This is a genomic window from Paenibacillus vortex V453 (assembly GCF_000193415.1).
GTDB lineage: Bacteria > Bacillota > Bacilli > Paenibacillales > Paenibacillaceae > Paenibacillus_AQ > Paenibacillus_AQ glucanolyticus.
The window spans coordinates 1-57,671 of record NZ_ADHJ01000007.1 but is presented as its reverse complement, the minus strand read 5'-3'; the positions used below and the strand labels follow the sequence as shown (position 1 = coordinate 57,671).

Below are 57,671 nucleotides of genomic sequence, written 5' to 3'. Positions count from 1 at the left end.
ATAATCCTGAAATGCCTTGTTATAAAGATACAGGTTATAGAACAATGTAGAATTGAGCGGACCTCCGTTGGTCATGACAAAAGCTTGGGTAAAGTATTGGAACCCGCCGATAATCCCCATGATCAGGTTGAAGAATACCGTTGGCGATATCATCGGCAGCGTGATGCTGAAGAACCTCCGAATACGTCCGGCACCGTCCAGTTCGGCTGCTTCATGCATATCCTCCGGCACGCTTTGCAAGCCGGACAGATAAATAATGATGGTATTGCCGACACCCCAGATTCCCATTACAATGAGTGCTCCGAGCGCATAGGACGGGTCTTGAAGCCAAGCCGGGCCCTGGATGCCGAACCATCCAAGCGCTTTGTTCAATATTCCGTATTCGGGATTGAAGATCATCACCCACATCATCGATACGGCAACGGCCGGAATGACGGACGGCATGAAATAAATCAAGCGGAATACGTTCATGCCGCGGCTGCGCATATTGAGCAGCACCGCGATCAACAAGGACACGATTTGGTAGAGCGGCACCGATACCAGTGCAAATATAAAGGTTACCTTTAGCGATTGATAGAACAATTCGTCATGGAAAATCGCCTTGAAGTTGTCCAGCCCAACCCACTCGATCGATTGCACGCCCGTGATGATGTCCCACTTGCTGAAGGCTAGCAGCAGTGAGAACAGCATCGGGCCAATCGTAAACAGCAGAAGTCCCAGAAGCCATGGCATGATGTACAAGTAGCCGGCCCAATCCGATTTTGACTTTCGCATAACAGCCTCCTTGATGAAGCAGGTGAAGCGCATGATTATGCGCTTCACCTGTCATTTTTACTTGATTTTGCTATCCACGTTTTTCGCGGCTTCATCCAAAGCGCCTTTCACATCCTGCTGCTTCAGCAAAATCTTCTCCATGGCTTTGGTGAATTCTTCAACAAAAATCGGGCCATGGGTAGAGCGCAAGGTGACTGGCTTCTTCGCATAATCCATCATTTCGATAACCGGCTTGTCCGCAACTTCGTTAGCTTTCACTTCTTCCAGTTCCGTTACGGTTGCTGGAAGAACCTTGCCGTTCTCGGAGCGAAGCTTCTGGGCTTCGGTACCAGACAACCATTTCAACAGCTCATAAGCTTCCTGTTTGTGTTTGCCGTTCGCATTGATCGCCCAACCTGCACTAGCGATAATGCTGGTGCGTGTTCCGTCCTCACCGGTCGGAATCAGGGCTGAGCCGTATTCCACGTCCGATTTGTCCAGATCCGTCTTCACCCAGCGGCCTGTCACCATCATGGCCAATTTATCCGTCATGAACATAGAGGAGTCACCGCCAAGCGTCTCGGCATCCTGAGGGGTAGGCGATACGCGGTCTTCGCCTTGCGATAGCGCCACATATTTTTCAATAGCGGCTACCGTCTTCTCACCGTTCATGAACCCTTCGGCTTGCGTTCCATCTTCATTGGCTATATCTGTTCCATGATCCCAGAGGTACGTGTAAATCGGATATTCCCACTTGCCGGCATTGAAGCCGAATTCGGTATATTTATTGCCTTCCTTCTTGGTCAGTTTCTTGGAAGTTTCGATCAATTGATCCCATGTCCAGTCATCAGACGGGTATTCCAGGCCAGCTTCGTCAAACATGCGTTTGTTGTACCAGAGCGCCAGCGGATTGAAATCCTTCGGCAGATAGTACTGCTTGCCGTTGATGTTCATATTGTCGATCAGATCCTTCTGGAAGATATCCAGACTGAAATCACTATCCTTGCTTAAGTAGTCATCGAGCGGTTCCACAACACCTTTTTCAACATATTTGAAGTAATCGCCTTCGCCGATCAGGAACACGTCGGGTGCTTGTCCGGCTGCAAGTGAAGTTGTCAATTTCGTGCCATAGCCTTCACTTGGAATCGGCTCGAATTTCACCTGAATATCCGGGTGAGCTTTATTGAATTCATCAGCAAGCTTCTGCTCATTCGCGCTGGCGTTCACATCCCCCCATACGGTAAACGTCAGGTTAACCTTCTCGCCTGCAGCCCCGTTGCCAGACTCCCCGCTCTTACCGCCGCAAGCGGATAATGCCAAAGCAGCGATGATGACCATACTAAGCATTGTTGACCATTTCCAATTCTTTTTCATTGAATGACCCTCCTGATTGTTCAATATTGGATTTGAAGCTCTGTTGAGAACTTGATGGGGTTGCCGTGAATGACCAGCTGCACTTCCTGATCCGAATTTGCGGTCAGCGTCAAGGTCTCCCGGTTGATATGGACCTCCAAACGCTGCCCCTGCCAGTACAGCGGGAAGGAAAGCTCATCCCATGCTTTGGGCAGATTCGGATTCATATGCAGCTCTCCGCCAAGCATGCGCACTCCTGCGAACCCCAGCACGACGCATTCCCATATGCCGCCAAGTGAAGCGGAGTGAACACCGGCATCAGAAGAATACATGTACGGCCCCAGATCGATTTGCGAAGCCCGTTCAAACAGCTGATAGGCCAGATCCCGATCACCAAAGTCATTCGCCAGAATGCTGTGCGTTGACATGGAGAGGGAGGAATCATGAAGCGTTTTCGGCTCATAGTAGTCATAATTCGCTCGCTTCACTTCTGGCGTGAATTGATCCTCCAGCAGAAAGAACAGCATCATAATATCAGCCTGCTTGGATACCTGCATTTCCCCAACCTGATCCAGGTTATAGTCGTCGAAGATGCTGCCTACCTTGCTCTGCAACTTATATGGTGTTAAGTCGATGAGTTTCTTCTGTAAGTACGTGTCATCCTGCGGGATAATCCCATCCTGGTTTGGCTGTGGCAAATAGATTTGCTCAATCTTGCTCTGCCACTCGTTCATAGCTTCCTCCAGTTCCAGCTTCCCGTTCAGCGATTGGAACAAGTCAGCATTCGAATTCTGGAGACTGTGATAGTATTCCATAGCCAGTCGAATATTAAAGGAAGCCATATAATTCGTGAATGCGTTATTATCCACATGCTCCTTGTACTCATCCGGGCCCACTACCTCATTGATTTCATATACACCCTTGGCTTCGTTCCACTCCAGACGGCTGGCCCAGAATTTAGCGGTATCAAATATCATCTCGTAGCCGTATCGGTCCATAAAGTCCTGGTCGCCTGTCGCTTTGTAATAGTGCCATACCGCATAAGCAACATCGGATGTAATATGCTGTTCAATGAAACCGGACCAAATCTTAATCTGCTTGCCGGTTACGATATCCACCTGTCCCCACTCCGGCGTGACTTCGCCATCGCTTGGCCAAGCGGCCTCCCAAGGATACATCGCGCCTGTGAAGCCGTTCTCAATCGCTTTTGCTCTGGCGCCTTCCAGACCAAGATAGCGATACTCAAGCAAAGAGCGGGCGACCTCGGGATGGGTATAGATGTAGAATGGCAGGATGAAAATTTCCGTATCCCAGAAGGAATGACCCTTGTACCCCTCTCCGCTGAGCCCCTTGGCGCCGATGCCCATTCGCCGGTCATGTGCCGGTGTCATGATCACCAGATGATATATGGCAAACCGGACAGCCAGCTGATCGAAGGAGTTCGAAGATTGAATGGATACGTTGTATTGCTCCCAAACCTTGCTCCAGGCTAATTGATGTTCTGCAAAAAGCGGATCGTAACCAGCAGAATGGAACGCTTTCAATTCAGCCAGTGCATGCTGCCGAATATCGTCAAGGCTGGTTCCTTCAGCAAATTCACGGTCACGGCTTGTGAATACGGTTGCCATCTTCTCGAATTCGAGACAATCGCCCGCCGCTACATCAAATGCATAGGATACGGCCACTTTACGACGATCGATATCCATCTTGGGGGCTGTATCAATCTCTTGTTGATTTAACCGGAGTCGATGCGCCGCACCATGGACGAAATCCACCTTGGACTCGGTTGTCGTCTGAATCAGCTCAAGGAAGGTTTTATCGTAAATTCGCTTCTCACCCTCGTGGAAATGCTGACTGCCGCTGTTGCTGACCTGCCCGTCGATACCGGAGTTAATTACCAGTGTTATGCCCTCGTTCAGAGGAGTTATGCTAACCTTCAAACCGATCTGGTGCAGCTTGGCTAATGAGACAAAGCGCCTGAACTCAAATCGGATTTTCTTGCCCTCGTATTCCCAGATAAAACTTCGCACGAGCTCTGCATCGCGAATGTTCAGCATTCGCTCATACTCGGTCACCGTTCCCCGCTCCAGCGAGAACCTTGTACCGTCTATCCGGATGTCAAGTCGAGTAATATCCGCCGTATTCGGAAGCTCCGTCACCTCGAATTCATCGAATTTATTAAATGTGCCGTTAACGAACAGGTTTCTCTTCTCCCCGATATACGACTCTTCCGCAGCTGATCGGAGACCCATATATCCATTCCCAAGCGACATAATCGCTTCACACTTGCCTAAAGCCAGCGGATTGAATTGCACCTCGGCAAATGACCATTTCTTCAAATCTTCAGACTGTACCTCGTTGTAGCTCAGCATGGTTGTCATCCTCTCCAACTGTTTTTTCTCTATTTTTTGTAAGCGATACCTAAATCGTTTTCGATACTGCCAAAAAAATACCGAAAACGATTTCGAAATGAGCCTAAAATAAAAGCTTTCTTCACGCGAAAACGTTTTCGATAACATTATTGCACCATTATTGTCTCTCTGTCAACAATTTCGAAAGAAAGAATTTTGTGATATCCTGGCGTTTGATTCTCCAGCATCTTGATGACTTCCTCAAATGCCGAATAGCCGATTCTTGTGAAGTCCTGCCTGACCGTTGACAACCTGGGAGTCGTATAACTGGAGAGTACGATATCGTCAAAGCCCATGATGGAGATATCCTCTGGAATTCTAATGTTCAGCTCGCGGCAGCGCGTCATAAATCCGATGGCCATCAGATCACTGGATATAAAAACTGCGGTCAGATTCGGATGCCTCTCCAAGTACGGCTCGGTAGCCTCATACGCTACTTGCTCGCTGAAATCCGCTTCGATTACCCGCTTCGGATCATATACGAGTCCCGCCTCTTCAAGTGCTTCCCGGTATCCCTGAAGACGCTGCACGCTAACCGCTGCAAAATTGTGCCCATTGATCATGCCGATCTCACGGTGCCCTTTATCAATTAAATACTCCACGGCTTTTCTGGCGGCGCCTACGTTGTCCGTAATGACCGATCCGGTATGGGGACCGACAATGTCTGCATCCACTACCATGCATGGAAACTCACTGTTCACCAGCTCGTCAAAATATGGATCCGTTGTACGTAGTCCTGAAATCACAACGCCGGCAATTTTGTTTTCCTTACAGAACTGCCAGTACGATTTATCCTGCTGTTCAGACAAACTACGCGTATAGATCACCACTTCATATTGATAATGCTGTGCTGCGGCATAGACGCCGGTCATGATTTGAAACATAACACCATCTTTGCCGTTTGCCTGTTCAAAGTTCGATATGATCAGCGCAATGGTCTTGGTGACCTTGTGCTTAAGGTTTTTGGCAAGGCGATTCGGGAAATAGTTCAGCTCCTGCGCAGCCTTCATAACCTTTTCTTTGGTGGTTTCGCTTACATCGGAATAGCCGTTCAGAGTCTTGGAAACGGCTGAAATCGATACATTTGCCAGCTTGGCCACATCTTTGATTGACACCATTTATATCACCACTACCATTCGTTAGATTCACATACTATTGTATCCGTTACCAGTAAAATAGCAACAAAACGGATAAATTAGGAAGAAAAAAACGGTTCAATATCATACAAAAAGTGTAAATAATTTCAGCCTTTCCGGGGCTCTGTGGATGCATGATCGCATCTTCCATTGCAAATCCTATACCTGGATTTATTACTAGTATGGGAGGAATTCAATTGGAGCGTTTTGACCCGGAACTGGTCTTTTTCGAGCCGGCCGCTTTGGAGTATCCGCTTGGCAAAAAGCTTCATGCATGGTTTGAAGAGTTAGGCACTCCCATCAAAATGACCACTTCCCATAATCGGGTAACCGGCATTCCGGGGGAGACCGAAACTGAAAAATACCGCAACGCTAAACGCACCCTCGTTGTCGGGATTCGAAAAACTCTGGAATTTGATACGTCCAAGCCGTCTGCAGAGTATGCCATCCCGCTTACCACGGGATGTGCAGGACATTGTCATTACTGCTACCTCCAAACTACTATGAGCTCGAAGCCTTATGTTCGGATTTACGTCAATCTGGATGAAATTCTGGATCGGGCGAAGCAGTATATCACAGAACGTTCACCGGAAATTACCCGGTTCGAGGCGGCTTGTACCGGCGATCCCGTCTCCCTGGAGCATCTGACCGGAGCACTGGCATATTACATTGAATTCATGGCTAAGCAAGAACATGGACGGCTCCGATTCGTGACCAAATTCGCCAACATTGATTCCTTGCTGAACGTCGAGCACGGCGGACATACCCGGGTCCGATTCTCCATCAATTCCGATTATGTCATTCGGTATTTCGAGCCCGGAACCTCTTCCTTTGAAGAACGGATCGAAGCAGCGGGCAAAATTGCGGAAGCCGGATATCCGCTGGGTTTCATCATCGCTCCGATTGTCAAGTATGACGGATGGCAAGAGGGCTATTGGCATCTGCTAGAGAAGCTTCACGAGCGGTTAAGCCACGTAGAGGTAAAGGATCTAACATTTGAACTCATTCAACATCGGTTTACCAAAACAGCCAAAAACACCATTTTGAAGCGTTATCCGAAAACCAAGCTGGACATGGAAGAAGAAGACCGGCAGCTTAAATGGGGAAGATACGGAAAATTTAAATATGTCTATAAAGCAGAGACCGTTGAAGAATTCCAGCAGCTGTTCGAAAAGGGAATCAAGGAATATTTTCCAAAAGCGGAAATTGCGTATTTCGTGTAATCGGGTACACGCACCCAGCCCTGATCCGAAACTTTATTCTCCGCTCAACATGATAACGGACACCTCACGGTGCCCGTTATTTTCCGATATGTTTCTATTGATCTATCGTTAATCTAAGACCTTCCTCTATCCCATAACCTCGATCGTTTCGGCCTTGTGATCTTGCTCGTACATCCAGACATCAATCTCATCAATATCCATCGGTTTGCCGTAATAATACCCCTGCATGACATGACAGCCGAGTCCGGTCAGAAAGTCGATGTGCTCTTTATTCTCCACACCCTCGGCAATCACATCCAGATTTAAATTCTCTGCCATGAGAACGATGGCGTTGATAATCGCCCGTTTACTGGGCGTATCTAAATCGTTGGTGAAGAGGCGGTCCAGCTTCAGTGCATCGATCGGAATCCGGTCGAGCAGCCCAATCGAGGAATAACCGGTTCCGAAATCATCCATGGACACTTTAACCCCTAAAGCTCTGATGTTCTCAAGCTGTCGAATAATGTCGTTCACATCGTGCAGCACCATGGACTCTGTAATCTCAAGCTCTAACAGATGCGGGTCCAGCTCCGCCTTGTCCAGCACATTCCGAACAAGCTCCAGCAGATTATCGCCGTGAAACAGCCGAATGGACAAGTTCACCGAGACGGGCTGAACGATTCCTCTCTCCTTCCATGCCCTGCACTGCTTGCAAGCCTCCTCAAGCGTCCATCGGGTCATCGGTATAATGAGCCCCGTCTCTTCGGCAATCGGAATAAATTCAAGCGGCGATATTACACCCAAGCGGGGATGATTCCAGCGAATCAACGCTTCAAACCCGACCAACCGGTTGCTTTTCACATTCCATTTCGGCTGATAGACGATGAAAAATTCCTTAAGCTCAAGCGCTCTCTGCAAATCCTTCTCCAATTCCATTTTGCGGACCTCTTGAACGCCCATCTCCTCGGTGTAGAGGCATTGCTGATTCTTGCCGAGTCCCTTCGCCTTATACATCGCCGTATCCGCATTCTTCAGCAGCGTGGACCTGTCCGAGCTATGAACAGAACCGATGCTGATTCCGATGCTTCCCGTAACGTACAATTCATTGCCATCGATAAAGTATACGTTTTTAATTTTTTGCAGAATATCTTCAGCCAGCCGCTGGGCATACATCGGATCGCTTTGCTTCAAAATGATGAGAAATTCGTCTCCGCCGATTCGGAATACCTGCTGGTAGCCTTGAATGAATTGACGCAGTCGATTCCCCACCTCCTGAACGAGCATATCCCCAACATGATGACCGAGTGTATCGTTGATGGCTTTAAATTGATCCAGATCCAGAAATAAAACACTGATCTTCTCCGTTTCGGAATTACTTTCGAAGAAGCGGTTCATTTCATTGCGGTTAGGCAAACCCGTAATCGTATCCTGATAGGCCAGCTTTTCCAGCACATGCCGGTCAAAGAACATGGCCCCCCACGAAATCAACAGAATCGCAAAAATCGTAATGGTCACACAGTACAACAGAAAGAGATCCACAGACTGCGGCTCATGCTGAGTGATCATGCCGGAATGAGGCTCAAACCGTGCAGCCATCATTCCTGTATAGTGCATCCCGCATACGGCAAATCCCATAATGACCGCGGAGCCCCACTTCAGGAAGCTGGACTTGGAATGATTGCGAAAGCGGAGAAACAATATTAACGCTGCATAAGATGCAGCCAGTGCAATGATGGCAGACAATACCCAAATGACCGGGTCATAGCTTATTTCCGCGTGCATAATCATGGCTTCCATCCCCATGTAATGCATGGTCACGATTCCGCTGCCCATAATCAAACCACCGATGGCGATTTTGAACCAGTTGATGTCTCTGGGCATGGTAATGTAAAAAGCGATGAAGGAGGAGACCACACTCGCCAGCATTGACATGATCGTCAGAGCAACATCATACTTCACGTTCATATTCATATGCAGGGCCAGCATGCCAACAAAATGCATCGACCAAATTCCGCTCCCCATCACCATTGCGCCGCCAAAAAGCCAAAAGAACCTGGATTTGCCGCTCGCATCTGAAATCTTGGACGTAATATTTAAAGCGGAATATGAAGCAAGTATAGCAATCACGATTGAAAGCCCAACAATATAAAAATTATAGCTGCCGTCCATCTGAGCTGTGCACACTCCTTTTTCGACTAATTCTTAAGTCCTATGATGATCATACGTTTCCTGTCGGACAACGTTCCTGTTTCATTCCGTATCTCAAACCTGTTCGTACCGGGAAAATGCCAAACTCTGATTATTTATTACAGCCTCCCTGCCCCCGCATCCTATTCCATGATAACCAAGTGAACTATTCAATTTCTCGACAAGCTCGGTATCGTTCAAAAGCAGCAAAATATGAATTGAGTCTAAAGAACTAGATATTCAACAAATCTCTGGGTATTCCCTCTATTACTTTAGAAATAATGGAAAATAAAGTGGTTACAGCGAAAAAATAAAAAAAACTGCGGAACGCCATAGTTCGGTCCGCAGCTTGCTCTTATATATTGCCCTCAAGGGTGCTTACCTTCGTTTTTTCATTCAAATACTTCTCGCCCCAGTCGCAGATTTGATCCAGGATCGGCTGCAGCGAGTCTCCCAATTCACTCAGCTCGTATACTACCTTCGGCGGCACTTGATTAAAGACCGTTCGAGTAATGATCCCATCCTCCTCCAGTTCCCGAAGAGTCTGGGTCAACATCTTCTGCGTAATGTCCGGCATCTGCTTTTTAATTTCGCTCGTTCGCTTGGGACCATAACTTAAGTGGCACAGTACAATGACCTTCCACTTGCCACCGATCACATCCATCGTCGCTTCAGACGGAATATTGTATTTCCGCTCCCCGTTCACCCGTATACCCCTCCCCTCAAGTGTAGAGTTATATCGACTTCCTACAGGCACTTCCAGGTATTAATGATACTTTTGGGTACCTATAGAACTATTAAGTGCGTACTTCCTTCCTGTCATTATATGATACATAATCTCCTTAAGCCAGTGCTGCAGCAAATTATTGGAGGTGGAATCGCGATGACACTTATTTACATTGCTGGCGGTTATGGTGTAATCGGCAGTGCGCTTAGCATTCTGCTCTCCATTGAGCGCATTCTGGGCTGGGACGGCTCACCGCCTGCCCCGGGAGGCTTTTACCTGTCCGAAACATTAGTGCATGCAGATGCCGCAATGTCGCGTATTGAACAATTTGGCATACAAATTTTCAGAGAAGAAAGAGAAGGTGAATTTTTATGAAAGTACTAACGGTTGTCACACACCCACGGGAAAATTCCTTTACGTTTGCAGTTACCACGAGATTTGTGCAGGGGCTTCGGGATGCCGGGCATGAAGCGGAAGTACTGGACCTTCATCGCATAGGTTTCAATCCGGTCCTATGGGAGGCCGACGAACCCGATTGGTCTGATCCTAAGAAGCTTTATTCTCCCGAGGTTGAAGCCGAAATATCACGAATGAAGGAGCACGATGCACTGGCTTACATCTTCCCGGTGTGGTGGTATGGGGTCCCCGCGATGCGAAGGGGTATATCGACCGTGTCTGGAATCAAGGCTTTGCTTACGGCGGCGGCTCGAAGCTTCACCATAAACAGGTGTTATGGCTGGCCTTGGCAGGCGCTTCAGAAGACCATTTTGCCAAGCGCAGCTACGATCAAATGCTCTCCCATTCCCTCAATGTCGGGATCTCCAATTACTCCGGAATCGAGAATTCCCGAGTAGAGTTCTTCTACGACACCCTGGAAGCTATACCGGAGCACATGGAGGGCTTGCTGGAGCGCGCTTATCAGTTGGGACTGCATTATGCGGATCTCAAGGGATAAAGAAATCACTGCTTCATAAAATAGGGTCAAACGTTCGTACGACAAAAAAAGCGACCTCCCTCGGAGGCCGCTTTCTGATTGATAAAACCCTACAGCTATCCATAGAACTCTGGAGTTTCTATGGATCCACATGCAATCATGGTCCCAACACACGGGACAGTCTAACGAGCAGAACGGCTGCTTCCGCCCGCGTCATCGGCTCGTTCGGAGCAAAACGGTTAGCGCCTCTTCCTTGGAGCAGTCCATAATCTGCAGCCGCTTGTACGTACGGCTTAGCCCAGACTGGAATCCCGCTGTCATCAGCATAGGAGGTATTCCCGTCCATTTCACCGGACTCATTCATCACACGGGACAGCACCGCGGCGATCTCGGCGCGCGTAATCGGCTGGCCAGGCCGGAAGGTGCCGTCGGCATAACCGATCATAAGACCTTCCGTAACCGCCATATGAACCCCATCATGAGCCCAGGCAGGTATCGAATTGCCATCGGTAAAGCTTATGGAAGAGCCGGTTAGATCGGCTTTCAGCAATCTTCCCATCATAACCGCCCATTCGGCGCGGCTGACAGAAGCATGGGGACGGAAAGTACCGGATACGTCTCCCTTAACAATCCCGAGCGTAAAAGCCTTCTGGATGTCGGGCTCGGCCCAATGCCCCTGTATGTCAATAAAAGAGTTCTGAATCTCTTGATTCGGCTGTTCCCCTGTCTCCTCCAATGGCTCCCGCTTCAAGGTAAGGCGATAGGTTGTCGCCGATCCATCCTCAGCCTGAACACGAATCGTCAAGACATTATCCCCGTCCTTTAGAGGAACCGTGTAACCAGAGGTTACCCGCTCACCGTTGATCTCAACTTTTGCAGCAGAATGCATGATACGAGGGCTCACTACAACTTGAGCTTCCTTGGTGGTTACCGTATAATCGTAAACCCCTGCCTGGAATGGTGGAGTCAATGTGATTGGTTGGTCCCCTGCCGTAAGGCTCAGCTGCTGCAGCCTGGATTCCGAAGATAGTACCGATGGAACGGAGCCCGAGGACGATGATCCTGATCCTGACCCTGACCCCGAGCCGGAACCCGGAGCTGATGCAGACTGAATGGTCCCTTCAAGCCCTGGGCTGGCATTTCGGGCCGCATCCACTGCTTTAATCGCAAAATTATAGGTCGTATTCGCGGCCAAGCCGTTTATTGTATAATTTCTAGTTGTTGCAGGAACAGATTGTATAATCGTACCGCCTTGATATATTTCATAAGCAGCAATTCCCCTGTCGTCACTTGCTGCTGGCCACTCCAGGGTAACGGCACTTGACGTAACACTGGAGAATATCAGCTTCGCGCCAGTTTGCCATGAAGGCGGGGACGTGTCCGGAGAATCCGGCGGCACATCCTTAACGAGTGTCATCGTGACAACGGCTGACGCCTCCTGAGCGGATTCATTACCAGCGGCATCCGCTGCGGTCACAACGAATGCGTAGGTACCCGGACTGAGGTCACCGATATCAGCAGGCAGTATTGAGCCGTCGGCTGCACTGAGGCCCAGCCCAATCGGTGCTCCCAATTCTCCGGCATTTACTGTGCCGTCCGCATCGGCATCTACCCAAGGGTACGCCTTCACCATCGCTCCAGCTTCGCTGACCGCACCTGCCTCACCGTACAATTGATCCGGCATTCCCTGATACTGATCGATGATACGAAACTTGGAGACATCAAGGACAGGGGGCGTTGTATCCGGAACAGCTACCGGTTCACGAATCGTCACTTCGGCTCTCGCAGATGCTCCAAGAACAGCACCGTTCGTCGGATTACCCAGTTCAACAAAAAATGTCCGATCCCCCTGATCCCCATTCCTGCCTATAATGGAAATGGGATAAGACTTGGTTGTCTCTCCTTCATTAAACACAAGCAGCTCATCAACGGAGTTATAATCCGTACCGGCAATTGCTGTTCCTTCTATTGTGCGAAGCGAAACCTTGGTTTGACCGTAGCTGCCTGCTGCCCGGTAGACCGAAACCGTCACGCTTGCCGAATTCTCGGCAGCCTCGTATCGATCCTGCGCCAGGGACACAACACCCTCAGCAGCACTGTTGAAGATTTTAATATAGCCATAACTGATATCGATTATATCCGCTTTGCCGTCCCCGTTAAAATCCCCCGAAGCCACCGCAGATGACGGCCGGTCGAAATATGTCCGGGCAGATTGAAAGGTGCCATCCCCGTTGCCCAGCAGTATCGGATTGGATGAATCCTGGACTCCTCCGAGGAGATCCAGATTACCATCCCCATCAAAATCAGCAACCTCAAGATCTAGAGGAGAATGCCCCAATGGAAGTGTAATAACAGGCCTGAACGTTCCGTCCCCGTTACCAAGAAACACGTTCGCCGTGTGATCTCCATTGGCGGCTAACGCCAGGTCCATGTACCCGTCTGAATTCAAATCGGCTGCTTGAAGACCAATAGGCGATCTTCCCGAACTGATGGCCAATACGGAAGTAAACCCGCCCTGGCCGTCACCAAGCAATATGTTTACGTTATTCGATCCTACATTAGCAACAGCTAAATCCACGATCCCGTCGCTATTCAAATCCTCAGAGGCTACACTGCGAGGTGACATCCCTACAGGTACTGTGATCGCTGTCCTAAATGTTCCATCACCCATGCCCCGCAAGATGGATACGGTGTTGGAGCTGTTGTTCGTTACGGCGAGATCCAAGATCCCATCCCCGTTAAAATCCTTAGCTGCCAATCCCACTGGCCAATTGCCTGTCGGGTACGCCACTTGTTGTTCGAATGTCCCATCCCCGCGTCCTATCAGAATGCCTACCGTATTATCCACGGCATTCGACACTGCCACATCTGCATGCCCATCGCCATTAAAGTCGGCAACAGTGACCGCCCGAGGAGACCTCCCGACAGAAGTATCCTGCTTCATCTGGAAGGTTCCATCCCCGTTACCCAGGAGAACAGATATTTTATTTTCCACCAAATCGAAAACAATGACATCCGCTCTTCCGTCCCCATTGACGTCATCTGCCACAGCGTCGTAAGGATTTGTTCCCGCGCGGTATAACACGCCATCCTGAACTAGCAGTTTGTCCGCGGCATGCCCCTGTAAGGGTGCAGCCAACAGAGACAGACCCAGAAGGATCGGTAGCAATCTGCGGGCTCTGACTACACTTTTCTCCAGCTTCAACTCTCATTCCCCCTTTTAAGCAAATCTATTATATCTCAACCTTTCCAACGAAAAATCCCCCTGCAGGGGGATGTGGGGCCATTACTTATTGCTTCAGTAGGATCGTCGGCAGACATATTTCAAAATTTGAAACATTTCAACCATGGGTACCGTACATATAAACAATGAAAATTACGGACAGAAGGAGGTACCGTCGATGATGCCCCAAGGAATGTCTTTTGGCGGAGGGTTTGATTTTATGTTTACGCTGGTTCCCATTCTGATCGGGATTGTGTTCGTTATTGTGATTATCGGCTTCATCTCCAATGGCGCCCCCTATGTCAAGAATGCCAAATCGCCACGCACTTCCGAATTTGCCCGGGTGGTCTCCAAACGGATGGACGTCCGCCATCATACCAATCACCACAACGACGACAACGGAATGATGCACGCGAACCACTCGTCCCGCACGTATTATTACATCACCCTCGAATTTGATAATGGAGAACGGAGAGAGTACCTCGACGTCAAAAATCTATACGGTCTTGTTGTGGAGGGAGATACCGGCTATGCTTCCATCCAGGGCGATTGGATCGTTGCGTTTGAGCGGAATCTGCAGCCGCAATCCTAATGGATATGAAGATCATACCATTCTAAATTGCAACCGTGCTCCTACTTAAAATATCGCCACAGAACGACAGCCTTAGCTCCGTGATCATCTCGGGACTAAGGCTGTTGTTCATAACATCGCAAGAAAGGCAGTGCCGTCGTAAGCCATTATTTTGGGATTGATATGGACACGGACAGCACTAATGACGCTGCCAGCAGCTCTCTCCGGGACACGCCGCCCTTCAAACCAAAGCCAATGCTTATTCAAATGTTGGGAAACTTCGCAGAATGGTTTCCTTACGCCCCTTCATGTACCACTGCCCCCACGGATGGAGGTTGTCGAACTTTCCCCCGCAGGCTTGGAACAGTTTGATATAACGGCCCATTTCCCGGAGCTTCATGAAGTATGGGATTTCCCGAAGCCACTTCTCCTCCAGCTGATGCTCTCTACGATATCCATCCAGGAACGGCATAAGGAATTTGCCCGGGTCCGGGTCGGCCCCTTCGGTTAAACTTGAGAAAAAAGCAGCCACCGCAATATCATCAATAAACCATGAATACCGACTCGCATCAAAATCAATCAAACACAGCGAACTCCCATGAACAAAAAAATTACCGTAATGAAAATCAGCATGAATCAATCCATAAGTCTCCGCTGACACCGGAAGGGCTGAGATATAATGGAACAATGCCTGGTGCCGAGAGATGATCTCCTGTTCGGATGGTGGTAAATCGATATGCAACACCTTTTGGGCTTCAAATGACCAGTCCGGCCGTTTCGTGACAGGATCCTGGTGAACGTACGCTTGGGTGATGCGGTGCATATGGCCCATGAATTGGCCCATTCCCCTGTATAGATGCTCATTGGCATCATTCTCTCCCACCGGACGCCCCTTGGCCTCCTCGTAACATACGGCCGTATATTCACGGCCTTCCGCCGGGATGCGCTCCGCCATCTTCCCATCTACCGAGTACAGCGGTCTCGAAACACAGACACCCTTGCTTGCCAGAAACTCGACCCACTGTACTTCGCCTGCAATCTTTGCATACGGCTTGTGGGACTCATCGGTTATACGCAGGAAAACCTTGCGCTCTCCATGCCGATAGGAGGAAATCAAGCTATGCTCGGAGTCATGCGTTTGCTCCAGATTCTTTTCCAGCAGTCCGAATTTGTCTGCAGCTTCTATGCTCCACTTCATCCGGTGTTCCAATCCACAGCACCCCCTAACAAACTAAAGAACATTCCATTCCATCAGCCTAACCAAAAAGCGACCCTGTCAGATCTACGGATCACACTCCTCCTCTGCTCCAAGGGTAACCCTCCCAATCCCTTTTTCAATTCCAATTGTTGTGGTCAAAATGTTGGAGGGATATAATACGGGAGATAGATAAAATCGTCATGCATGAAAGAGGACCCCTATTATGAATCCTGAAACTCGCCATACCCGAACCCAACTCATCATAGAAGCAGCCGAGCATGTGTTTGCACATAAAGGCATTGAAAAAGCCACCATGCAGGATGTGGCCACCGAGGCCAAAATAGGCGTAGCGACCGTTTTTCGCTTTTTTCCCCGCAAAGAGAAGCTTGTTGTTGCGGTTGCGACGAAGAAGCTGGAGGCCGTCCTTGAGACCTTTCACTCCATCGCTGACCTGCCGATTTCCTGCATCGAGAAGCTGGAGCTGTTCTTCGACAACTTCATTTCCCTGCTGGAGCAAAAAGCCAGTTCCAACGTCAAGCTGCTCGAGAATTTCGAGAGTTATGCCGCTCAATTCACGGAGCCTCTCGAAGATATCGAGCTGTTTAACGCCGTCTACCGGAACATCTCCAAGGTATTCTCGACCATTGTCGAGCAAGGCATCCAGGACGGGTCGATTCAAGCCGACCTTCCGATCTCCGAGACGCTCTCTACCATCATCAATACGTTTGGTATTTTTGCCAGAAAGCTGTCCCTCCAGAAGAACATTCTGGTGGTCGAGCCTGACCTCGCGCCCGAGAAACAGCTGGCTATTCTTAAGCACATCCTGCTCAATTATTTGAGAACATAAGGATGAAGTCCCCATAAAAAAGAGTGCGCAGCACCCTATCTGCTCACTCTTATTTCGTTATGTCCACATCTACAAACCCAGCTTATGTCCCCGCTCCAAGCGCTGAATCTGCTCTTCGCCCGTTACGGCCAGTTCGCTGAACTGCTGGATCGTCTCCCGCATCCGCGGAAGAGCCTCCTGCTTGTAGGTGCTGATGGAATCCAGAGCCGACAGCACATCCGTGAACGCTTGCTTCAACGTATCCACGGAAATACTCGTTTCGAGCGATTGCTTGTGAATGGCAGCACCCTGATCCTTCAGCATTTTGGAGGTTGCGCTGATCAGGTTATTCGTGGTTTCGTTCAACAGCTCGATTTTCTTCAGGACAATCTTCTGATTATAGAGGGCGCTGGCTACCGTCACCGAGATTTTGAGCGCCGATACCGTTACGTTCCTTGCCCGATCCACGCCGCGGATCAACTCCTTGTTGTTCCGGATGACGACTTCAATAGCCATGATCCCCTGCTGGTTCACGACCAGCATCTGCTGCAGGTCCATCACCCGCTGGCGCAGCGGGAACAGTACCTCCTCGGTAATGAACCGGATTTTGTCCTCCGACTCCTGGCGTATTTTGGCCGCCTCAATCTGGGATTCGATTTCGGTGTCCATCAGCATACCCAGCTGAATTTCCTTTTGCAGCCTTTTGGTGAGCTCGCGGAGGGCCTGCTGCTCGATCTCGAGCGTGGTATTGTCGTTCTTTAATACCGTCTTTCCTTTATCCAGGGAAATGATGATATCCGAAATCACGGCATCCGCTTTTTGAAACTTGGCAAAATATCGCCGGAGCGGGTTAAACACCATGCCCAGAATCCCGCTCTTCGCAAAATCGATGACGCTCGGGTCCAGATCCTTCAGCTGCAGCTGCAGCTCCGTGAGCCCTCTGGCAACCTGGCCGCCTTCGTCCCCGGTTTTGGATAATCTTCCTACCGATACTTGCAGCAGTCCATTCTTCTCCGAAGAGGATCTCATCGTGCCCATACCGAAGGTGTCAATGGATTGCAGTACCTGTCTTCTCTTCTCGAGTGATTCGATATCCAGCTCCATGATGGCCTGCACGTTGCTCGCTGCCAGCTCCTTGAGCTGCGTGACTTCCTCTGGCTCGGGCTTCACCTGCTCTTCAATCGCATGCTTAATCTCTTCGGGACGAATGACTTCCATCGTAAATGACAATATAACCCCTCCTACAAGTTTCTGTAAAAACTTCGATATCAGAATAATATAAGATGCCCTTTCCTTCCGAGATAAGGGGTATGCCTCTAGAGTTTATGCTTGCTTATCTCTTAAAATGAGCGAGTATCACTTGGGATGAAACTACATCTGCACGTTCAGCAGCTGACCGATTTTATACACGACATCATCCGTATCGGCATTGATGCTGGCCGCTTCGTTAATGCTGGAGATGCTTTGAAGCGCCTGGATGTTGGCGTTATATCCAATTGTGTATACCGGGATTTTGAAGGCTTTAATCAGCTCCCGGATATCATCAAGGGAATGCCCTACGTTGGTCTCCCCGTCACTCAGCACAAAAATCAAAGGCTTCACGTCCGGATTCACCGCCATCTCGTCATGAAGCATCTTCATCGCCACCACAATGCCGTCAAATGTTGCGGTATTCCCGCTGGCCTCAAGGCTGTTAATCGCTCCGACAAACATCGACTGCTGGTTCAGGTCGTATTTGCCGATCGGAAGATTGATCGCGACATCCGTGGAATACGATACGAAGCCGATGCTGTTATCTCTGCCCAAATATTTCTGCCCCGTCAGCAAGGATTCCTTAAGACGGTGCAGAGGCTCGCCGTCCATGCTGCCTGATACGTCCGCTACAAATACGGCCGCAACTGGCTTGTTGCCATCCTTCTTCTCCTTCCACAGCTTCTGTGCGGACGGCAGCAGACTGCTGTCCACGACATCCAGCTCGGATTGGTAATCATTAAGGCCATTGAACCCTTTTTTATCGGCTAACTGTTGATATGGATCCTGTTCAACAAACGCTGCAAATTTCTTAATGATTTCTAACTTCTCCTTCGGCAAGTTCCCCAGTGCATACAAGGGACTGTCGTGCCTTACGCCAAACGGAGTAAACACGTAACCGCTCTTCATATCCGCCGCATTGACATAAGTCTGGTACTCCAGAACAAAAGCGTCCAGCATGCCCGACTTCGCCGCATCACGCATCTGGATCGTGGTTGAGGCCGTGAAAGGGACGTTCGCCTGGAATTTCTCGAAGCCCTGCACTGCTTTTTCGCTGAGCAGGTCTGAACTGTCAAACGTTTCAAGTGCCGTAATCAGGAAGTTGAGACCCGTGGAGCTGGCAAAAGGATCCGTGTAACCCATCGCTAGCTCATTATTGGATATCGCATCCGTCAGCGTCTTGACGTTCAGAGAGCCGTACTTCTCCACCAGCTCATCGTATTTGGCCTTTCTGGTCACAACACCGGTCACATTTCCGGTCAGACGCTTGGATACAATCTCCGCCTTGACGCCATATTCCTTAACCATTGCCCCCCACAGCTCATTCGAGGGCGTAAACGCATCCGGTACGTACTTGCCTGATGTTATGTAATCGGTTGCGGTTCCTGAAGCGATGTTGCGGATCTTCACAGATACCGGCTTTCCATTCACCACCGGCTTCGACAGGTTGAACTCCGTTGCTACTTCATTCAACCATCCGTCAATGCCCGGTCCTGCCTTCTCCGGAGATGAGAAGATTTCGACGAAGAGCTCCGTTGTATTCTCAACCGAGATCGGGAATTTGGATATGTCGGGCAAAGAATCCGCTACGGCGACCGGATCCAGGTCAACCTGACCTTTGATCGGGTCCGCCGCCGTGACCACAATGTCCTTGTAGATTTTGTTTATTTTCTTAGCTGCATCTTCCGAGTTAACCTCGGCTTGGCTTTTTCCCAGATTGGAGGTTAACGTAATCCCCGCATACACCAGAACAAACACAACGACCGCAATGGCCACTAGGACAACAAAGGCACTCCCTTTGCTTCGCATACTCATCTCCCTCTCTTATTGCTTGTATAATTTGGTTTGCTTGATCAACGCATCGATTTCCTTCATGCACGGCATATCTTCAACATCCCGGTAATCGGAACTGCCCAGTAATGAGATTTCCAGCAGCAGCTTATCCAGCTTCAGCATAATTTCCTCGTTGGCATCCAGATAACCGGCAACGTATGCCAGATACTCCTGGTACAGTTCCGTTTTCTTCTGTGCGACCTTGCTGGATAGCCGGGCTGATTTCTGCGGATTGGACATATTCGTGAAATCGGAAGCGGTGAAGGCACCAAGCTTGTTAAGGATCCCTCTGATATTGAGATAGAAGAGTTTCTCCACCTCGTCAATGACCGCCATGAATTTCTTGTAGCTGAGCTCCGTCGGTTCAAAGCGTTCACCCAGAACGCTTAGCAGCGCGCTTCTCTTTTTCTCGATTCGTTCCAATTGGTCCAGGGCAAGGTCAATGTCGTTCTTCAGCACTTTCACATGGCGGTAATGGTGAAGGGAGTTTATGTAATCCTCGCGGGTTTGAATCGTTTTGATCGGCTTCACAGCCGGAGACTTGAATAACAAGGCATAACTGCCATAGAACAATAGAAGAGCGCTGACAACCCATACCGTAACAACCGATGCCGTCTCGAAGGCGCTGTCGCCGCCGATGTGGAATCCCAGCAAGCCGGGCGAAACAAGCACAACATTCACCATGGCGATAACCGCCATAAGCAGGAGCAGCTTCACAGATTTCGAGCCATTCAAGAAATTAACACCTCCCCTACTCCTAAAGAGCGATAACTGGTTCTTCCCTATAACAGCCTCTCAAATATCCATAAATCCATAGACAACTGAAGGATATAACACATACTACGTCTTCATTCGAAGTTAGATGCATTTTCCTCACGGGATGGGCCTGGCGATTTACAATTCATGATTCATGGCATACTTATCGGATTTGCGCCTGACCCTGATAATACCCATATTATCGTCCTTGCCTGGAAATTCGTGAGTGATCCTAAAAGAAACTGCCGTACTAACAGGGGATTCAAAGATGAGGTAAGTCAGATCATAGAGGTAGCGTAACTATATCAAAATTACATAAATAATCCAATGGTTCTGCGTCAAAAGACACAAAAAAAGTCTTCCAGGCCATCCCATCCCTGAAAGACTTTTGTTTCTTATAAATAGCTTAAGCTCCGATCAGCGGGCAGCAGCCTTACGCCTTCCCACGCGGGAGTTTATCCGCATACCTTGTCCGCAGTTTCCCCAAATCATCCAGCTTCTTGAGCACCTGCTCCTTGTTCAGCATGCCAATGCTCAAGATCAGCTGCTCCACGAGCAGCAGCGGCGTCACCATGGAATGAAATTCTCCCATATCCCCCCGACTGACAAAAAACGAGAGCTGAGCCGGTGTTCCATACCGGAAATCCTCCCGGTCGGTGATCATGATGGCTGCATTTCGAACACGACTCACACAGTCCAGGATGACCTCCGTTTCCGGCAGCATTCGGGTGAAGCTGAAGATGAGCACGACATCGTCCTGTTCCAAATGCGCGAGCGATTCCAGCAGCTCATGGCCGCTTCCGGCCATAAGCCGAATGGACATGCCGAACCGGGACAGGCGATACGATAACAGCTCCCCGAGCGATAAGGACGGTCCCGGCGCATACACATACACACGTCTGGCCGAAGCCATCAGCCTGGCCGCCTGCTCCAGATCATCCGGATCCGTCTTCTTCGATGTCTCTTGAAGATGGTGCACGGCCTGCTCCAGCATCTTTACCGGCAAGCTGGATGCATCCATCTCGGATATCGTTTTTTCCAGCTTCACAGCCGGTGTCTTGTCCGAGGTCTCCCGAAGCTTCAGCTTAAACGCCTTGGCATTCTCGTACCCGACAGCACGCCAGAACCGGGATACGGTTGCAATGCTGGTACCCAGCCGGTCCGCGATTTCCTGCTCCGTCATGAACAGCATCTCCTCGGGATAGCGTTCGATGAAATCGGCGATTTTGAGCTGACTCGGCGAGAATCCGGATTTATCGGAAAATAGGTTCTTCAATTGCGCTGCACTCCTTCTACAGTGGGAATCTTGGGCGTCTTCTTACCAGTCCATCATACGCCGTGATTGTTATGTAAGTTTTATTTCATGATTATATTTATGTAAAAAATATTACACTGCGTTGACATACTACTCCGTTCATTTTAATAATCGCCTCCTATACTAATAGCAAATCCCATTTCCAAGGAGGCTTTTCTTAATGGCAAGCAATTCACGGGTGTACACCCTCACATCTTCCCAGAAAATGATGATCTTTGTTCTGTCCATGTCCCTGTACGGACTATCCAACATGTTCACGGAGCTCATCCCGTCATTCCGATTAGGTCCTGTCGAGCTTTCCGTTGAGTATTTCGCTTTTATCCCCCTCACCCTTTGCATGCTGTTTCATCCTTTTTATGCAGCTGTAGGAGCGGCGCTTGGCGAGGTCATCTTCGGTGAACTGATGCTGGGTCAATTCGGTGGATTGGGCGAGCTGGAGAAATTCCTTACCTTCTCCTTCGCCATGTACGTTGCCGGACGCATGGTGAAGGATCCTCTTAACCGGACGCAAGTAGGCGTTGCAGCCATGACCGGCGTTATCATCCATCAGTTGTGCAGCTCATTGGTGGATATCGGCAAGGTATGGATCGGCGTCGAAGAATTTGAAGCCGTTCCCGGGCTTGCGCAGAGCGTGGTTCTGGTTGAAGGCGTCGGCTTCCTGAATGATGTGCTGTTCTCCGGCATTCTGTTTGCCCTGCTGCCTACATTATATCTGGTTCCCCGATTGTATGGAAAAATCGAGCCGCTGCTTGGCATCAAGCCCCGGCAGAAGCTGACCCAGTATGAAGCGGCCGGCATCATCTCGCCGAAACTGGTTATCCTCGGGATCGTGCTTGCGCTCGTTGCCTTCGGAGCCGAATCCCTCTCCGAGACGGACTGGAACTTCGGGGAATGGGACAGCGGCTTTGCAGATCGGTTCGGTGTCGGCGCCATCTGGATCAGTATCGCAGCAGCTGCGATTATCGCCCTGGCCGTGCTGGTGTTCATGCGGGTCCGCAGAAACCGCAGTATGAAAGAAGAACATGCAGCGGAGAAACTGCCTTATGCCTAAACAAGTCACCAATCCTAATGTCAGCCCGGCTGTAAACATAACCGATGTAACGTTTGTCTATCCCGGCTCCGAGCAGCCGGTGCTGAATGGAGCTTCCCTTACGATTGGCCGGGGCAGCTTCACGGCGATCATCGGGGGGAATGGCTGCGGCAAATCAACGCTATGCAAGCTGTTCAACGGCCTGATCCCCCATTATTATTCAGGGGATTTCACGGGAACCGTTGAAATATGCGGGCTATCCGCCGAGAAGCATACCGTCTCGGAGCTGTCCCGTATGGTGGGTTATGTATATCAGGATTTTGATAACCAGCTGGTCCGACCGACCGTGCTGGATGAAGCGGTATTCGCTCCGCTGAATTATGGTCTGGCCGAATATCAGGAGATGGGTTCCCGCGCCCTTGAGCTGTGCGGACTGACACATCTGAAAGACCGCTACATATGGGAGCTGAGCGGCGGTCAGAAGCATCTGCTCGCCTTGGCGGGAGCGCTCTCGCTGGAGCCGGATATTCTTGTCGTTGATGAGCCGGTATCCCAGCTCGACCCCCAGCATGCCAGGCAAGTATATGATGTGCTGCGCCAGCTGAACCGCGTACACGGGAAGACCATCATTGTAATTGAACATCATACAGAGTTTATTGCCGACTACTGCGAGGAAGTCTGCCTGATGGAGCAGGGAACCGTAAGATGGCAGCGGCCCGTAGCAGAGGCGCTGAACAGCCTTGAGGACCTGGAGCGGCTGGGTATCCAGCCCCCAGAGGTTACCAAGGCGGCCGTCCAGCTGGCGGTCATGCTGAATCGTAGCGACATGGCTGCAGACCGTCCGCTTGGAGCACAGCCGATGCCGACCGGCTCCGAATCCGGCTCCCGCGCTGCCGGACTCGCTGAATCTCCGATCAAGCAGCCTTATCCGATTACCGCGGAAGCCGCCGAGATCTACTTCCAGGATCTTCTAACTCGGCAGGATGATCATTCACAGATGAATCGCAAACCACCCGCTCCGGGAGCGAATGATGATGCCCTCTTTACCGGCTTACACACGAAGCGAGGAATTCCTGAACCGCTGATGCAGGAAGAGGAGTTAGAGAGGCATCGGAGGCCAAGCACGGCTGTGCAGGAAGAGGTGGCAGGGCCGCTCTGGAAGCACAGCACGGTTGTGCGAGAAGACGTGGCAGAGCCGTTCCGGAAGCACAGCACGGTTGTGCGGGAAGACGTGGCAGAGCCGTTCCGGAAGCACAGCACGGCTGGGCGGGAAGACGTGGCAGGGCCGTTCCGGAAGCACAGCACGGTTGTGCAGTTGAATCAGGCCGCACTAAGGTACCGCACGATCCGCAAAGCAGATCATGAAGTGCTGCGAGGCATCGATTTGAGCTTGCACGAAGGCGAACGGATCGCTCTTGTAGGCAACAATGGTGCAGGCAAATCGTCCCTTCTGAAGCTGATCGCCGGAATCGCCAAGCCTTCAAGCGGCTCTGTGGAAATTATGGGACAAAGCACAGCGTTATCGTCGATGGATCAGATCTCCTCAAAGGTGGCTTATGTCTTTCAGAATCCGGAGGATATGTTCATTGAGGATAGCGTGTATAAGGAAGTTGCCTACGGCTTGACGAGCCGCCACTACCCGGAAGCGGAAGACAGGGCCAATCGAATGCTGGCCCACTTCCGCCTCGAGCCCTTCAGGGAACGAGATGCCCGGCTTCTCAGTGGAGGGCAGCAGCGGCGTGTATCGCTGGCGATAGGCTCGGCGATGATGCCTCATCTTATTCTGCTGGATGAGCCTACCGCCAATCTGGATTTAGCCACCCGTGAAGAGCTGCTGGGCACGCTGAAGGAGCTGGAGCAGCAGGTCCGTACGGTCATCATCGCCACGCATGACATGCAGTTGGTCCACCAATGGGCAACCCGAGTGATCGTGCTGCATCATGGCATGGTCGCTGGGGATGGCTCGGCTGCCGACATTTTTGCTGATCCTGCCTTAATCCATCGAGCCGGGCTAGCGCCTACCCAGATGATGGATTTATCCGCAAGGCTCGGCATCAACCCGCCGTACAGCTCTCCCACTGGGTTGGCACAGCATGTATACGCGATGATGACAGAACAGGAGGGAAGACACGATGCAGCTCGTCCGCAGCTGGTTTAACAAAATTACCATCGAACGCATTCAGCTTGAGCTGATGAATACCGCCTATGGGAGCGGTCATGCCACGCTATCTCGGCTCGATCCGCGCGGGATGCTGATCTGGTATCTGTTTTTTGCCATCGCGCCATGGTTTATCTCCAGTATGACCGTGCTGGCCGGATTGTTTCTCATGATGGTGGTCACCACGATCCTGTCGCGGGTAACGCCGTTTATTATTTTAGTCCTCTGTCTGGGCTTGATCGGGCAAGTCGGCTGGCTGTTTATCCTGTCTCTCTTTTTTGGCGGGGACATCAGCTCGGCCTTGCCGCTGCTGAAGCTGACGCTCAAGCTATCGGTCGTGTCGCTGGCCAGCATCACGGTTTTCTCCGGAATGGATCCTGAAAAAATCAGCGACGGTCTGTTGGCGCTCGGCATGCCGGCCGCTTTCTCGTTCAGTCTGTCTTACGGCTACCGGATTCTGCCGGTACTGTTCGAGGAGTTCCGCCATGTGCTGCTCTCCTACCGACTGCGGGGTAAAGCGCCGGATCAACCCGGCTTTCTCTACTGGCGGCTCGGCGTCTATTATTTGAAGCTGCTGGTGCTGTCCTTCTTCCCATTAATGCTGGCCACGGCCAAGCGTTCCCGCACGACGGTGGAAGCGCTGGAAACCCGCGGTTTTTCTTATGGCATGAAGAATCCGGCAGCGAAGAAGCTGAAGCTGTCCCATCTGAAACTAACGTCGCGGGATATGCTCTTCCTATCCGGTACCGCCGGATATACGGCTCTGCTGTTCTGGGTCGGCTAACTCTAATACAGATTTTATAAGGAGTGTTTGAATATGAAGATTGATCTGCACACCCATGCCAAATTGTCCAAGGCATCAGACTTCTCACAGACCTACTATGAAGAGATGGTCCGCGAAGCCATGGATAACGGGCTGCATGCACTCGCGCTCACCGAGCATTTTAACACACGCAACTTCGACGAGGTGTACCAGCAGCTGGACCGGATGTTTCCTTACAATGGCGAGTATTATGATGCAGGCGGTTTAAAAATATTCCCCGGCATGGAAGTCGACATTCGGGAGACCGGCCACATTCTGCTCATCGGACGGAAGGAGTTCATTCTGGAAACCCGCCGCCAGTTGAACGATTATACGGAGAAGGGTGCTTTTATTCCCTTTGATGATCTGATGGATCTGGCCGAAGCCCTGCCACTGCTCAAAATCGGAGCCCATCCGTTCCGGGAGAGCACGCCACTCCATCATTTGGACCACAGCCAGCTCCAGCGTCTGGATGCCTTTGATCTCAATGCCAAGGACATGTACCAATACGGCTGTGAGGCCAATCAGGATCAGGTCCAGCGTTTTGCCGCCAAACTCGGCAAGCCGGTGACGGCGGGCAGCGATACTCATCAATGCCTGCAGTATGGAAGTGTCTACAACGAGCTGGATATGCCCTGTGAAACTGTTGCCGAGCTGAAGCACGCGATTCTTCAGGGTGCTTACCGGCTTCATGTCTCGGATAGCCTCCCTCTTCAGGTCAAGGCGTCCGTCATGCTAAAAAAGCTGATGAAACAAATCATCCGACTCGAGACAGCTCCAGGCATCGTATAAGGTCACGGAATACGTTGTCAGCCCAGAGGCGGCTGGGTCATAAAAATGACTCGGCCGTCTCTTGGCTGTCTAGTCCCTTAGGTAGAAGGGGAATCTGCGGTGAGGGTGGGGAAAAACCTAAGATAATCCATCGAATCTGTGGCTATTGAGCGCCAATGTGGAGCAAATCTATAGCTATCAACGAATCTGCGACTATTGAAGGCCGAGAATTGAAAGGTAAAATGTTATGACTAACCAAATGAATCTGTAACTAACTATTGAACACCAACGTGGGGCAAATCTATGCGTATTCAACGAGTCTGTGACTATTGAAAGCCGAGAGTGGAAAGCAGGAGTTGCTATGGCGCTTGAACTCTACCAAACATGGTAACTAGAACTTCTCTTGACGGATGCCCGGCTATGCGGCTTACGGACCCTGAGTACGCTATTACCGCAAAAATAGTACTTTTCAAATTATAACGGACCGTAGGGACCTTATTTTGCCTTTAATTGCGGTTACGCACGGTTTTTTTGCTAAATAACGGCTGTGGTGTCCGATAAAACACGAAATCATGCGGATGATTGATAATAGCGTACCCTCGGTCCGTTAGATCCGGCCATTGCCAAGCAAACAGGGCAGATGGTGGGTATGTGTGTGTGTTACTTACCAAGCGAGCTGAGGAAAGGGGAATGCGGTGACATCATCAGGCGAGTCAAGGATGGTGCACGCACGTTGCCATCATCAAGCAAGCCGAGGATCGGTGCACTATCAAAAGAGCTGAGAATAGCTGAACCCGTTGTCATCATGCAAGCGAGCTGAGGATAGGCGAATGTGGCGAAATCATCTAGCGGACCGGGGATTAGTGCGAGCTCGCTGTCATTATCAAGTGAGCAGAGAATTTGCGAGCTTGATGACATCATCAAGCGAGTAGACGATAGGCCCGCGCGTTCCCATCATCAGGCGAGCCGACGATAGCCGCACGCGGTACCAACAACACGCGTGCCGAGGATTCGTGCGCACGCAGTATCCCCTAACAGAAACAAAGGGGTGTTCCGCCAGATCCAAGATCTGCTGGGACACCCCCTTTTGATGCATCAGCCGAACCGACCGCTGATGTAATCCTGTGTACGCGAGTCAACGGGATTGGCGAACAGCTGCCGGGTAGCGTCGTGCTCGATAACCTCGCCGTTCAGGAAGAACACCGTCTGCTGCGATACGCGTGCCGCCTGCTGCATATTGTGCGTAACCATGACGATGGTATAGCGATCCTTCAGCTCATGGGTCAACTCCTCGATCTTGAAGGTCGAGATGGGGTCCAGCGCCGAGGTCGCTTCATCCATCAGCAGAATATCGGGCTCCACCGCGAGCGCCCGGGCAATACAGAGCCGCTGCTGCTGTCCTCCCGACAAACTGAGCGCAGGACGCCTCAAGTCGTCCTTCACCTCATCCCACAGCACGGCAGAACGAAGGCTTTGTTCAACGAGTTCGTCCAGCTTCTTCTTGCCGCGAATTCCGTGCTGCTTGGGTCCAAAAGCGACATTATCGTAGATCGATTTCGGGAACGGGTTCGGCTGCTGGAATACCATTCCGATTTTTTTTGCGGAGGGATTCCACATGCACCTCCCCGGAATAAATATCGATTCCGCCAATGGCTACCCTGCCTTCAACCCGTGCACCCGGAATCCGGTCATTCATCCGATTAAGGGTCCGCAGCAGCGTGGACTTGCCGCACCCGGACGGTCCGATAAAGGCGGTAATCGCACGCTCCGGAATCTGAACCGAAACATCCTTAAGGGCATGGAACTCGCCATAATACAAGTTCAGTTTGTTCATTTCAATGAAAGGCTGCATGACATGTCCTCCCGGTGTTGTTTTTGACGTGTTATCCAGATCGGCTTGACCCCATCAGGCTTTATTTTTACGTTCATTCAGCCACAGCGGCACACGGAATACGATATTAATGAGCAATGCAACAATGATCAGCACCGCCGTGGTCTTCTGGGCAATCTCCTGGGCATCCGGCACAATGGCCTCGGATTGGACATACCACAGATGTACGGCAAGGGTTCCACCCGGCGATAACAGATTGAAATCCCACATTTCCCCGGAGGTGGATACCCCGGCGGTCAAAATAATGACGGCACTCTCGCCGAACGCCCGGCCTGCTGTCAGGCAGATGCCCGTCATGATACCGTTCATAGCCACCGGCAGCAGCACACGGCGGATCGTCTGCAGATGGGTGGAGCCGAGCGCAAAGGACGCATTGCGAAGCTCAACCGGAACCGCCCGGATCGATTCTTCGGTCACTCTTGTAAGTACGGGCAGATTCAGGAAAGCTAAACTAATAGCCGCACCTAGAATCGTAAGACCGATCTCGAAGAATTCCACGAACAGCGCAATGCCAAACAATCCGAAGATGATCGACGGAACGGATGACAGTCCCTCCACGCATATGCGGACCACCTCAATCAGTTTATTGTTCGGGGCAAATTCCGCCAAATAAATACCGGCTGCTATGCCGATCGGGATGGAGACAATGAGGGAGATGATGAGCACATAGAATGAGTTAAACAGTGCCGGTCCGATGCCGCCGCCCTCTTCAATCTCGCTTGGCAGCCCGTACAGGAAGTTCCAGCTCAGCTGTGGCAGCCCTTTTTCAAGCAGCAGAAACAATAACCCGACAATAAATAAAATCACGATGATGCCGGTACCCCATACGAGTCCCGTAAACAGTCGATCCAGAAGGACGGAGGCCCCTCTGCGTTTGCCAAAGGAATAGGCCAGAGTAGGATGAGCCGGCTTCTTCACACTCATGAGTAGCGCCCCCCTTTTTTCTGAAGTATTCTAACCGCTACGATCATCAGCAGCGAGATGGCGAGCAGAATGAAACCCATCATGTACAAGCCATAATTCCAGGTGGAATCGAATTCCACGCTTGAAATCTGCATGACGATGTTACTTGTCAGCACGGCTGTCGGGGTAAACAGACTGTTTGGCAGCTGGGCCGTGTTGCCGATGACCATGACTACGGCCATGGTTTCGCCGATCGCACGGGCCATGCCCAGAATTACGGCATACATGATGCCGCTTCTGGCCGCTGGCAGCACGACCCGGAACACGGTCTGGAACCGGTTCGCACCAAGCGCGTAAGCCGCGTCGCGATATTTATTGGGCACGGCAGAGATGGCGTCGTCACTGATCCGGCTGATCGTTGGAAGTACCATGATCGTCAGAACGATGGAAGCCGCAAGCAGACCGTCAGCCAGATCATGTCCGCTGAGGTTGCGAAGCCAAGGAATGAGCAGGGTTAATCCCAAAAAACCGTACACCACCGAAGGAATTCCTACGAGCAGATCCAGCACGGGGCGCAGCAGATTGCGAAGCCACTTCGGCGTCATTTCGGCCAGGAATACAGCGATGATGACAGAAATCGGAATCGATATCAGCATTGTCAGGCTGGTTAGCGCCAGCGTTCCGAGAATAAAGGTAAGCGCTCCATAGTGCTCATTCTCCGGGTCCCAATTGGTGGAGAAGAAAAATTCCGTCAGCGAGACGTTCGAGAAGGTCAGGACGCCTGTACGGAGCATAAGGACCAATATGCATAACAGGACCAGGCATACAAACAAGGCGCTGCCGATACAGATCATGCGAAAAAGTTGGTTGGACCAGCGAAGACGCGCCTTCCGGTCAAACTTGGAGCCGGAAGTCTTGCCAAAGCTTTGACCCAGCTCGGCCGGGGCCTTGCTGTTCGTGGACGGGTTCATATCGATCATGTGGGGCTCTTCCTTTCACATAGAGAAGCCAGCTTGGCGTCCGTGCGCTGAAGCTGGCTAACCCTTTCCTTATGGAATACGCGTATGAATAACGTTCAAAGCGCGCTTATTTAACGGCGGAAAGCGGAATGAATTTCAGCTTTTTGAGGGAACCGTTCTGGAACTTGCTGCTTTGGATGTATTCGATGAAAGCTTTCGTTGCGCCAGTCGGCTGGCCTTTGGTCATGTAATAGCCGATGCCCCACACTTTGTAGCTTCCGTTAAGCACGTTTTTCTCTGTTGGCGCCACACCGTTGATCGACAATGCCTTCATCTTGCTGGTGACGTAAGGAAGGTCGATATAACCGATGGCATTCGGCGTTGTCTCAATCGTGGTTTTCATATCGCCACTGGAGCCAACCTCTTTGTAGTTATCGCCTTTGTTCATAAACTCTTTGCCATCCAGCGCTTTTTGCTGGAAGTTAACGCGGGTGCCGGAACCGAACTTACGGTTAACCACTACGATTTTGGCATCCGAGCCGCCAACTTCCTTCCAGTTTGTCACTTTGCCGGAGAAGATGTCCTGAAGCTGCTTGGTCGTCAGGCTGTTTACGCCCACATTCGGATTCGCAACGGCTGTGAACACCGTTACCGCAACGGGGTTTGCTACCAAGCCATCGAATTTATTAAATCCAGGGACGTTCTTGGATGCGTCCCAATCCACTGCGCCGATGTCGGCAATGCCTTTACGAACCGATTGAGGACCCGTGATCGAGCCTGCTGCGGAAGCCGAGATTTTCACTTTCGGATTCTCTTTCTTGAATTCACTCGCGGCTTGAAGCGTAAGCGGCAGCAATGCGGAGGAACCGTTGATGACAATATTGCCTTTCAGGTTGCTTTTGGCTTCTACAGCAGACGAAGCGCCGCCGATCAGAGACACGGCCACCATCACCGCTGTCAGGGATTTCATCCATTTTTTCATGTTATATAAACTCCTCTCAAATTGGAAAAAGATGGTCTATCCTTGATTGAAAACATTACTTCGTAACCGCTCTCCAGCTGTCGCCTGCATTCACCAAAACCCGGCCGTTCTCGATGATGGCGATTTGCGATCCGGCTACGGTGATGGCGGATACGTCAGCAGATACCGTGTACAGCTTGGTTTGTTTGCCCGTCGCCGTATCAATGGAATAGATCACGCTGTTGCTGTCGTCTTGGGCAGCCAGCACATATAGTACTCCACCGGACAGAATCGCTTGCTCCACATCGTAATCGGCAAACACGTTGGCTGCCTTCTGAGAAGCATCCACGGACAACAGCGTGGCTTGATCATCTGTGGACGGGACGCTAACGTAGTATGCTTTCAGTCCATCCGTGGACAGTACAAACACTTTATCATCCGAGGTCGTAGTCAGCTTCACAGCTTCCGGTTTCGATCCGTCGATGTTAAACGAAAAGATTTGCTGCTGATTGGATGAGAAATCAATGGACACATTGTCTTCATCGATATTCGTGGTATCGGAGGTTACCGTACCGAGTGTGGTCACAGTGTAAATGAATTTCTTGCCGTCGGCGGAAACGCTCAGATTTTCCTTATAGTCCACCTTGTCCTCCACCAATTTCGCGATGGAACCGTCGGCCAGACTCAGCTTGGCGATCACGGTGCCTTTATCCCCTTGCAGAAAATAGATAGCACTGCCGTCAGCCGACCACACGAGCTCCGGTTTAATGCTGTTATCGTTCGTGATCTGACGGGAAGCTTTGCTATTCAGATCCAGCACATATACCGCACCTTCTGCGTCCGTGTAGGCTACTTGATTGCCGCTGGGCGCCACCACCAGATCGGACCCGCCGCTTGTTGTCAGCAGCAGCTCGAACTTACCGCTTGTTGTATCAACCAGGTAATCCGTTCTGCCATTCTCATCGCTCTTGGAAACGATCAGTTTGCCCGCTCCGGCAAAACGAGGGTTCTCTGCCCCTTCCAGCAGTGGTACCGTGCTGATCTCAAGCACGCCTGCTCTGCGGGCAATGGTTCCGCCAAGCCCTGATACCAGCGGACGTAATGCAACATAGCTTGTGCCGCTAACATTTGTGACAGGCTGGGCCAGCGTGGATTTCACTCCATCTACCATCATCTGAGTGGAATTGGCTTTCAGTACAACGGTATGTCCGTTCAGCGTTATTGTCGTAGTGCCGCTATGTACTTCTGCTTGCGCGCCGGTTGCCTTGATCACATCGCGCAGCGATACAAGCGTCTCGCCTTTCTTCACCATGGAACGAACCACAACCGTGCTGCCATTGATGGTGAATGAGGAGTTTTGCACCTGGGCTGCAGCTGCAGCAGGCTTTACAGCCGGTGCGGCCGATACGGCGCTAACAACAGAAGTACCAACCACTGCGGCTACCATGGATACTACGAATGCTTTCTTCATTGACATTGGCTCTTGTCACCCTTCTCTTTTAACATTCTATTGGTTTAGGACTGTTTCACCCTGCTGCCCGGAACTCTGCTATTCTATTTATGAGAGCGTACCTGGCTCATCCCCCCAAACTCCTATCGTTCATGGTAAGCAGTAACCCTGCTTGATTGCTATTATAGGAGCGAATTGTAAACGGAAAATGTTGGAATTGTTATCTTAGTGTCAATATTTTCATATGCAAACAAAAAAGAGCCGCTGGAATCATCCAGGGCTCTCCTTCTCGTATCGCATGGTATTACTTCATTTGATTCAATAGATTCAGCATGGCCTGTGCGCTTTCAGCACGGGTGGCAATCGCCTTGGGTGCGAATGTTCCGTTCGTATGACCCTTCATCAATCCAAGGGACAAAGCCTGATTCACCTCTTGGGCTGCCCATGCCAATATCTGCGACTGATCCTTCAGCTTCGGAGCTTCCACGGCGGTAGCGTTCCCCTTCAACTGGTAGGCACGGAAGAGCATGACAGCCAGCTCCTCTCGGGTGACAGCCGCATTCGGTGCGAAGGTGTCTTGGCTTCTGCCTTTCACCAACCCATGCTGATGAGCTGCCGCAACAGCGGACGCATACCAGGCATCGCTGCTCACATCATTGAAGATCGTACCTTGAGCATCTTCAAGGTTCAGGGCCGAAGCGAGCATCGCGGCAAACTGAGCCCGTGTCAGCTGCTGATTCGGGCTGAATTTTGTATCACTGGTGCCTTGCACCACCTGTTTTGCCGCAAGCGCTTTTACCGCCTGCTCCGCCCAATGGCCAACCAGATCGGTAAATGATTTGTTGTACTCCAGTACGGCATATGTGCTGAAATGGCTCACCTCTGCCGTCAGCAGCCCATTCACGAGCTTGCCGCCTGCATAAGACAATCGGCCTTGGTCTGAGATTTGGTAGATTCCAGCCAAGCTGCCCTGTATGCCACTGTCAACTGCGAAACCAAGCCGTACGGGTGCGGTGAACTTCTCCTGTACATATTCCTTGCCGTCTTTGGTCTTCACGGAAAGGTTAAAATCATACATCTTGCTGCCCTGCTTCAGCTCAGCCTTCCCGAAAGCAGCGGCTTTAGCTATGAGTGAGGCAGCGGTCTGAGATGCAACCTCTTCCAGCTTGAAGGAAATCATCGCATCCTTGGCTTGATCCGCTGGCACAAGCTGCCGCAGCGCTTTGAGCAGTGCTGACGGAAGCTGGACAACCAGACCGTCTCTCTTTAGTTCCAGCGGCTTCGAACCGAGAATTTCTCCTGCTGTCAGTGGCAGGAGAATCTCGTTATCCTCTGCTCCAAGCTGAATCGTTACGTTCTCTTGCCCGCCTCGCAGTGACTCTTCGGAGATCACGCGCTGCCCCTTATCCGGCTTCGTTCCCGGATCGGTAGACGGGCTGCCGCTTGTTCCTCCATTGCCGTTGCCGCTTCCGCTTCCAGAACCGGGATTGCTGCCGTTGCCGCCGCCGCTCTTGGCGTCCGTCTTAATGACAACAGCCGTGAGAGGCTCAAGCGTGATCGAGCCAGCTGTTAATGCAAAGCCCGATTTTGCCTTGACGCCAACCGTGCCTGCCTCGTCATTATCCACAAGCACCGTGCCGGAAGTCAGGTCCTCGCTCAGCGTCAGCGATCTCGACTGGTTATCGGCATTAACAAACACATAGTAGCTGCCTGTTCCGTCCGTCGCTTTGTTTTTGTAGGCTATAACCAGATCCTGGGCTTTCACTTCAGGGATCTGCAAAAGCGTCACATTTGAATCCACTGCAGACTTGTCGCCCAAACGGAAAGCATCGGACGATTTTCTTAACTCAATCAATCCGGTAGTGTACTCGCGCGTCTTGTTATTCTCCGGGTATTTGACTTCATTAGTCGCCTTCTCCCAATCAAACATGTTGATGGCATCGGAAGAGTCATATGAGTCATGAATGAAATATCCGAATCCCTTGCCTGTCTCATCAACCAATTCATGATACTTCTGTTCCGGAACGCCCGGCGCTTTCCACTGTTTCGTACGGCCGTATTCCTGCCCGGCATGGAGGAAAGACGTCCCTTGGGAAGTCAGAGTAAGCAGGTTCCCAAGACGTATCCGTTTATGGATCTCCAGATCATGAGCTGCCACCGAAGGGTCCTTCTTGATGGACTGTGCAATAATATCGTATAACGGCAGATTGTCATGGGCTTCAATGTATTGAACCATGTCGCCCGGATCGTCCTGCTTGGTATTGCTTGGCTGCGCCTTGATATTGTTAAAAATCGTTTGGATATCGCGCGCGCCGCCTGTAATGAATCTAGGCTCTCCTTCGTTACCGAAGCCGGATTTCAATTCGTTGCGGAATTCATCGGAGAATACGCCGACGTCATTCGTTTTGTCCATCCAATTCTGGTCTGCCCCCTTACCCGCCAGGGAAGGATCAGACAGATGTCCTCCGAAGGTTACCCAGCCTTCACCGATAAACAACGCCTTCGGATTAATGGCAGCTGCGGCATCGTATGCGTTCTGTACCGCGTCATACGTGGCGTCGCCCATCATATCCCAGCGCATGCCGTCGATCTTGTACTCCTCGAACCAGTATTTCACGGAGTCTACCATCAGCTTCTCCGCCATTTTGTGGTTCGTTGCCAGATTGTTGCCGAAGCCCCCAATGAAATTGCCGTTAGCATCCTGGAAGGCATAATAGTTAGGCACGATATCGTTTAAAAATTCAGCCTTAGCCATATGGGTGTACACCACGTCGAGAACGACGCCCATATCCGCCTCATGAATGGCGTCAATCATCGCCTTCAGCTCTTTGATTCGAAGCTCCGGATCCGCAGGATCCTCGGAGTATGCACCGTCAGGCGAGAAGTAACTGTGCGGATCATACCCCCAGTTATACTCGTTGTCTTTTGCCGAATAGTCCAGTTCTCTATTCTTCATGGCAGCTTCGTCCCCGTAATACCAAGCCGTCACAGGCAGCAGCTGGACATGAGTCACGCCCAGTGACTTAATATATTCGAGCTTGGCTTTGAAAGCATCGTACGACCCCCAAGTAGCGTTATGCAGGTCATTCTCGATGGTTGGATCCGAAGTAAAATCCCGAACATGGATCTCCCAGATGATGGCGTCTTCCCGCTGCTCATAACCCGGAATATCCGCGAAATCAAACCCGGCCGGATTCGTCTGGCTTAAGTCAACGATGGCCGCTTTGCCGACGGTATCGCCGTCAGGCCCAACTTCGCCCTTCGTATTCACTCTGAATTGCGCCATGGATTTGGCGTATGGATCAAGCACATTTTTCGTTACGCCGTTATGGCTCACCTCGTATTGATAGAAGTATCCTCTGAAGTCCTGAATGCCAAGGTCCCCAGGCTTCACCTGGACTGACCAGACGCCTTTATCGCCTTTTTGCAAAGCGACGTTGCCAATAAACTGCGCAGCATCATCCTTGTCGTATACGTTTGCGGTAACCGTGGTTGCCGTCGGTGCCCACAGCTTGAGCTCGGCCCCGCCAGCCTGGTAGGTTGCCCCAAGATCATTCCCATCGTAAGCATACATTTCATCCAGCATTCTCCAGCCTGTGGAGGCCGATATGGTTTTACCCGCGTAGCTTACCTTCAAGGGAATCTGATCCAGCTGGAATAACGCCATAACTTCAATCGTGGTGTTACCGGTAATCTCCACGTTCTGGATGTTAACGCTACCCCCGTCTTTGTCCTTGATTTGGAGCTCATTCTTCAGGGTCTCCGCTTCCAGACCTTCGGTCATCGTAAAACCAAACTGGAGCTTCCCGGGTGCCAGCACCTCAGCCGAGACTAATCCGGTAGGCACTTCACCATATGGCGATGTGTACACCGTGTTATCTCCCTCTTTAATAAACAGGTGCTGGTATCGGTCTACCAAAGTGAAGCCTTTGTCACCAGCTTCCTTGCCCGCATCTCCCTTGGATGGATCAAGGACCAGGAAATTCATCTTCTGGGCTCCCGATTTCATCGGGATATCCACATAAGCGCCATAGCGGTCCGTTTGACCCGCAGGGAACATCGTTGCGCCGGTCGGCCAGTCATTCGATGGCGCCGCTACATCTCCCCATAACCATAGACCAAACGGTTGGTAGTTCTGATCCTGTCTTGCATAGTGAACACGTACCGTATCTGCTGGAAGATCCACCGGTTCAAAGCTGTACACCGTATCGGAGCCTTCCTTAAGCCATACTTCCTTCATGTCCGGTGAAGCCAGCGCGAATTTCTTGTCTCCGCCGTCTTTATTGCCGCTGACGCGGTCAACAACGACGATGCCCACCTTCTGTGCCGCATCCTTCAGCGGAATGTCGACGAACGCGCCATAGCTGTCCAGCTGCCCATTCGGGAATGGCGTTGCCCCGTTTGGCCAGTTGGCCGAAGGAGCCGCAACGTCGTCGAATACCCACAGCCCTGTGCTGCCGTAATTCGCGTCAGCCCGATTATAATGGACACGCAGGTGGTTTGCGGGAACCGGAATTCCCGGATCTACAGGCACTGTAAAATCGGCAGCAACCTGATGATTGACAGCATTGTAACTGAACGTTACCTTAACATCCTGGGGCAGTTGAAGCGCCTCTCGGTTAGCCGGATACACCGGGCTAGCCGCTTCACCCCCTAAGGCAATCTGGTATTCGTGATCACCGCCATACACATCGGCTGTGACCGTATACACATTGTCATAATCGGAATCCTGCATAATCAGTCGTGCATCCGCCGGCGACCAGTCGGCCGCTTCGCCGATGCCTGATTGGAAGCTTCCTATGACTCTTGGAAGCTTATTCGCTTCCATCGGCGCGTAGTATGTAGAATCTGCGATCCGGTGGGTTCCATGATTGTAATAAAAGGTGACTTGGGCGTCCTGGCTTAGATCGATTAGAATATTGCCGTCCTTGTTGGCACCGCTGGTATTGGAGTAATTAGCGAATCCATAACTCTCCGTCCAATCCCCGTCAATGGCGATCTTGTATTCGTAAGATCCCGCAGGCAAATGGCCGGTAAACCTGTATTCGCCGTTCCCCATATCATTCATGGTGGTTGCGGCTGCTGTCGGATCCCAATCCGTATTATGACCAAGCTCGGACTGCAAAGTCCCGACCAACGTGACCTGGCTTGGTGCGCTATTGGCATTGGCCGCCGATGGCGGAATGCCTAGCATGGAGATAATCAAAGAAAAAATCATAATGATGGACCACGTTCGCTTGCTTGCTGCAGTCATTCTCATTAACAAATAGCCTCCTTCTGTTTTTAAATCAGGTAAGTGGTTGATGCTATTCTGATGCCATTCTTTGCGCAAACGCTTGCATTAATGAGTTTAAGCTTCCATCGTTTCAGGGAACGACAATTACTGACAATTGGGGAAGAATCACTCCGATATCTAGTGCTGGAACATGAGATGAAAGCGATTTCAATGAAAACGTTTGCATTTCTTATTGTAGTATCGCATCTCAAGGTCGTCAACCACATTTTGACCTGTTTTTAAAAAGTATTTTTTAGCTTGAATCAAAGCTCTATCCAGCAGTATCTAGCTATAACAAATAAAGGGAAACAGCGACTGTATGGCTGATTCCCCTTCAATCTTATTGAACCGTTTCAGCAGTTTCCGTTTCTTGAACGGTTGACATGTCTTATTCCTCTAAGGTGTGCACATTAAACGTCTCGGTGGCTAATGAAACACCATCGATGCCTAGAGCCTGAACATCTACATGGTTATGGAGTGATTGGTCTTTGATATCCCATACCAAAGACCAGCCGTCTTCTCCATCACTATCATACCCTATGAGTTTCCGTTCCTTGCCAACCTCCGTTCCTGTAGGAGATGACCAGAATAACACAGTGTCGGCATGCTGTGCCTCCACATAAATGGTTATTGTGTCAGCATCCCTTGGGACAACCCACCATCCATTTTCCTCCTCGGCATCTGTATATACTTTGTCCATCATCACGGATGTTTTGCTGAATCCGGAAGGAGCATCGGAATTTGCTTTGTCTGGAATGGTTTCAGGTTCCTCGTTGCGAGAACAAGCTGATGCCAGAATCATGGTCAGCATCAGAAATGAGATTACGATTATTTTTTTCATATAGATCCCCCATGTGTGGTTAACTTTGCAAGACTATTGAACTTCTAGATAATAATGTTTTGATGATGATTCGGATGATCTGTTGAATGATCCCCATGCTGTTTTACCGGCTGTCTAGGATATGTGACGTTATATCAAGTATAGGAATTAGCTAATACCCCAGCATAGGACTTATTAGCTACTGCCGCAGCATAAGAGACTTCTCTTTTGTTCTAATATTTACTGTTCATATATATATTAACTCTTAACACAAGCAATGGTTACGCAAAATTTTAGAGAGTTATGCCGCCATACCACCAGTGTTCGCAAAACTTAGGATTGATTTCCCTCAACGATTCCCATAACATTAAACATTATAATGATATAATGTTTAATGTTTGCAAAATCTTGGATGCAGGGGGATTTCATATGAAATTTCGTTTCGCGGGTGCTGTATCGGATATACTGCCCGGTGCGCAGCTGCTGCTAGACGAACTTGGCGTAGAACTTGGGGAAGGCGGAGTCACGGTTGAGGTAGCATTGTCCGAGGGCGAGCTTCAAGTCGGACGAGAACATACCCGAGCTTACATTCGTTACGGCAGAAAGCATCAATTCTTCCGGGGGCTCGGCTTGCTCATTCAACATAGCCGCCATAGCGATACGTTCCATCTTCAAGAGAACCAGCAATTTGACCAGATCGGCCCGATGTTTGACCTGTCCCGGAACGCCGTGCTCACGGTGGACAGCTTTAAACTCATGCTGAACAAGATGGCCTTGATGGGAATGAACAGCGTGATGTTATACATGGAGGATACCTACGAGATCAAAGGCGAGCCCTATTTCGGATACATGCGCGGCCGCTACACGCAGGCGGAGCTAAAAGAAATTGACGATTATGCCGACCAGTTCGGCATTGAGGCTTTTCCAAGCATTCAAACCTTGGCGCACCTGGAGGAGTTTCTGAAATGGGAGCCCATCAAGCATTACCGTGATACAAAGGGTGCCCTGCTTGTTGGCGGCGAGCAAACGGATGCCCTGATTGAACGAATGATCGAGGCTGCAAGTGCCCCTTTTCGCAGCAAGAAAATTCATATTGGCATGGACGAAGCGGAGGAGCTTGGACGAGGCAAATATTTGGATCACAACGGCTATGTGAGCCGCTTCGATATTATGATCGCCCATCTGGAGAAGGTTCTGGCAGCCGTTCGAAGGCGCGGCCTGAAACCGATGATGTGGAGCGACATGTTCCTGAAGCTCGCTTCCGGCGGAGGCGGCGATGCGGCGTATTACGATAAGGAAGCCTCGATTCCGGAGGAAATGGCCCGCCAGATTCCGAAGGATGTGGACATGGTGTACTGGGACTATACCCATATGGAGCCGGAGGATTACGAAAAGGTGATTGCCAATCATCGGCCGCTCGGCTGCAATCTCGTGTTTGCGGGAGCAGTCTGGATTTTTAACACGTTCGGCGTAAACTACGGTCTGTCCCTGAACGCTTCCGATGTGGCGTTGCAAGTGTGCAAGCAGGAAGGAATTCGTGAGGTATACGCGACCATGTGGGGCGATGATGGCAACGAAGGAAATCCCTTTGCAGCCCTGCTTGGCCTCCAGCTCTATGCCGAGCATGCCTATTCGGAAGAGAAGCCTTCCCGGACGCAATTAGCGGAGCGGGTGAAGTTCTGTACGGGCATCGAGATGGAAACCTTCCTGCAACTGAAGGATCTGGACGAGATTCCCGGCCAGGAACCCAACAACGCCAAACAGAGCAATCCTTCGAAATTTCTGCTGTATCAGGACGTGCTTCTCGGGATGTTCGACAAGCAGATTGAAGGCCTGGATCTGGCGAACCACTATGCCGAGTTAGAGCAAAGCATACGCGGGAAACGCAACAGCCGCGCAGAGCTGGACTACCTCTTTGAAATGCCGGAGAAGCTGAGTGCTGTCCTCAAACGCAAGAGCGAGATCGGTATCCTGCTGAAACAAGCTTATGATGCCAAGGATAACGATACCCTAAGACATATGGCCAAGAACGTGCTGCCTGCCATCTCCAGAGCTGTCCAGGAGCTGCGTCTCGCCCACCGTACGCAGTGGCACCGCATGTTTAAGCCCTTCGGCTGGGAGGTCATCGACATCCGCTATGGCGGCGTTATCACCCGCCTGGACACTGCGTCGTTCCGCATTCTGGAATACGCCGAGGGGCGAGTGGCACGAATCGAAGAACTCGAGCAGGAACGGCTCGTGTTCAGCACGACCCACCGCGGCAACCACAAGGGTGTCGGCTGGTGCAGCCATTATTACCGGATGGCTTCGCCGAACGTGTTCTACCATGTGCTGAATCCTTTTTAAGGGTCCAAGCTGCCTGGAATTGCAATACTTGTCACCAACACATCATGAAAAAGCCCCGGAGACCGGGGCTTTTTTGCATAATCGCTAAGTCTTAGATGATATGCCCTAATCCACGCTTAAGATCCTTGATTTTGCACTTCCTCATACCAGACTCGTACATCCCGGCTAAGGCGCTCCACGATCTCGGGATAACGGTCCGCCAAGTTGGATCGCTCTCCCGGATCCTTGGACAGATCGGACAGATGAACCTGATCCGGAACCACGCGATCGAAATCGAGTTTTCCGTTCAGCACCAGCTTCCAGTTGCCTTCCCGGACAGCCAGTTGACCTTGATACTCCCAGAACAATTGCTTATGCGGTGACGGCTTGCCCCTGAACAGCATCTCCTTCAGGCTGCTCCCATCCAGGGTAATCCCTTGAAGCGGTCCCGCCGCCAGATCGACGCCCGCCAGATCCAAGAAGGTCGGAACGATGTCCATCATGGCCGCGACCTCATCGCGCACTTGTCCGCCTTCCCATCCGTTCGGCCAGTTCAGTATGGCAGGTTCGCGGATTCCACCTTCGAACAGGCTTGCCTTATGCCCCCGAAAGATCCCCGCGCTCCCGCCGTAATAAATGTCTTCCGTCCCGTCCAGCCAGTTACGGCTCTCGGAAGACGGCCCATTATCGCTGGAGAAAAAGATGACCGTATCCTCATAACAGCCGGCTTCCTTCAGCGCCTCCACAATCTCTCCGACGCCATCATCCACCGCCGCAATCATGGCGGCCATCACCTGCCGATCCCATGGCAAATGCGCAAACCGGTCCATGTATTCCTGCGGTGCATGCATCGGATAGTGGGGCGCATTGTACGACGCAAACAAGAAGAACGGAGCCTCCTGCTCCCGTGACCGCTTAATGAAATCAACCGAGCGTTCTGTTATCAGTTCGGTCATATACCTGCCGTTCTCCCAAACCTCCGTTTCGTTTTCCCATAGATCATGCAGGGGATTGACGCCATGACCTTGCCCCCAATAAAAAATGTGCGAGTAAAAATCGACGCAGCCTGCCTTAAATCCAAAGAACTCATCGAACCCATGCGCATTCGGGCTGGTTTCCTTGGACAGGCCCAAATGCCATTTTCCATAAAGTGCCGTCCTGTACCCGGCAGGCTTAAGCGCCTTGGCCAACGTCACCTCGGCGGCAGGCAGCCCATGGGAACCGCGCTTTGCCCCCAGGATTTCACCGACTCCCGCTCGGACCGGATATTTGCCTGTCAATAAAGAGGCTCGTGACGGAGAGCAGACAGGGGAATTCGAATACCAATTCGTAAAACGAACGCCTTCATCTGCCAATCCGTCCAGATGCGGGGTTCTCACGGAATCCGAACCATAACATCCAAGGTCCCCGTAGCCTAGGTCATCACAATAAACGATGACAAAATTCGGTTGTTTCATATCTCCATTCACCTCGACTATGCTCGACTTGTTCCTCATATCGTACCCTGTCGCGGATCAACACGGAATGTCCAATCCTTGCAATCGTTATACAATATGTTGCATATTAACAATATCAAGCAAAGTGATCTTGTTTAGCTGGAAGGAGGAAGCAAAAGCATGACAGTGAACCAACGGCCATCCAGAGAAGAATACTTTAACAATCCGGCTTTCTTTGAGACTCAACTGGGACTATGGATATTCAAATCCGGATCCCATCCCTTCTTCACTGAAAAAGCCGGTCCCCGGTCCGTCGAATTTTATAGTATACATTTCGTTGCCTACGGCAAGGTACGGTTTGAATGGGACGGCCGCAACGTCTCCCTCTCGGCAGGCGACCTGTTCTGCCTCTTCCCCGGCTCGGTCTATACATATGCCAAGGACTGTGACCAGCCGTCTACGATGATCACCTGGACGGCCTTTATGGGCGAATTGATGCCATCCATATTAAAGCATGTCGATCTATGCCCCGAGCAGCCCTATCGACGGAATGCCTTCGGGGAGAGTGCCTTGGCGGTGATCAAGGAAATTCAGGGATTGCTCCGGCAGCCCCAACAGGATCACAGCCTTCAGCTGATGTCGCTGGGCTTCCAATTGATCCACAGCATCGATCCGAACCGGAACCAGCGACATCCGGCTTCTTCGTCTGCTTCCGATTGGCTCGAATCCGTTCCCGGGTATATGAAGCTTTATTGCACAGAGAACCTATCTGTGGAGGAGCTTGCTGCGTGGGCCGGTGTGCATCGCAGTCATTTCACCCGTGCGTTTACCCGCCGATACGGTATCTCTCCGTCCCGCTACATGCAGCAGCTCATTATGGAGAAAGCGACCCGCCTGTTATCCGCTGAGGGAACCAGCATCACGCATACCGCTTTATCTCTTGGGTATTCGGATTTGTTTACATTCTCCCGCGCCTTTACCCGGTATTTTGGTATGACGCCGAGTGCATTCGTAAAAGGTCATCGCTCTTCATCGACGGCACGCGAATAAGAAGAAGCCATTGCGCTGAACAAACGCCCTACTCTTCCATCCGTTCCCACAGCGCCGTGAAAGCCTCGGCATCCAATTGAAAGAATACAGGAGCGTTTGCGTATCTTACATATTCCCCGTCTCTGAACAATCTTAACTGGACTTCCGTTCCGTCCTGGAGCTTAATATACAGAAATTTCTGTTCTCCCGATCCGGTCTCGTAGATCCCTTGCTCGAATAGAGGATCGGCCGCAATCGGCTTCGCCTCATACAAGGCCTCGACGAAGGCTTGCACCTCCGACTCGCCGGAAAAATCGTGCAGCTTGTTCTCCCCCATGTTCCAGCTGTCAAAATCCTGCCATTTTACCGATGTCATTCGATCCCTTAAATTCAGCTTGCCTATCAAGTCCTCGCCCTTGGTCACCGTAATCCCATTCAAATGCTCATACAGTTCAGCGTAGATCTCCCCATCATGCTCTACATAGGACATGATTCTAAAATCCAAGTCATACCCTTTTACCGAGTAGATGTCCATTTCTCCTATTGTTGAAGCGAGTTCCGTATAATCGTCGGGGGAACTCCATTCCGTAATGCCCGATTGGGACCGTCCCAGCTTGTCGCCCCGCAGCTGCTTGGCGGTTTCCGGCGATATTCGCGTGCTGGTATGGGTGTAGATATTCCCCTGATATACAACCAACCCGATCATGTCGGCTTTAACACCGCTCTCTCTCGGAAGCTCAATCTTCGGAATGATCACCGGATCATGACCGACCTTAGCGATCGGTGTCGTGTTCTCTCCGGTCCCGGGAGTCACCGGGGTATTGCTGACAACTGGAGCATCTTCTCCATTCAACATGAGCGAAATAACCAACACCACACCTAGCATGACAGCCGCACTAACACCAGCCATCCCCATCCGGTTCCTTCTTGGCGTTTGGCGCCCATTCTGTTTCATTCCATTCATAAGCCGCTCCTCCAATCCTTGGTCAGGTTCTATTTGATCTATCAATTGGTTATAGTCATTCCGATTCATCAATCGTCCTCTCCTTCCAAGTCCATTCGCAGCAGCTTCCTGCCGCGCTGAAGGCGCATCTTGACCGCGGATTCGTTAATCTGCAATATCCCGGCAATCTCCTTAACAGAATAATCCTCGTAATAAAACAGGTGGATGACCGACTTATATTTGAACGGCAAACTCATGACATGGTCCATCAGCATCCGTTCAGATGGCTCAGCAAAATAAATCGTTCATATGCTCCATTTTGGTTACCCGCCTGCGCCACAGGCTTCCTTGCATGTTCTTGCAATAGTTGGTTATCACCCGAATCAGCCAAGCCTTCTTATGCTCCTGGTCGCTGAATTTAGGCGCTTTATGCATCAATTTGATGAATGTTTCCTGAATAGCTTCTTCTACATCCTGTTTGTTCCCAAGGTACACCATCGCTATTTTAAAAAGCATATTGCCATATAATTCATAGGTTTCCGTAAAATCTCCGCCCGGCCGGAGCGAATCCATCTGCATCGCGTGTAGACCTCCTTTTACCCTTAACACAGTTATGGACGTGGATCGGTCACATTTGTTTTTGCTTTTACGAACTAAAAAAAAGAGCTGCCCCTGAGGGGCAGCTCTTTCTCGCCAACCAATATCTCCGCTTATTGGAACACGAACACTGATGTGAACATCCAATCTCCATAAGCCGCATGCACTGCATGTTTATTTTACATACGTCAAATCCTGAATCATGCGATGAAGCACAGCGGCGCTTTCGGCTCGGGTTGCGCTGGACTGAGGATTGAAGCGCAGCTTCGGATCCCCGTTCAGAATACCAAGACCCGCCAATTCATATACAGCTGCCTGCGACCATGCGCTGATCGAGGACGCGTCAGCGAATTGGGCTTTTGCCGCGTCTGCCTGATGGTATCCGGCATAGTCCATAGCTTTGTATACCATCAGCGCCATCTGTTCGCGTGTAATGTCCCGATTCGGCTTAAAGTTGCCGTCCAAATATCCGGTTATGATGCCGGCATCGGCTGCCGCCTGGATCTCACCGGCATACCAGTCGGATAACGCAATATCCTGGAAAGCCACTGCCTTAGTGTCGGCCGTGAGGCCCAGCGCCCGGACTACCAGTGCCGCGAATTCGGCTCGGGTTATCGGAGCATTCGGAACAAAGTTCTGCTCCGAACGTCCGGTCACGATCATGTTCGCTGCAAGGGATTCAACGTCTCCCTTGGACCAATGTGTCCCCATGTCCTGGAACGTTACCGGGTTCAGAAGAACCAGGTACGTGCTGTTCATTTGACTGTAGATATCGATTCGTTGACCATTCACTTTGAACGGCACCGGCGTGTATTCACTGCCTGTTCCGTCAACCCGAACAACCGCAATTTCGGAGGAACGATAGTTCTTGGCAACATTCAGGGACCGCTTCACATACGATTGGAACTTATCCAGCGTGATGGTTTTGCCGCTGCCGGACGTTGCGGTTACCGTGTAGCTTAGGGCTTGCAGCGCATTATGTCCTTTGGAGGCTGCCGATTTAAGAGCATTCGAATCCACGGCAAGTTGAATGACCAGCTGGATACTGTTTATATCCGATCCGACTTGAGTTGCCAGAGCCTGCAGGTTGATCTCCCGCTTCGGAAGCTCGTAGCTTCCGTATGGAGTGACCACGTTCAGCACTTGAGCGCTTGATTGATCAAGCCATGCCCGCAGCGCTTCATTCTCAATCGTAATGGATGAAGACTCTATAGGCTGCGCACTTGTAACCTCAATGGTGACTTTCCCGTCTGAAGGCAGCTTCAACGCTTCCTTCATAGCCGCTCCGGTTACGGAGCCTGCTGCCGCGCCATTCTCCACTTTAACCGGAACCTTCACCTTGCCTGCTTCCGCCGGTGGCGTCGTGCCAGGGTTTGTAGGATTCACTGGAGGCGTCGTTGGTCCTGGAGTTCCAGGCGTGCCCGGGTTCCCAGGGTTGCCTGTCCCAGGCTCTCCTGGCCCGCCAGGAAGCGGCGCTCCTTTCAGGTCTGTAATCCGACCCTCGACGGCCGAGGTCTTGTCCGTGATGGTGCCTACTTTTTTCACGTAATTCGAGAATACCTCATAGTCAGGCATATAGAGCAGGTTCACGCGCCCTTCCAAATATGCCTTTTCGAGCGAAGCGTAGAAATCGCCGCCCTTAGCGGTAAATGCATTTGTCGCTACCTCATATGATTTGTTCATATCAATCGGCTCGTAGCCGTTCTTGCCTTTCACCTCGATACGCAGTACGCGCGATCCAACCGGTTTGGTTGAATCGTAGATAAACTTCATGCCCGCAATATGCGGGAAGCGTCCATCCTCGGCCGGGGTTTTGGAAACCCCGTTCTCCAACGCTTCTTTAATCTCGGAGCCCGTCAGCGTGATGGTGACGAGATCATTGTTAAACGGCAGGACGGTCATTACGTCACCCATCGTAACTTTGCCGGCTCCAATCGAATCGCGAATTCCGCCGCCATTCTGCAAGGCAATGACCGCATTCGTTCCGGCTGCTTGCGCCGCATCCAGCATTCCGTCCGCGATGAGATTTCCGAGATTCGTTTCCTTCGTGCGCACATCGGCACGGACGCCGTTCAGTTTCACTTCCGTTGTACCAACCTCGGTTTGTTTTAACTGATCTACGCCAGGTTTGTACTTGGCATTCAAAATGGCAAGTGCTTCTGTATCCGGCTGAATGACATACTCGCCTTTGCTGTTTTTCTCGTCAACTGAAATGAGGCGGCTGTTCCACTCCTGCAGAACGCCCTCGTTGTCAAATACGACCTCTAGCTGGCCTAAGAATTGGCCTTTTTCACCTGTCTGCACGATCAGTTTCGGCTCGCTGTCCGAACGGTCTACAACCGCCTGATCCAGCTTGGTATGACTATGACCGCCCACGATGATGTCGATGCCTTCAACTTGCTTCGCCAGGTTGACATCCACGTCATAACCGAGGTGCGACAGCACAACGATTTTGTTGATGCCTTCATTCTTCAGCATCGCGACGGTGTCTTTTGCCTTTTGCACCGCATCATCAAAGGTAACGTCTCCAGGGGAAGCGATGTTTGCCGTGTCTTCGGTCGTAAGACCGATCAAGCCGACCTGCTCACCGTCTACCTCCATGATGATGGCCGGGTAGATGGTTGCATCCTTGGCATCCCGGGCTACTTCATTCTTGAACTTTTGGCTTAATATAGCATCGGCTGAGAAATTCACGTTCGATGAAACAAACGGGAACTTCGCATGCTCAATGAAATCATTCAGTACTTCGGATCCTTTATCGAATTCATGATTCCCGAAGGTCATAGCATCATATTGAACCATATTCATGAACTCCAGATCCGCAAGTCCCAAGTATTGGTTGAAATAGAGTGTGCCGGAGAATACATCCCCCGCATCCACGAGCAGTGGATTGACCGCATGCGCTCTCGCCTCTTTAATTGCCGTGACCCGGCGAGCAACGTTGTTCGGAGAGCTTGTGGTATCCAGATTGGCATGCGTGTCATTGGTATGCAGGATCGTAAGCGGGAACCCGTTAGCGGCCTCTCCTTGCAAATCGATCTGCGCGACAACCGGATCATGATCCGATACGCGGCCCTTGGAAGCCGGGAAATCGGCGTTCAGGTGCACTACATCGACTTGCGTAGAACGGGTCAGGTTCTTGCTGACCAGAATATGATCCAGCACCTGCGAATTTCCGTCATACGTGTACGTATACTGCTCTTTCAGCGGCAGCGTATCAATCAGGTTATCTAATTCATTCCCTTTCAAAATCGTTGCCGTCTGCGTAAATTGGAAATCATTCAAATCGCCCAGAACAACAACGTTTGCGTCCGGATTTGCGGTTACCACGCTCTTAACAAATCCGTTAACGACAGCCGCGATCTGATGACGCTGCGCTTCGCTGGAAAGAACCGGCGGCTGCGTATTTCCGAATGGTCCCTGGTCCCCGGATTTCGAGTTAAAATGATTCGCAATCACAATCACTTTCTCGCCCCGGAATTCAAACTGCGCGGCCAGCGGCTTGCGTGAGGCATTAAATGCAGGATTCTGCGGATCAATCCTGCCTGGATTATAGGTCAGCTGATCCTTAGCTGCATCATAGGCCACGGAATCCGTGGAAGAGCCTTTTTTGTTGTTTACACTGTCCGATAATTGAACACGGTCCGGGTTGTAGAGGAATCCGACACGAATGTTGGCTCCCGGCGCTCCCCCGTCATTATTATTAACCGGATCAATGTCGGTAAAGCTGTAGGTTGGGCCTCCTGCTGCCTTAATGGCTTTAATCAGAGCATCGTAGCTTAAGTCTGCTGCGGTGGTTCCATTGTTCTGCTCACCGTTGTTGTCCTGCACTTCTACAAGCCCGATAATATCCGGGGACTTGATGCTGCTAACAATCGACTCGGCCAGCTTGTTGATTTTGCTGGAGCCTACGCCCGGATAGAAGTTCTCGATATTATATGTCGCCACCCGAAGCTGCTCGGCATTCACATCAATGGTGGATACCTCTTGTTGAAATGGGCTGCTGTTAATTGCAGGCAATTCGCCTTTGCCCGGAATCACCTTGAAATTGCCGCTGTTGTATCCGATCACACCGATCACATCATCAGCAAACGTATCCCCGGTGCTTACTTCCTGTCCTGGATTGCCATAGGCAATAATAAGGCGCTGCGGATTGAAATTCCCTTGTTCTTTCAGAACGAGACCGCCAGCCGGCGTAATCACATCTGCTATATGATTTTCCACGCGGGTCGCGATATTGTACGTTCCGCTGCTTGTCCAGTACGGACTAATGATGGTTGGCTGCGGAAGTCTGACCCGCATACCCTCCAGGGACTCATAGAAATCGATAGCGTCTTCCTGCGGCTCGAATGCTGTCATCCCGTCGTTATCGATAATGGCATCCGGAATCGGACGTCCACCCTTACCTAAAGTAACAGGCTCTGGCAGTGGTTGACCCTGATCCAGATTATTCAAGGATTGCAGCTCAATTTGAGTCGATGTCAGATTGCTTGAGCTTCCTTCGTTAAATTCGGCCACTTTACCGGTGACGCTGACCAAATCTCCGATCTGAGGCCGGCTTGGATCCGTAGAATACACAAAGATCGCATCAGAGGTATTCGGATTGGAATCCGGCTTCGGATCCTGAATATAAAAACCTTTGATGTTGCCGTTAGAGAAAGTATAGCCGTACTGCGTGACAACACCCTCGATATCTTTTACGGTTTGACCGTTGTAAGGCGAGGCATGGGTTTCCCCCTGAATGTCCGCAATGCGCGGCTGCTGTGTAGCCTTGTAGGCAAATTCGTATACCTTGCTCACATCCACACCAGAAACAACAATCGCTTTGATAGTCGTATCACGGTCAATTGGAATTGGCGAGCTGTACTGCGTGCTGGATGTCGTTGGAACCGATCCGTCCAGCGTATAATAAATGTTTGCACCTTGCGTAGGGCTGGACAGCGTTACCTTTCCGCCGGTAACAATCGGTCCGGCACCCGGGCTCGCCATCACAGAGAATAACTCTTCGATTAAGGCATCCTCACCCAGGGGGATCAGTTCATAAATACTTCCGAACTGCTTCACCACACCCGTAACGCGGCTGAACGATTTAACTGTCTTCAGCTTGGACAAGCCGGAATAGATAATGAATTCATGCCCGCCCTGTTCGGCTGTATACTCACCCGGCTTGTTCTCCGACTTGATGGTTACATCCTCCAGGGAGACGAGCCTTGCTTCGTATGTCTCTCCTGTTGCTGGAGACAGGTCAGCCCCGGTGATTGGGAGAGCCTGCGGCAATCCCACTTGGGTGCCCGTTACGCTGTTCGGCAGCAAGGCGTGTGGTTTGATCTCCTGAAGATTGTTGTAAATCTCCATCACGCCTGCCACACTGACCCGGTCGCCAACACCAGCATTCAGCGGGTAGTCATAAAGCACGATACCGGCCGCGTCGTCTTGAATATAGGTTTCTCTGCCTTCGATATGCGTAATGATGCCTTCCGTCCACACATGCTCGCCTTTTGCCTTGCTGCGGGCTTCCGTAACGGATTTCTGCGTTAAAACATCGTATTGGAACGAGGTTACCGGTCCATCCGGTTGGCCCTCCTGGGCTGCGTACGCATCCACTCGTGTTGGCTCGTTGATCACAATTGGATTATTGACGAGCTGGAAGCCGGACCCATTCCCGCCGGACAAGTACACATCCGCATAGACGGAAGCTCCCACCGTAGGAGGACTTAGCGTAATCTCCGTTCCGGCTGGCCAAGCATTCGGTCCTGGATTAGCCGTTACCAGGCCAAGTCCATTCCCCGGATTGACCGGTGTTGCAGGAGCTGCACTGTTACGCGGATCCGGCGTCGCAACGATAAAATCCGCTGCATTGTTATCCGTATCAAGACCACGATCCGATTGACCAGTGGTCAATTCTTTGCGAATCGCTGCCGTGCCGTTGGACAAAGCTGCCGTTGGATTCGTTTCAGATTCTATTGCAGTTGATCCATAACCAATGAGATCGATACGATCTCCCGCCGCATTCACCAGATCCACGATTCCGTTGCTGCCGCTTAAATTAAGCGATCCTAGAACATCGGGTGTCGGCAGAGCATTCCCTGTTGTGCCACCACTCTGTTGGACTAATAGATAGGTATAAGGCTCCATAATGCCGTTTAAAGAGGTTGTACCGTTAAATGCACCCGAGGCCGCGCTGGCATAACGTACCTTCCAGCCTGTGAGGTCAACTGGACTGCCCGTTGGATTGAACAGCTCGATAAAATCATTCTTATATTGCGCTCCGCTGTTTCCCCCTCCCCCGTATACCTGGCTGATGACAACCTGATCATTGTGGGGAGCAGCCTCCGCAACCTTCACGGGACTGAAAGGAACAAGGATACTCAGGAGCATCACGATGGCCAAAAGCATGCTGAGATGCTTTTGGTACTTATGTAATCGAATGTGCATTCAGGTTTTTCACTCCTCTATTCTATTAAATTTTGTAGCCTTATTAACTATATATAACAGATATGTTTGGGGAGTTCTAACATAAAGTATGCCCTATGTAAAAAAACCTCCGATAGACCTAACCCATAATCTGGATAAGCGTATCAGAGGTTCTACTTATGTTACATTTCCTTGCGTATACGTTACCGTTTACCTGAATCGAACGGCTCCCCTACCGCCTTCGGTGCATTCGAGGATTTGGAGAAAATAACCAAAGCGATTAGTGTCACCACATAAGGGAAAATCTTAAGAATAACCGGTGGGAACACCGCCAGCGATGGAATGACCTGCGATACGTTGGCTACCGTCGTGGCAAACCCGAAGAACAAGGTCGCCAGCAGGATGCCAAGCGGCTTCCATTGTCCGAAGATGAGCGAAGCCAAGGCAAGGAACCCTAGTCCCGCAACGTTCCCCGTAAATTCGCCAGAATACGTCAACAGGATAACAGCTCCCCCAAGCCCGGAAAAAGCCCCCGAGATCATGACGCCGACATACCGCATGGACTGGACTTTAATCCCTGCTGCTTCCGCCGCATGCGGATGCTCACCGCAGGACCGAAGTCGCAGGCCGAACGGTGTTCTGTACAATGCCAGTGCACTGAGCACCAGCACCAACAGAACTAACCAGGTCGTAGCATAGGTTTTAGTAAAAAATAAATCTCCGATGATCGGTATCTTCGACAGCCAAGGCACATCGAACGGCGCGAAACCATTCGTGATGCTGATCTTGCCGCTGCCCGTAATGTTGCGGGCCAGGAAAATCGTCAAGGCGCCTGCAATCATGTTGATCGCCGTTCCGCTTATGATCTGGTTGGCACTGAGGTTAATGCTGGCAAAGGCATGCAGCAGAGAGAACAGCGCACTCGCTGCGGCCGCTGCTAACAGCCCTACCCATAATACCCACGATTGGCCGGGCCATTGCGCCTGCATTTTGAAAATAACAAAAGCTCCGATGAAAGAACCGACAATCATCAACCCGTCAAGGCCGATATTCACGACTCCGCTTCGTTCACTGAACAGCGCGCCCAAGGCGGTAATCAAAAGCGGGATCGTGTAAGCGATGGCATACGGAAAAATCTGTTCAATCGTTGTCCACATATGTCCTTACTCCCCCTGCTTTTTATTTGCCGCACGACGCAGCTTCAATTTGCGGTAAAGACGTTCGATCAAGATGCTGGTTGCTGCAAAATAGATAATAATAGCGATGATCGAATCGGCAATCTCCGGCGGAATCTCCGTCATGGCATTCATAAACCCTCTGCCCGAGTAGAGAATCCCGAAGAACAAGGCCGACACCAATACGCCGAGCGGCGCGTTAATTCCGAGCAGGGCAACAGCGATGCCGTCGAATCCCTGGCTTGGCAGCACGCCGATCTGCATGCTGGATGCATTCCCCGCATATTGCGCAACGCCGGCAAGGCCCGCGAGCCCCCCGGAGATGAACATGGACAGGACGATGCTGCGTTTTACGGCAATCCCCGCATATTCGGACGCATGGCGGTTGAACCCAACTGCCTTCAGCTCATATCCCAGCGTCGTTTTGTTAATCAGGAAAGCTACAATCAATACGGCGATGACCGCGATAAAAAAGCCCAGATTGACATAGGAGCCTTGGAACATATCGCTGAGCCACTGCTGATGCAGCATCGCATCCGGCGGAAGCTGGCGAGATTCCGTCTCCAGGCTTGTCCCTTTGAAATAAGCTGGAATGACATAATAAACGGTCCAGTAGGCCGTCCAGTTCATCATGATGGTGGACACGACCTCATGCACGTTATATTTGGCCTTCAAAAAACCGGGAACGACCGCCCATAGCGCACCGCCGATAAACCCGGCCAGCACCATCACCAACAGGAGCAGGGCACGCGGCAGATCCAGCGAGAGACCAACTGCCGTCGCGCAAAAGCCGCCGAACAGCATTTGTCCCGCTGCACCGATATTAAACAGTCCGGTACGGAAGGCAAAGGCTACCGACAAACCGGTCAGAATAAGCGGAGTTGCCGTCGCCAGCGTATTTCCGATCCTCTCCGGGTTCTTGAGCCCACCCTGGATGAGATACTTATACCCTTCTACCGGATTGTGACCGGTCAGCGCCATAAGCAGTGCTCCCGCGATGAGTCCGAACAGGACGGCAAGCAACGATTTTACGCTGTTATTCATGTGGTGCCTCCTCTTTTTGATACCCGGCCATCATCAGCCCGAGCTCTCTTTCGTTCGTTTCGGAGGTTTTGACGATACCTACCAGTTCACCGTTATTTATAACGGCAATCCGGTCCGACAAGTTCAGCACTTCATCAAGCTCCAGGGAAACCAGCAGAACGGCCTTCCCTTTATCACGCTGTTCGATCAGACGACGGTGAATGTATTCAATCGAGCCTACGTCAAGGCCGCGGGTCGGCTGGACCGCAATGAGCAGATCGGGATCACGTTCAACCTCGCGTCCGATAATCGCTTTTTGCTGGTTACCCCCGGACATTGAACGCACGATCGACCGGCCGCCCGTTCCTGACCGTACATCAAAGCTCTGGATGATATGCTCCGCATGCTTGCGAATCGCAGCAGGCTGAAGCAGGCCATTCTTGGAGTAAGGAGGCTTGTTATACACCTCGAGAATCAGATTCTCTTCGATTGTATAGTCCAGCACAAGTCCTCTTTTTTGGCGATCCTCCGGGATATGACCGATCCCGCTCTCATTCCGCTGACGGACAGATAGGCCGTTCAACGCTTTGCCGTTCAGGTTTACCGTTCCACTCTCCGCTTGTCGAAGACCGGTGATGGCTTCGATCAGTTCGGATTGGCCATTGCCATCCACGCCCGCAATGCCCACAATTTCTCCGGCATGCAGATCCAGGCTAAAGCCTTTGAGTGCATCAACCTTCTTGCTGTTTTTCACTGTGAGCGACTGAATTTGAAGAACGGTTTTACCCGGGCTGCTCTCCTGCTTGTCTACCTTGAAGGAGACGCTGCGGCCCACCATCATTTCGGCCATGGCCTCGCGGCTGGTGTCCGCGACATCGACGGTGCCGATTGTTTTGCCCCGGCGGATGACGGTACAGCGGTCCGCAACCGCTTTAATTTCTTTCAATTTATGCGTGATCAGAATGATCGATTTGCCTTCCTTGACCAAATTTCTCATGATGCCCTGCAGATCTTCGATTTCCTGCGGCGTCAGCACCGCGGTTGGCTCGTCAAATATGAGTACTTCCGCATCGCGGTACAGCATTTTGAGAATTTCTACCCGCTGCTGCATACCTACCGAGATATCCTCGATTTTGGCGTAAGGGTCTACGTTGAGGCCGTATCGTTTGGACAATTCCTCCACCCGCTTGGCAGCGGATTTTACATCCAGGCCAAAGTAATATTTGCGCGTCTCACTGCCCAGAATAATATTCTCGGTCACTGTGAACGGGTCGACCAATTTAAAATGCTGATGCACCATCCCGATTCCGAGTTTATTTGCCACATTCGGATTGGAAATCCGCACTTCCTTGCCGTTGACCTTGATCGTGCCACGGTCAGGCTGATACATGCCGAACAGGATACTCATCAGGGTTGACTTGCCCGCTCCGTTTTCCCCAAGCAGAGCATGAATCTCGCCCTTCTTCAGCCTGATCGTGATATCGTCATTGGCCACAATCCCCGGAAATTCCTTGCGGATGCCCACCATCTCGACAACATAGTCCATGGTTTAGGGTCCTCTCCTTCTTCTTGGTTAAATATCTTCTGTGTTCAAAAATTGCTTAAAAAAACGCGGATCGACTCACTTCCAAACAGCCAGAACGCAGTTAAATAGTTCTGATTCTATTCAATATCAGGATGCAATCGCTTGCGCCGGTGATACGGTCTGATACCTAAAATAGCCCCACAAAGTGGAGCCTATGCTTCGATGCTTGTTCCAAATACTTTGCGGGGGCCCCAAAACATATAAATGCGATTACAGAATTGCTTACGCTTCGCTGAAATAACTTATAATTTCTAATACCTTAAAAAAAGACGGAGGGAATCCGTCTTTTTTTCATGCGGTATCGCTGCTTTTCAAGTAAGTCTATCCACGCTCTGCTAATGCTCTTGTTGTCTTGAATTACTTAATTAATTCGCCTTGCTCTCCGGCCACTTTAATTTCCCCGGCTTTGATCTTGTTGAACACATCATCCACTTGCTTGAGGATGTCTTCGCTCAGGTTCGGGTTCTTCTCAGGAAGACCGACACCGTCATTGGTAGCATCCAGTGTGAGTGTTTGTCCACCTGGGAATTTACCTTCGGTTTCCGCTTTGATCATATCGTAAGCCGCTTGGTCGATTTTCTTAACAGCGGAAGTCAGAACGACGGACTTGTCGCCTTCGTAAACGCCATCTTGATACTGGTCAACGTCAACGCCAACGATCCAAACGTCTTTGCCGTTCTGAACGCGGGTCTTCGCTTCGTTAATCGCACCAACACCTACGCCGCCAGCTGCCGCGAAAATGACATTGACACCGCGGTCATACATTTGAGCCGCCAATTGGTTACCTGCTGCAACATCGTCGAAAGTTCCTTGGTATACCACGTTTTCTTTGTTAATAACCAATTTTGTTCCGAGATTATCGTTCGCATAAGTCACACCTTGCTGGAAGCCCCAGTTGAACTTCTGTACAGGCGGAATTTCCATGCCGCCGATAAATCCGGCTTGTCCATCCTTCACATGAAGCGCAGTCGCTACGCCAGCCAGGAAGCCAGCTTCATGCTCAGCGAAGAAGATCGATACCGTATTTTCTTTAACTACCGGGGCTGCGCCTTCTTCTCCTGAATGAGGCGTTCCGTCGATAATAACGAATTTAGCGTCTGTATACTTGTCCTGTGCTTTGAACACGGCTGTTTCAAATTTGAAACCCGGGGTTACGATAAATTTAAATCCGGCATCGTACAGGTTTCCGATCTCTTTGGTGTAGTCAGCTTCTGTTGTTCCTGCAGGCTTCAGGTATTTATACTCCATTTTGAAGTCCTCATTGGCCTTCACAATGCCCTCATATGTTCCCTGGTTAAACGACTTGTCATCAATGGTTCCCGCGTCCGTAACCATACCAACCTTAAAGTTCGCTTTAGGTGCGTCTCCGCCTGCACCGCCGCTTGGTTCTGTAGCTGGTTTGTCGCCGCAACCTGCCAGCATTGTGACAGATAACGCCAAACTGATTAAAGATATGACCCCTTTTTTCATTAAGGATAACCCTCCTAGGTATATATGCCCGAATACTAGATTCGTGCTATTTACAATATATTAATAAAACAGACCCTTTTCAACATAAATTTGGGGGATTCTGTCAAACTGCATCTGTGCCGCGGTGAAACGTTTAAGACATGTTTTATCCCAATTTTAGAAGACTTAGGTAACCGCTCTCAACATGATGTTGATATAACGGTTTTTATAGATAACACGGGGGTTACAGGTGATGTGATACACAAAGCGAGGAGGATATAATATCAACTAAACTTCAAAAAAAATAAATAGACTTTATTCTACCACATTTGTATTTGGGCTTGTTTGTTATGGCTGCGTTAAGTATTAAGGCCTACTGTTTACATTCTGTTTTTGTACAAAAATACAGGTCGTCGGAATGAGACACATCACCGAAACCCCTACTTCCATTCCTTTCGTCACCCGCAAGCTTCCATATCCTGAAAGAAAGCACCTCGGCAAGGTGCTTGAGCAGGATGTCATCCATCCTGTAGCTTGAATTATTATTCATTTACGACGAACTTTCATCATGCGGTTATACATGACAAATGCGGCAATAATCATGGCAATAAAACCGAGATTGCTCGCCGACTCCGGCGACATGCCGAACACCGCAGCCAGGTTCGAAACCAAGCCGTTCGTAAGCAGCGCAACCGCAATCAGCATGATCGGACGCCACACATTATACCTTCTCATCCTCGAAACACCCCCAAGCCAGTTTCGCAAGCAGAATACCAGAACATCAGAATACCTGAGATCATAGACTATTAGCTGTCATTATACCATGAATAAGAATGCGTTTACATTAATAATTAGATTCATAGGGGAATTTATGAGTCGATTGATTCAATAACAAATCCAAAGTCAAAAAAGAATCGGAGCCGGGATGAGAACGAAATTTCGAGAAAGCTGCTTCATTTGAGAAAGATATTTATATGAGCATTTTGCATTAATCTGAGT

At 50.7% G+C, this 57,671-nt stretch carries 39 protein-coding genes and 2 pseudogenes (1 of these 41 running past the window's edge); 11 read left to right on the top strand and 30 right to left on the bottom strand.

Annotated features, from left to right (window positions below; genetic code table 11):
* From PVOR_RS03710 to PVOR_RS03695, 4 genes are all read right to left on the bottom strand, one after another.
* Positions 1-774: the 5' portion of a carbohydrate ABC transporter permease gene (locus tag PVOR_RS03710; protein ID WP_100086460.1), read on the bottom strand. The gene continues 123 nt to the left of window position 1, outside the view; the window shows 774 of its 897 coding nt (coding positions 1-774); it begins with the start codon at positions 772-774; its stop codon lies off the left edge, out of view.
* Positions 775-831: 57 nt separating this feature from the next.
* Positions 832-2,127, bottom strand: coding sequence for an ABC transporter substrate-binding protein (locus tag PVOR_RS03705; RefSeq protein WP_006207738.1), 1,296 nt, complete (start codon positions 2,125-2,127; stop codon positions 832-834).
* A 20-nt stretch (positions 2,128-2,147) separates the two neighbouring features.
* On the bottom strand, positions 2,148-4,478 hold the full coding sequence (locus tag PVOR_RS03700; RefSeq protein WP_006207737.1) for a glycoside hydrolase family 65 protein: 2,331 nt from the start codon (positions 4,476-4,478) through the stop codon (positions 2,148-2,150).
* Between the two features lie 146 nt (positions 4,479-4,624).
* The gene (locus tag PVOR_RS03695; protein ID WP_006207736.1) at positions 4,625-5,635 is read right to left on the bottom strand and encodes a LacI family DNA-binding transcriptional regulator; all 1,011 of its coding nucleotides are present in this window, start codon (positions 5,633-5,635) and stop codon (positions 4,625-4,627) included.
* Between the two features lie 215 nt (positions 5,636-5,850).
* Between PVOR_RS03695 and splB the strand changes: the two genes are divergently transcribed.
* Positions 5,851-6,876 (top strand): spore photoproduct lyase, encoded by a 1,026-nt coding sequence (gene splB / locus PVOR_RS03690; protein ID WP_006207735.1) that lies wholly within the window; start codon positions 5,851-5,853, stop codon positions 6,874-6,876.
* A 126-nt stretch (positions 6,877-7,002) separates the two neighbouring features.
* Here the strand turns inward: splB and PVOR_RS03685 are convergent, their stop codons facing one another.
* Entirely contained in the window at positions 7,003-9,024 is a 2,022-nt protein-coding gene (locus PVOR_RS03685) for a bifunctional diguanylate cyclase/phosphodiesterase (RefSeq protein WP_006207734.1), read from the bottom strand.
* A 373-nt stretch (positions 9,025-9,397) separates the two neighbouring features.
* Positions 9,398-9,706, bottom strand: coding sequence for a winged helix-turn-helix transcriptional regulator (locus PVOR_RS03680; protein ID WP_051449079.1), 309 nt, complete (start codon positions 9,704-9,706; stop codon positions 9,398-9,400).
* 219 nt (positions 9,707-9,925) lie between these two features.
* On the opposite strand from PVOR_RS03680, the gene PVOR_RS03675 reads away from it, so the two are divergent.
* Together PVOR_RS03675 and PVOR_RS03670 are read left to right on the top strand one after the other, a co-directional pair.
* Complete coding sequence (locus tag PVOR_RS03675; RefSeq protein WP_006207732.1) at positions 9,926-10,144, top strand: hypothetical protein; 219 nt, start codon at positions 9,926-9,928, stop codon at positions 10,142-10,144.
* Positions 10,141-10,724: pseudogene (locus PVOR_RS03670) on the top strand (NAD(P)H oxidoreductase). The gene PVOR_RS03675 and the pseudogene PVOR_RS03670 overlap by 4 nt, the downstream one beginning before the upstream one ends.
* Positions 10,725-10,860: 136 nt before the next feature.
* On the opposite strand, the gene PVOR_RS03665 reads toward PVOR_RS03670, so the two are convergent.
* Entirely contained in the window at positions 10,861-13,908 is a 3,048-nt protein-coding gene (locus PVOR_RS03665) for an FG-GAP-like repeat-containing protein (protein WP_006207730.1), read from the bottom strand.
* A 196-nt stretch (positions 13,909-14,104) separates the two neighbouring features.
* On the opposite strand from PVOR_RS03665, the gene PVOR_RS03660 reads away from it, so the two are divergent.
* Positions 14,105-14,518, top strand: a complete 414-nt coding sequence (locus PVOR_RS03660; protein WP_006207729.1) for a DUF2500 domain-containing protein — start codon at positions 14,105-14,107, stop codon at positions 14,516-14,518.
* 238 nt (positions 14,519-14,756) lie between these two features.
* Here the strand turns inward: PVOR_RS03660 and PVOR_RS03655 are convergent, their stop codons facing one another.
* Positions 14,757-15,707, bottom strand: coding sequence for a phosphotransferase enzyme family protein (locus tag PVOR_RS03655; protein ID WP_006207728.1), 951 nt, complete (start codon positions 15,705-15,707; stop codon positions 14,757-14,759).
* Positions 15,708-15,918: 211 nt separating this feature from the next.
* Between PVOR_RS03655 and PVOR_RS03650 the strand changes: the two genes are divergently transcribed.
* The gene (locus PVOR_RS03650; RefSeq protein WP_006207727.1) at positions 15,919-16,542 is read left to right on the top strand and encodes a TetR/AcrR family transcriptional regulator; all 624 of its coding nucleotides are present in this window, start codon (positions 15,919-15,921) and stop codon (positions 16,540-16,542) included.
* 69 nt (positions 16,543-16,611) lie between these two features.
* Here PVOR_RS03650 and PVOR_RS03645 read toward each other — a convergent pair whose 3' ends face one another.
* The 4 genes from PVOR_RS03645 to PVOR_RS03630 form a co-directional block, all read right to left on the bottom strand.
* Positions 16,612-17,751, bottom strand: coding sequence for a toxic anion resistance protein (locus PVOR_RS03645; RefSeq protein WP_006207726.1), 1,140 nt, complete (start codon positions 17,749-17,751; stop codon positions 16,612-16,614).
* A gap of 141 nt (positions 17,752-17,892) precedes the next feature.
* Positions 17,893-19,581 (bottom strand): vWA domain-containing protein, encoded by a 1,689-nt coding sequence (locus PVOR_RS03640; protein ID WP_006207725.1) that lies wholly within the window; start codon positions 19,579-19,581, stop codon positions 17,893-17,895.
* A 15-nt stretch (positions 19,582-19,596) separates the two neighbouring features.
* Entirely contained in the window at positions 19,597-20,340 is a 744-nt protein-coding gene (locus PVOR_RS03635; RefSeq protein ID WP_006207724.1) for a hypothetical protein, read from the bottom strand.
* A 454-nt stretch (positions 20,341-20,794) separates the two neighbouring features.
* Positions 20,795-21,637: a MurR/RpiR family transcriptional regulator gene (locus PVOR_RS03630; RefSeq protein ID WP_006207723.1), complete on the bottom strand. Its 843-nt coding sequence runs from the start codon at positions 21,635-21,637 to the stop codon at positions 20,795-20,797.
* Between the two features lie 199 nt (positions 21,638-21,836).
* On the opposite strand from PVOR_RS03630, the gene PVOR_RS03625 reads away from it, so the two are divergent.
* From PVOR_RS03625 to PVOR_RS03610, 4 genes are read left to right on the top strand one after another with little or no spacing between them, the layout of a single operon-like run.
* Positions 21,837-22,727 carry a hypothetical protein gene (locus PVOR_RS03625; RefSeq protein WP_006207722.1) on the top strand — a complete coding sequence of 297 codons (891 nt, stop codon included), beginning with the start codon at positions 21,837-21,839 and terminating at the stop codon, positions 22,725-22,727.
* The gene (locus PVOR_RS31305) at positions 22,720-24,864 is read left to right on the top strand and encodes an ABC transporter ATP-binding protein (RefSeq protein WP_006207721.1); all 2,145 of its coding nucleotides are present in this window, start codon (positions 22,720-22,722) and stop codon (positions 24,862-24,864) included. Before PVOR_RS03625 ends, PVOR_RS31305 begins: the two co-directional genes overlap by 8 nt.
* Positions 24,839-25,648 carry an energy-coupling factor transporter transmembrane component T family protein gene (locus tag PVOR_RS03615; protein ID WP_006207720.1) on the top strand — a complete coding sequence of 270 codons (810 nt, stop codon included), beginning with the start codon at positions 24,839-24,841 and terminating at the stop codon, positions 25,646-25,648. Before PVOR_RS31305 ends, PVOR_RS03615 begins: the two co-directional genes overlap by 26 nt.
* 33 nt (positions 25,649-25,681) lie before the next feature.
* Positions 25,682-26,458 (top strand): PHP domain-containing protein, encoded by a 777-nt coding sequence (locus tag PVOR_RS03610; RefSeq protein ID WP_006207719.1) that lies wholly within the window; start codon positions 25,682-25,684, stop codon positions 26,456-26,458.
* A 639-nt stretch (positions 26,459-27,097) separates the two neighbouring features.
* On the opposite strand, the gene PVOR_RS30515 is transcribed toward PVOR_RS03610, so the two are convergent.
* From PVOR_RS30515 to PVOR_RS03575, 8 genes and pseudogenes are all read right to left on the bottom strand, one after another.
* Positions 27,098-27,358, bottom strand: coding sequence for a hypothetical protein (locus PVOR_RS30515; RefSeq protein WP_160163973.1), 261 nt, complete (start codon positions 27,356-27,358; stop codon positions 27,098-27,100).
* A gap of 174 nt (positions 27,359-27,532) precedes the next feature.
* Positions 27,533-28,289, bottom strand: a pseudogene (pstB, locus tag PVOR_RS03605) (phosphate ABC transporter ATP-binding protein PstB).
* A gap of 54 nt (positions 28,290-28,343) precedes the next feature.
* The gene (gene pstA / locus PVOR_RS03600; RefSeq protein ID WP_006207718.1) at positions 28,344-29,252 is read right to left on the bottom strand and encodes a phosphate ABC transporter permease PstA; all 909 of its coding nucleotides are present in this window, start codon (positions 29,250-29,252) and stop codon (positions 28,344-28,346) included.
* On the bottom strand, positions 29,249-30,211 hold the full coding sequence (gene pstC, locus PVOR_RS03595; RefSeq protein WP_006207717.1) for a phosphate ABC transporter permease subunit PstC: 963 nt from the start codon (positions 30,209-30,211) through the stop codon (positions 29,249-29,251). Before pstC ends, pstA begins: the two co-directional genes overlap by 4 nt.
* Positions 30,212-30,317: 106 nt before the next feature.
* A complete protein-coding gene (locus PVOR_RS03590; protein WP_006207716.1) occupies positions 30,318-31,172 on the bottom strand; it encodes a phosphate ABC transporter substrate-binding protein in 855 nt (284 codons plus the stop codon).
* 55 nt (positions 31,173-31,227) lie between these two features.
* Positions 31,228-32,622 carry a stalk domain-containing protein gene (locus PVOR_RS03585; protein WP_231887978.1) on the bottom strand — a complete coding sequence of 465 codons (1,395 nt, stop codon included), beginning with the start codon at positions 32,620-32,622 and terminating at the stop codon, positions 31,228-31,230.
* A gap of 283 nt (positions 32,623-32,905) precedes the next feature.
* Positions 32,906-37,861 carry a pullulanase gene (locus tag PVOR_RS03580; protein WP_006207714.1) on the bottom strand — a complete coding sequence of 1,652 codons (4,956 nt, stop codon included), beginning with the start codon at positions 37,859-37,861 and terminating at the stop codon, positions 32,906-32,908.
* 403 nt (positions 37,862-38,264) lie between these two features.
* Positions 38,265-38,717, bottom strand: a complete 453-nt coding sequence (locus PVOR_RS03575) for a hypothetical protein (protein WP_006207713.1) — start codon at positions 38,715-38,717, stop codon at positions 38,265-38,267.
* Between the two features lie 408 nt (positions 38,718-39,125).
* On the opposite strand from PVOR_RS03575, the gene PVOR_RS03570 reads away from it, so the two are divergent.
* A complete protein-coding gene (locus tag PVOR_RS03570; RefSeq protein ID WP_006207712.1) occupies positions 39,126-41,042 on the top strand; it encodes a beta-N-acetylhexosaminidase in 1,917 nt (638 codons plus the stop codon).
* A gap of 116 nt (positions 41,043-41,158) precedes the next feature.
* Here PVOR_RS03570 and PVOR_RS03565 read toward each other — a convergent pair whose 3' ends face one another.
* Positions 41,159-42,478: a sulfatase-like hydrolase/transferase gene (locus tag PVOR_RS03565; protein WP_006207711.1), complete on the bottom strand. Its 1,320-nt coding sequence runs from the start codon at positions 42,476-42,478 to the stop codon at positions 41,159-41,161.
* Positions 42,479-42,637: 159 nt separating this feature from the next.
* Between PVOR_RS03565 and PVOR_RS03560 the strand changes: the two genes are divergently transcribed.
* On the top strand, positions 42,638-43,507 hold the full coding sequence (locus tag PVOR_RS03560; RefSeq protein WP_006207710.1) for an AraC family transcriptional regulator: 870 nt from the start codon (positions 42,638-42,640) through the stop codon (positions 43,505-43,507).
* Positions 43,508-43,535: 28 nt separating this feature from the next.
* On the opposite strand, the gene PVOR_RS03555 is transcribed toward PVOR_RS03560, so the two are convergent.
* The 9 genes from PVOR_RS03555 to PVOR_RS03520 all read right to left on the bottom strand — a co-directional run bounded on the left by PVOR_RS03555 (position 43,536) and on the right by PVOR_RS03520 (position 57,407).
* Positions 43,536-44,519: a hypothetical protein gene (locus PVOR_RS03555; protein ID WP_006207709.1), complete on the bottom strand. Its 984-nt coding sequence runs from the start codon at positions 44,517-44,519 to the stop codon at positions 43,536-43,538.
* Positions 44,519-44,698, bottom strand: coding sequence for a sigma factor-like helix-turn-helix DNA-binding protein (locus tag PVOR_RS31300; protein ID WP_234972766.1), 180 nt, complete (start codon positions 44,696-44,698; stop codon positions 44,519-44,521). Before PVOR_RS31300 ends, PVOR_RS03555 begins: the two co-directional genes overlap by 1 nt.
* A gap of 19 nt (positions 44,699-44,717) precedes the next feature.
* A complete protein-coding gene (locus PVOR_RS31295) occupies positions 44,718-45,008 on the bottom strand; it encodes an RNA polymerase sigma factor (RefSeq protein WP_006207707.1) in 291 nt (96 codons plus the stop codon).
* A gap of 192 nt (positions 45,009-45,200) precedes the next feature.
* A complete protein-coding gene (locus tag PVOR_RS03545; protein WP_006207706.1) occupies positions 45,201-51,461 on the bottom strand; it encodes a 5'-nucleotidase C-terminal domain-containing protein in 6,261 nt (2,086 codons plus the stop codon).
* 182 nt (positions 51,462-51,643) lie between these two features.
* On the bottom strand, positions 51,644-52,597 hold the full coding sequence (locus PVOR_RS03540) for an ABC transporter permease (RefSeq protein WP_006207705.1): 954 nt from the start codon (positions 52,595-52,597) through the stop codon (positions 51,644-51,646).
* Between the two features lie 6 nt (positions 52,598-52,603).
* A complete protein-coding gene (locus PVOR_RS03535; RefSeq protein WP_006207704.1) occupies positions 52,604-53,659 on the bottom strand; it encodes an ABC transporter permease in 1,056 nt (351 codons plus the stop codon).
* Positions 53,652-55,184 (bottom strand): ABC transporter ATP-binding protein, encoded by a 1,533-nt coding sequence (locus tag PVOR_RS03530; protein WP_006207703.1) that lies wholly within the window; start codon positions 55,182-55,184, stop codon positions 53,652-53,654. The genes PVOR_RS03535 and PVOR_RS03530 overlap by 8 nt, the downstream gene beginning before the upstream one ends.
* Positions 55,185-55,580: 396 nt before the next feature.
* A complete protein-coding gene (locus tag PVOR_RS03525; protein ID WP_006207702.1) occupies positions 55,581-56,693 on the bottom strand; it encodes a BMP family lipoprotein in 1,113 nt (370 codons plus the stop codon).
* Between the two features lie 525 nt (positions 56,694-57,218).
* A complete protein-coding gene (locus PVOR_RS03520; RefSeq protein WP_006207700.1) occupies positions 57,219-57,407 on the bottom strand; it encodes a hypothetical protein in 189 nt (62 codons plus the stop codon).
* Positions 57,408-57,671 lie beyond the last annotated feature (264 nt).

Coding starts and splice junctions, on each gene's coding strand:
- PVOR_RS31300 (WP_234972766.1), bottom strand. CDS start 44,698: ATGGACCATGTCATGAGTTTGCCGTTCAAATATAAGTCGGTCATCCAC.
- PVOR_RS03680 (WP_051449079.1), bottom strand. CDS start 9,706: ATGGATGTGATCGGTGGCAAGTGGAAGGTCATTGTACTGTGCCACTTA.
- PVOR_RS03580 (WP_006207714.1), bottom strand. CDS start 37,861: ATGAGAATGACTGCAGCAAGCAAGCGAACGTGGTCCATCATTATGATT.
- PVOR_RS03565 (WP_006207711.1), bottom strand. CDS start 42,478: ATGAAACAACCGAATTTTGTCATCGTTTATTGTGATGACCTAGGCTAC.
- PVOR_RS30515 (WP_160163973.1), bottom strand. CDS start 27,358: ATGATGTCATCAAGCTCGCAAATTCTCTGCTCACTTGATAATGACAGC.
- PVOR_RS03575 (WP_006207713.1), bottom strand. CDS start 38,717: ATGAAAAAAATAATCGTAATCTCATTTCTGATGCTGACCATGATTCTG.
- PVOR_RS03585 (WP_231887978.1), bottom strand. CDS start 32,622: ATGAAGAAAGCATTCGTAGTATCCATGGTAGCCGCAGTGGTTGGTACT.
- PVOR_RS03705 (WP_006207738.1), bottom strand. CDS start 2,127: ATGAAAAAGAATTGGAAATGGTCAACAATGCTTAGTATGGTCATCATC.
- PVOR_RS03560 (WP_006207710.1), top strand. CDS start 42,638: ATGACAGTGAACCAACGGCCATCCAGAGAAGAATACTTTAACAATCCG.
- PVOR_RS03685 (WP_006207734.1), bottom strand. CDS start 9,024: ATGGACGGCAGCTATAATTTTTATATTGTTGGGCTTTCAATCGTGATT.
- PVOR_RS03610 (WP_006207719.1), top strand. CDS start 25,682: ATGAAGATTGATCTGCACACCCATGCCAAATTGTCCAAGGCATCAGAC.
- PVOR_RS03530 (WP_006207703.1), bottom strand. CDS start 55,184: ATGGACTATGTTGTCGAGATGGTGGGCATCCGCAAGGAATTTCCGGGG.
- pstA (WP_006207718.1), bottom strand. CDS start 29,252: ATGAGTGTGAAGAAGCCGGCTCATCCTACTCTGGCCTATTCCTTTGGC.
- PVOR_RS03675 (WP_006207732.1), top strand. CDS start 9,926: ATGACACTTATTTACATTGCTGGCGGTTATGGTGTAATCGGCAGTGCG.
- PVOR_RS03625 (WP_006207722.1), top strand. CDS start 21,837: ATGGCAAGCAATTCACGGGTGTACACCCTCACATCTTCCCAGAAAATG.
- PVOR_RS03555 (WP_006207709.1), bottom strand. CDS start 44,519: ATGAATCGGAATGACTATAACCAATTGATAGATCAAATAGAACCTGAC.
- PVOR_RS03615 (WP_006207720.1), top strand. CDS start 24,839: ATGCAGCTCGTCCGCAGCTGGTTTAACAAAATTACCATCGAACGCATT.
- PVOR_RS03640 (WP_006207725.1), bottom strand. CDS start 19,581: ATGCGAAGCAAAGGGAGTGCCTTTGTTGTCCTAGTGGCCATTGCGGTC.
- PVOR_RS03540 (WP_006207705.1), bottom strand. CDS start 52,597: ATGTGGACAACGATTGAACAGATTTTTCCGTATGCCATCGCTTACACG.
- PVOR_RS03525 (WP_006207702.1), bottom strand. CDS start 56,693: ATGAAAAAAGGGGTCATATCTTTAATCAGTTTGGCGTTATCTGTCACA.
- PVOR_RS03520 (WP_006207700.1), bottom strand. CDS start 57,407: ATGAGAAGGTATAATGTGTGGCGTCCGATCATGCTGATTGCGGTTGCG.
- pstC (WP_006207717.1), bottom strand. CDS start 30,211: ATGATCGATATGAACCCGTCCACGAACAGCAAGGCCCCGGCCGAGCTG.
- PVOR_RS03535 (WP_006207704.1), bottom strand. CDS start 53,659: ATGAATAACAGCGTAAAATCGTTGCTTGCCGTCCTGTTCGGACTCATC.
- PVOR_RS03545 (WP_006207706.1), bottom strand. CDS start 51,461: ATGCACATTCGATTACATAAGTACCAAAAGCATCTCAGCATGCTTTTG.
- PVOR_RS03700 (WP_006207737.1), bottom strand. CDS start 4,478: ATGCTGAGCTACAACGAGGTACAGTCTGAAGATTTGAAGAAATGGTCA.
- PVOR_RS31305 (WP_006207721.1), top strand. CDS start 22,720: ATGCCTAAACAAGTCACCAATCCTAATGTCAGCCCGGCTGTAAACATA.
- PVOR_RS31295 (WP_006207707.1), bottom strand. CDS start 45,008: ATGCAGATGGATTCGCTCCGGCCGGGCGGAGATTTTACGGAAACCTAT.
- PVOR_RS03570 (WP_006207712.1), top strand. CDS start 39,126: ATGAAATTTCGTTTCGCGGGTGCTGTATCGGATATACTGCCCGGTGCG.
- PVOR_RS03660 (WP_006207729.1), top strand. CDS start 14,105: ATGATGCCCCAAGGAATGTCTTTTGGCGGAGGGTTTGATTTTATGTTT.
- PVOR_RS03695 (WP_006207736.1), bottom strand. CDS start 5,635: ATGGTGTCAATCAAAGATGTGGCCAAGCTGGCAAATGTATCGATTTCA.
- PVOR_RS03650 (WP_006207727.1), top strand. CDS start 15,919: ATGAATCCTGAAACTCGCCATACCCGAACCCAACTCATCATAGAAGCA.
- PVOR_RS03590 (WP_006207716.1), bottom strand. CDS start 31,172: ATGAAAAAATGGATGAAATCCCTGACAGCGGTGATGGTGGCCGTGTCT.